This is a genomic window from Tsukamurella soli (genome assembly GCF_039541155.1).
GTDB lineage: Bacteria > Actinomycetota > Actinomycetes > Mycobacteriales > Mycobacteriaceae > Tsukamurella > Tsukamurella soli.
This window is the reverse complement of record NZ_BAABFR010000004.1, coordinates 1-57671: the sequence shown is the minus strand read 5'-3', so window position 1 is coordinate 57671 and position 57671 is coordinate 1. Positions and strand designations below refer to the sequence as shown.

The window sequence follows — 57671 nt, the reverse complement described above, 5'->3', positions numbered from 1 at the left end:
CACACCACCCGCCGCCGGCGGGCGAGAGCCGAGACCGTCGCATCGGCCACCTGCTGCGGCGTCGACGACATCGGCGCGGGCTTCACACCGGAGGCCACGAGGCCCGCCGTCATCTGCCCGATCACGAAACCGGGGCGGGCGAGCAGGACGTGCACGCCCGACCCGTGCAGCGCATCGGCCATGCCCGAGACGAAGCCGTCCAGCCCGGCCTTGGCGCTGCCGTAGACGTAGTTCGCGCGCCGCACCCGCACCCCCGCCACCGAGGAGAACGCCACGATCGCCCCGCGGGACCCGTAGCGGTCGGGCTCCTGCGCACGCAGGAGCGAGGCCAGCTCGGTCAGGACCGACACCTGCGCCACGTAGTCCGTCGTGGCGATCTGCACCGCGTGTGCCGAGTCCACCTCGGCCCGGGCCTGGTCCCCGAGGATCCCGAACGCGACCACCGCCACCCCGATCCGCCCGTGCACGGCGGCCACCCGCACCAGCGTCTCCGCGTGGGTGGTGGTCTGGTCGGCGTCGAATGTCACGGTCGCGACGGCCGACGCACCGTCCGCCAGCAGTAGTTCCCGCTGCCCCGAGAGGTCGCCGCCCGGCCGAGCTGCGAGGATCACGACGCGCCCGGAACACATTCGGCGGGCCACCTCGACGCCGATCTCGCTACGGCCGCCCAGCAGCAGGATCGCTCCGTCGGGGATGGGATGGTCGGTCATGCGGCTCAGCCTAACGATGTGGCTACGCTGCGCGTGTGCACAGTCGCAAACCCCTGCCCGATGCCGCCCTCACGTTCGTGACCGAGCGGCACCTCGCCACACTCTCGACGCTCCGCGCCGACGGCACGCCCCACAGCGTCGCGATCGCCTTCACGTACGACGGTGACGCGCACATCGCCCGGGTCATCACCGGTGGGGACTCGGTCAAGGCGCGCAATGCCGCCCGCCGCGGCTACGCGTCCCTGACGCAGGTCGACGTAGGCCGCTGGCTCACGCTCGAGGGCCCCGCGCGGGTACTCACCGATCCCGAGTCGGTGGCGGACGCCGAGGCGCGGTACGCCGTCCGCTACCGGCCGCCGCGCGCGAACCCCAGGCGTGTCGTCATCGAGATCACGGTCGATCGGGTGATGGGATCGGTGCTGGCTCCGCCGGCGTGAGCAGGTCGCCGGGGTCGGCGACCACCCGGTCGGCGCCGGCACGCAGCAGCGTGTCCGCGCCCACACCACGATCGACGCCGACGACCGGGAATCCCCCCGCGTGCCCGGCTTCGACCCCGGACACTGCGTCCTCGATCACGACCGATCGCTCGGGCGCGACGCCGAGATCCGCCGCGGCGCGGCGGAACATGTCGGGCGCGGGTTTGCCGTGCAGGTGGTCCCGCGCGGCGACCTCCCCGTCGATGACGACGGGGAACCGATCGGTCAGGCCGGCCGCGGCCAGCACCGGTTGCGCGTTCCGCGAGCTGGACACCAGCGCGACCGGGATACCGATGCCGGCCAGATGGTCGAGCAGTCGCACCGTGCCGGCGAAGACGCGGACACCGTCGCGCCGGAGGATGTCGCCGAACACCGCGTTCTTCCGGTTGCCCAGGCCGCAGACCGTGGAGGCGTCGGGCGGGTCGCCCGGGTCACCGTCGGGCAGCCGCAGGTCGCGCGACGCGAGCAGCGCGCGCACCCCGTCGAACCGCGGCATCCCGTCGATGTACCGGAAGTAGTCGTCCTCGCGGTACGGCCGGTTCGGCGTCCGCTCGGCGAGCAGCGGCTCGAACAGCGCGCGCCACGCCTGCTGATGCACGGCCGCGGTGTCTGTGACGACGCCGTCCAGGTCGAACAGGACGGCGTCGGCCTCGTCGATCCACAGTGGTGCGGAAGCGGTCACGCCGGCCCTCCCGTCGGCACCGTCACACGCTCACCGGGCGTGAGCACCACGCGCCGGCCGCAGACGTGGACGACCTCGTCCGGGCCGTCGCCCATCAGCGTGAACGACGACTCCGCGTGCCCGAGGTCGGCCCGCACCGTCCGGCCCCGCCAGTGCACCGAGAAACGCAGGTGCTCCCACGACTGCGGCAGGGCGGGCGCGAACCGGAGCCCGTCGCGCCCGGCCAGGAACCCGCCGAACCCGTGCACGGCCACCTGCCAGGTGCCGCCGGCGGACGCGATGTGCATGCCCTCCTCGGTGTTGCCCTGGTTGTCGTCGAGGTCCACGAACGCCGAGCGCCCGAAGTACCGCTCCGCCTTGCTCGCATCGCCGACCTGCAGGCCCACGATCGCGTGGATCGACGGGCTCAGCGACGACTTGTGCAGCGTGCGGGCCTCGTAGAACTCGTAGTTCTGTAGCCGCGTCGCGAGTGAGTAGTCGTCCGGCAGGAGGAACATCAGCATCACCACATCGGGCTGTTTGAGCAGCGACGTGTCCTCGCAGTTGAAGTGGTTGTAGCCCTCGGGATACCGCGGCATGTCGTTGGCGTCCCACTCGGTGATCGGCACCACCTTCCGGTCGAAGTAGCCGTCGAACTGCTCGATCACGCCTGCATCGGGGTCCACCGGGGCCACTATCCGCTGGGCGGCGTCGGCCCAGCCCGCGGGCTCGTCGGCCGTCAGCCCGATCCGCGCCGCGACTGCTGCGAGCGCCTCCGGCCGCTCCGCCGCCATCCTGCGATGGACGTCGGCGGCGCGTTCCAGGTGCCAGCGCACCATCCGGTTGGTGAAGGCGTTGTCGTCCACGTGGGAGTGGAACTCGTCGGGGCCCATCACGGTGCGCAGCACCAAGTCGCCGTCCACCGCTCCCTCGATCCGGGGAGCGCAGCGCTGTACCCAGTACCGGGCGGTGTCGAACAGGATCTCCGCGCCCTCGCCGAACAGGTAGTCGTCGTCGCCCGTCACGTCCGCGTACCGCAGGATCGCGTACGCCACGTCGGCGGTGACGTGCAACTCCTCCTCCCGGGTATAGAAGCGGTTCTGCCCGTCGGGGGTGAACTGCGGGCACTCCTCGCGCCCGGTGTCGGCGGACTCCCACGGGTAGCGCGCTCCGCCGGTCCCGTTGTCCCGGGCCACCTCCCGGGCACCCGGCAACGTGTGATGCCGGTAGCCGAGCAGGGCGCGGGCCGTGCGCGGCTGGGTGAACAGGAAGAACGGGAGCATCATGATCTCGGTGTCCCAGAACACGTGCCCGCGGTAGCCCTCGCCCGACAGCGACTTGGCGCCGATGTTGACCGTGGGGTCGTCGGGGTTCGCGGCGATCAGCAGGTGGTACACCGAGAACCGCAGCGCCAGCGCCGCCCGGTCGTCGCCCACGATCTCGCAGTCGGAGTCGGCCCACAGGTGCTCCCACGCCTGCGCCGATGCGGCGGCGACAGCAGCGAAGTCCTCGGCCCGCAGCACGGTCGCGATCGCGCGGTCCACCGGCGGGTCACCCGCGCCGGGGTCGCGCGAGGTGGCGATGCCCACCCGCTTCTCGACGGTGACGCTCTCCCCCGGCTCGAGGTCGAAGGCCGACTCCGTCGCCACGTACTCGTGCCGTGCCAGGTTGCGGCGCATCACGGGTTCGCGGTCGGCCTCGGCGGCGAACGCGTACGCGACGTCGATGCCCGAGTCGATGGTTCGGGCGGTGACGTGGCCCACCCGGCCGTGGAACCCGCGGCCGGTCTCGCGCAGGTGCGTCGACCGCGCCCACTTCTCCCACTTCCGGTCGTGCCCGAACGAGGTCCCCGCCGGGTACGCCGGCAGGCGTTCCAGATTGCGGCAGTGGGCATCGACCCCGGTCTCGACGGTGACCACGGCCGGTGCGTCGAGCGGCGTCACCTCGATCCGTAGGGCGCACAGGTCGCGATCGGCCATGCTCGCCAGCCGCTCGGTGCGCAGACGCGTGCGGTGCCCCGCGGCGTCGGCGTACAGGGTCTCGCGCTCGAGCAGACCGGTGCGCAGATCGAGGCGCCGGTGATGCTCGACCACCGTCATGGTGTCCGGGTCGAGCCGCACCCCGTCGACCAGGACCTCGGTGGTGAGCCAGTCGGGCGAGGTGACCAGGTCGATCACCGGCGCGTCGTGCGCGTCGTAGACGCCGGCGAGGAACGTGCCGGGCAGTGCGCCGGTGTGCCGTTCCTCCAGCGATCCGCGGGTGCCGAGCCGGCCGTTGCCCACGGTGAACACCGTCTCGAAGTAATTGGCGCGCTGTGGATCCCAATCGTCCTCGCGGACCGACCAGGCCGCGTCGGTGGTGCTCAGCGTGGCGCTCACGGCGCCGCCACCGGCTCGCCGTAGGCCGCGCTGATCTGGCGGTTCGTGTCCGCCAGCGGCAGGTACACCGACAGGTCCTTACCCGAGCACCGCTGTGCGCCCATCGCGTTGCCGTAGCGGGCGGCGGTCACGAAGTCGCCGGACACCATGTACCCGTACGCCATACCCGCGGCGAACGAGTCCCCGCAGCCGGTGGTGTCCACGACGTGCTCCACGGGGATCCGCCCGACGATCTCCTCCCGCAGTGTGCCGTCGGCGCCACGGAAGTACAGGGCGCATCCCTCCTCGTCGAGGGTCACGCACACCGCCTTCACGCCGCGGTCCAGGCAGTGTTCCGCGAACTCCGGCAGCTGCTCCTTGGGCAGCGGAGCGCCCAGCCCGTCGGGATCGGCGCCGGGCGGTGGGAACCATGCGCAGCCCGCCTCCTCCAGGTTCATCTTCATGATGTCGATCGTGGGCAGCCAGGCGTCGCGGTCGATCCACAGGCGGCTGACCCGCTGCCCCGCGGCGGTCAGGGCGACGGTCGGGCCGTGACAGTCCAGCAGGATCGCGCCGGCGCTGTGCGCCCGGATGTACGCGAGGGTCGGCTGCGCGACCTCGTAGTCGGTGATCGGCACGCACACGAAGAAGTCCGAGTCGAGTGCGAACTCGACGTCCGCCGGGCTGATCGGATGCATGAAGCCCGTCTGGCGCTCGTCACGGAAGTTCTGGTCCCGGAACGTCAGTTCCACCACGTCGCCGCGGTCGCTGGCCGAGCGGATGCCCGTGAGGTCGACATTGGGGTACGGGGCGAGCAGCTGGTGGATGGGCTCGAGGTCGTGCTCGCGGACGTGGACGATCGGCCGTACCACGTCGTCGGGTCCGAGCAGGGAGGCGAGCGCGGCCACGGTGTAGAGGACGCAGCCGTACTTGTCGATCACCTCGCCGCGATGGGTGGTGACGTGGTCGCGCGGGATCGGGCCGAGGACGGCGACCTTACGGCCGGTGGCTGGGAGGGTGGTGTCGACGGAGGTGGATTCGGGCATGACAAGAACTCCAGATGTGGTGCGGGTGTGCGGAAATCGTGTATGGAACCCGCGGCGGCGCTGCGCGGGCGCTGCGCCGCCGCGGTGGTTCGGGGAGTGGCCCGGAGCGGGGCGTGCCGGGCCGTAGTGCGGCCTACGCCACCGTGTGGTGTTCGATCCCGACGCGAGCATCCATGTCTTCCAACGACATCCCCTTCGTCTCCCGGACGAAGCGGGCGACGAACAGCAGGGAGAGGAGGGCGAACGCCGCGTACATGCCGTAGGAGAAGCCGAGGGAGAAGCTCTTCAGGCTGGGGAACGACACGGTGATCGCCCAGTTGGCGACCCACTGCCCGGCCGCGGCGAGCGACAACGCCGCGCCGCGGATGCGGTTGGGGAACATCTCGCCCAGCAGCACCCAGACCACCGGGCCCCAGCTGACTCCGAAGAACACGACGAACAGGTTGGCCGCCACCAGTGCGATCGGCCCGGCCGCGCCGGTGAGGTGCGGGTCTCCGTTGACGATCTTCGCCGTGCCGAAGCAGATCGCCATCGCGCCGAGCGTGACGAACATGCCCGACGAACCGATGAGCAGCAGCGGCTTGCGGCCGATCTTGTCCACCAGCATGATCGCGACCACGGTGACGACCACGTTGACGATCGAGGTGAACACGCTGATCTCGTTGGACTGGTTCTCGTGGAAACCAACGGCCTCCCAGAGCACGTTGGAGTAGTAGAAGATCACGTTGATGCCGACGGCCTGCTGGAAGATCGAGAGCAGCAGACCAACCCACACGATCGGGAATATCCCCTGGATGCCGCGTCGGCCGGGCCGCATCAGGTCCTTCCACGAGGGCTGGGTATCGCCCTCGAGGCTGTTACGGATCCGGTCGATCTTGATCTCCAGATCCTTCTCGCCCAGCAGCATCGAGAGCACCTTCCGGGCCTCGGGTAGCCGCTGCTTCGAGATCAGGTAACGCGGCGACTCAGGGATCGTGAAGGCCAGCACGCCGTACACGAGGGCGGGGATGGCCATGACGAGGAACATCCAGCGCCATGCCTCCCAGCCCAGCGCCAGTTGGTTCCCGGCGCCGCCGGCTGCCGCCTCCAGCGCCCAGTTGACCAGGAACGACAGGAAGATCCCGAGGACGATGGCGAGCTGCTGCAGCGATCCGAGTCGGCCTCGGATACGCGCGGGCGACGTCTCGGCGATGTAGGCGGGCGCGATCACCGACGCCACACCGATCCCGAGGCCGCCGACCACGCGGAACACGACCAGCAACGCGAGATCGGGGGCGAACGCCGCACCGAAGGCACTGATCAGAAACAGGATCGCGGCGATCTGCATAACCCGGATGCGGCCGATCCGGTCCGCGATCCGGCCCGCCGTCATGGCGCCTACCGCCGCGCCGAGCAGTGCGGACGCGACCGCGAAGCCCAACACCGTGTTGTTGACATGGAACTCTGTCTGGATCGCCGACACCGCGCCGTTGATCACCGCGCTGTCGTAGCCGAACAACAGGCCACCCAGCGCCGCTACGGACGCGATCCGGATGACCCCCTTCCCCGTACCCTCCTCGTCGTCGCCGAAGATCGACGGGACGTCGTGTACGGCCCCACCTTCGCTCATCGTGTGTCCTCTCGGTGTGCGGGTCGGCATTGACCCGTGGACGTGGTGTGCGTCACATTCAATCCTGTACCGGTCGGTAGAAGCACGGATTCACCGGGGTGCGATCCGAGATTCCGGCAAAACCGTTCATCTTTTGAACACCGGGGCGCGCGGCGGATCGGTGGGGGTGATTCCCGGCTCGATCTCACTGCGTGAGCTGCCCGTCCGCGTCGGCGATCGCCAGCGCGATCGCCCCGTAGACGTGGGTGCGAGCGCCCAGACGACCCAGTCGGATGTCGAGCTGCTCGGCGGCCGACGGAACCCCGCACCGCAGCACGACCTGGCGGATCGCCGGGATCAGCAGCGGTGCAGCCTGGCCCAGTTCGCCGCCCACCAACAGCAGGCTCGGATTGAGGAGGCTGCACAGGTCGGCGACCGCGCGACCGACCTGATGGCCGACGTCCTCGAGCACCCGTGCGCATGCCCGGTCGCCGGTGTCTGCGCGCCGCACCACCTCGCTGATGGTGCGGGGCGGGGACTCGCCGGTGGACTTCAGCAGCGAGATCACCCGGCGAGCCGAGACCAGAGTCTCGAGGCAGCCGCGGTTCCCGCACCGGCAGACGTCGCCGAACTCGTCGATCGTTGTGTGGCCGATCTCCCCCGCGGTGCCGGAGGCCCCCGAGTACACCGTGCCGCCGACGATCAGGCCCGCCCCGACACCGTCGGACAGCTTCAGGTAGGCCATGTCGGCGACGCCGACCCCGCCGCCCCAGCGGTGCTCGGCGAGGGCACCGAGGTTGGCGTCGTTGTCGACCCGCATCCGTACCGGCAGATCCATCGCGGCGGTGGCGAGCTCACCGGCGCGGATACCGACCCAGCCCGGCAGGATCGAGGGTGATCCGACGATGCCGGTCGCCGCGTCGATGGGCGCGGGCAGCCCCATCCCCGCCCCGACCACGGCCGACCGGTCGATTCCCGCCGCCGCCATCGCGGCGTCGACGAGCCGTGCCGCGATCGTGAGTCCCGCCTCGGCGGTGATCCCCGTGTCCAGTTCGGCCCTGCGCTCGGCGAGGATGCGGTGCGTGTGATCCGACACGGCGACCGTGACGTGCCGGTGGCCGTAGTCGACCCCGATCACGTTGCCGGTCTGCGCCGCCAACCGCACTCGCCGCGCGCGGCCGCCGGCCGCGGCCACCCGTACGTCGCCGTCTGCCGCCAGCTCACGGACGATGTTGGACACCGTCGCCGGCGCCAGGCCGGTCTGCCGGGCCAGCGCAGCCTGCGTCATCTCGCCGTGCGTCCGCAGTGCTCCGATGACACGCGTGCGGTTCTGGATGCGCAGCGCCGACGGTGATCCGGGACGGCCGACTGGGGTCATCGCCGAAAGCTACAGGACCGCGAGCCCGTGCGGGCGGGTGTTCAGGGGCTCGCATCCCTGGTCGGTGACCACCACGATGTCCTCGATCCGTGCACCCCACTGGCCCGGGAAGTAGACACCGGGCTCGATCGAGAACGCCATCCCGGTCTGTACCGGCAGGTCGTTGCCCGCCACGATGTACGGCTCCTCGTGGACGGACAGGCCGATGCCGTGCCCCGTGCGGTGGACGAAGTACTCCGCCAGGCCGGCCTGGGCGAGGACGTCCCGGGCCGCGGCGTCGATCGTCTCGGCCGTGACACCGGGGCGCACCGCCGACACCGAGGCGGCCTGCGCGCGCTCGAGGTGCGCGTAGGCTGCGGCGACCTCGGCCGACGGCTCGCCCATCGAGTAGGTGCGGGTCGAGTCTGAGTTGTATCCCGATGCCAGGGGACCACCGATATCGATCACGACGACATCGCCGGCCTCGATCACCCGGTCGGACACCTCGTGATGCGGGTCCGCGCCGTGCGGCCCGGACCCGACGATGACGAACTCGGCGTGGTCGTGTCCCTCCGCCACGATGGCGTCGGCGATGTCTGCCGCCACCTCGCGCTCGGTGCGCCCGACCGCCAGCAGCTCGCCCATCCGGGCGTGCACCCGGTCGATCGCCCGGCCGGCGGCACGGAGCTCCGCGACCTCGGCGGCGTCCTTGATCATCCGGAGCCGGCGGAGGATGTCGGTCGCGAGCACTGCACGGACGCCGAGCCGGGTGGTGAGCGGCAGCAGGTGCAGCGCCGGCATCGAGTCCGAGACCGCGACGGTGCCGGTCCGATCACCCGCCCCGAGCGCCTCCCCGACCAGCGCGTACGGATCCGTGCCGTCGACCCAGTCGAGGACGGTGACGTCGATTCCGGCGCTCCCCAGGGCCGGCACCGCCGAGTCGCCCAGGATGGCGAGCTCGAGCTTCGGGACCACCACTGTCACCGTCGAACCCGACAGGACCAGCGCCGTGAGGCGCTCGAAGGACTCGCTGCGCACTCCGGTGAGGTAGGCCAGGTCCGGCCCGGGGGTGACGATCAGCGGGGTTCCGACGCCCTGCGCGTGCGGCCCGCTCGCTCCGCTTCCGGCGCCGGCGGCGAGGGCGGCGGCGCGACGGAGGCGGTCGGCGTAGACGGCAGGCGGGAACAGGTGCGAGGCCATGTCGCCGATTGTGTCACGATGGGCGCGTGGTGAACCCCGACGCCCGCCCCCTCATGCTGCTCGACTCTGCAGGCCTGTGGTTCCGCGCGTTCTACGCGATTCCCGACAGAGTGCGCACCGACGACGGGCGGTCCATCAACGCCGTGCGCGGGTTCCTCGACATGACGGCGCAGCTGATCTCGGCCCATCGCCCCGGCCGTCTCGTTGCATGCCTGGACCTCGACTGGCGACCGGCGTTCCGGGTCGAGTTGCTGCCGAGTTACAAGACCCACCGCGTCGCGCAGGAGGCCGTGGCCCCGGGCCCGCAGACCGGCGCCGTACCGGAGGAGGTGCCCGACACCCTCGGCCCCCAGGTCGACATGATTCTCGAGGTGCTCGACGCGGTCGGCATCGCCACGGGCGGGGCCGAGGGACTCGAGGCCGACGACGTGCTGGGCACGCTCGCCGCGCGGGAGCAGGTCGACCCCGTCATCGTCGTCTCGGGCGACCGGGACTTGCTGCAGGTTGCGACCGGCGCCGGGAGCGGAGCGAGCGGGTCGGGTGTCGCCGGCGCCGGGAGCGGAGCGAGCGGGTCGAGTGTCACCGGCGCCGGGAGCGGAGCGAGCGGGTCGAGTGTTGCCGGCGGGGTACCCGAAGTGCGGTGCCTGTACATCGGGCGCGGGCTCGCGAAGGCCGAGATGTTCGGGCCCGCCGAGGTCGCGGAGAGATACGGGCTGCCGCCCGAACGCGCCGGGCGCGCATACGCCGAGCTCGCGCTGTTGCGCGGTGACCCGTCGGACGGGCTGCCCGGAGTCCCCGGGATCGGCGAGAAGACGGCGTCCAAGCTGCTGCTGCAGTACGGGTCGCTGGCTGCGATCCGGGAGGCCGCCGCGGCGTCACCGTCGCCGCTCGCCGCCCGCGCGGCGGCGTCGATCGCCGCATCGGCCGACTACCTCGACGCCGCCTGGGACGTGGTGTGGGTCCGCCGCGATGCCGACGTTCGGCTGTCGGGGCCCGATGCCCTGCCGACCGAGCCGCGGCACCCCGAGCGCCTCGCTGCGTTGGCGGCGGAGCTGCGGATCACCGCGCAGGTCGAGCGCCTGCTCGCGGCACTGGATGCGGCAGGCGAGTGACTAGACCGACGGTGCCGGGACCTGGTAGGTGCCGTTGGCGTCGGTGACCTTGACGGTGAGCGTCTGCTGCTTGCCGCCGATGGTGACGTCGCAGGTGAACGTGTTGCCGGCCTTGACCTTGACGCCGCCTGTGTTGCAGGCGACCTTGGAGACGTCGGAGACGTTGTAGGTCTGCGTGAGCACCTTCTTGACACCGTCGTTGACCTGCGCGTTGTCGAACTTCTTGCCGCCGATCGCGCCCGTCGCGAACAGCACGACGACGATGATCACGATCACCACCACCGCGGCGACGGCCCCGAGGACGCCGAACAGCAGGCCCTTCTTCTTGGCCGGCGCACCGCCGGGCGCGCCCGCGCCCTCCTGACCGGGGAAGCCGCCAGGCTGATAGCCGAACTGCTGCGTCCCGGGCTGCCCGGGCTGGCCGTATTGCTGGCCCGGCTGCCCGTACGAGCCGGGCTGCTGCGGGTAACCCGGCTGCTGCGGATAGCCAGGCTGCCCCGGGTAACCGGGCTGCCCCGGCTGCTGCGGGTAACCGGGCTGCCCGTACTGCTGGCCGGGACTGCCGGCCTGCCACTGCTGCGAGATCACCGTGTTGTCCTGCGCGGGGAAGCCGCCCGCGTCGGGCGCCTGGTAGCCGGGAGCCGGGTACGGCTGGCCGAACTGCCCCGCGGATGCCTGCGGCTGCGAGATCTGCGTCTCCTCGGCCCCTGGCTGCCCCGTCCCCGGCTGCCCCGGTGCGGGCTGGCCGCCCTGCTGCCAGCCCTGCCAATGCTGCTGGTTCGGATCCTGCGGATTGCTCATCGTGGTCCCTCTCCCCCGGGCCACGCCCGGTGCCGTCGCGCTCCCCTGAGCGGCGCCGACGACCACTCGCGCAGATGCACCGAACATACCCCAGCGGCGGCGGCCGACGGGTGCGGCGCGACGGGCGGTTGTGCACGCGATGCGCAGTTCCGTGCGCGAATGTCCAACTGTCTGTCCGCGGCGTGGGCGCAGACTGTGTGACACCGGATACACAACGGGAGAATTTGGAGGGTCGATGGAGACCTACGAGAGCCTGCTCGCCGCCATCGTGGCCGAGACCGGCGATGCCAGCACAGATCCCGCGACCGACGAGGTCGTGGGAATCGCCCCGGCGCGGACGCCCGCCGACCTCGACCGCGCGGTGGCCGCCGCGCACGCCGCCCAACCCGCCTGGGAGGCGCTCGGACACGAGAAGCGGTCCGCCCTCCTCATGGACGCCGCCGACGCGGTCGAGCGGTCGGCCGCCGCGCTCGCCGAGCTGATCTCGCGGGAGCAGGGCAAGCCGCTGGGCGGCGGCGCTCCCAGCGCGATGTTCGAGGCCGGCGCGTGTGCGGCCTGGCTACGCGCCACCGCCTCCATCGAGTTGGCGCCCGAGGTCGTGATCGACGACGGCGAGACCTACGCGACCATCGAGTACAAGCCGGTCGGCGTCGTCGGCGCCATCGGACCGTGGAACTGGCCGGCGATGATCGCGATGTGGCAGATCGCGCCTTCGCTGCGGATGGGTAACACAGTGGTGGTCAAGCCCAGCGAGTACACGCCTCTCAGCGTGCTCGCCCTCGGCGCCATCCTCGGCCAGGTACTGCCTGACGGTGTCGTGCAGGTGCTGTCCGGCGGCCGTGAGCTCGGCGCCGCGTTCGCGAGCCACCCCGGCTTCGGCAAGATCATGTTCACCGGCTCGACCGGGACGGGCAAGGCGATCGCCCGGTCGGCGGCCGACCACCTCGCCCGCGTCACGCTCGAGCTCGGCGGCAACGACGCCGGCATCGTCCTGCCCGACGTCGATCCCGCGGCCGTCGCCCCAGGCCTGTTCTGGGGTGCGTTCATCAACACCGGTCAGACCTGCGCTGCGCTCAAGCGGCTGTACGTGCACGAGGACGTGTACGACGCGGTGTGCGACGCGCTCGTCGAGGTCGCCGCCGGCGCCCCTCTCGGCCACGGCGTCGACGACGGCGTCCAGCTCGGTCCGCTCACCACAGCGCAGCAGTTCGGCGTCGTCGACCGCCTGGTCGAGGACGCCAAGAAGTCGGGCGCGCGGATCCTGTTGGGCGGCGACCCCGACCGGGACGCGCCGGGCAACTTCTACCCGGCCACCCTGGTCGCCGACATCGCCGCCGATCGCCCGCTGGTCACCGAGGAGCAGTTCGGTCCCGCACTGCCGATCATCAAGTACCGCGACATCGACAAGGCCGTCGAACAGGCCAACAGCGTCGGCGTCGGGCTGGGTGGCTCCGTCTGGTCCGCCGACCGGGAGAAGGCCCGCGCTGTCGCCGGCCGCATCCAGACCGGCACCGTGTGGATCAACCAGCACGGCGCGGTCCACCCGTTCGTCCCGTTCGGCGGCGTCAAGAACTCCGGCTACGGTGTCGAGTTCGGGGTCGACGGGCTCAAGGCCGTCGCAGTCCCGCAGGTCATCAACGGATAGGACGGTTCATGTACCGCATGTTGGTTCTATACCCCGAACCCACCGATCGCAGAGCGTTCGAGGAGCACTACCGCGCCGTCCACGTGCCGTTGGCGATGAAGCTGCCCGGTCTGCGGGCCGCGCGGTTCAGCCTGGACGTCGTGGCGCCGGCCGGCGCCGGCTACTTCGCACTGTTCGAGGCCGACTTCGACTCCGCCGAGGCCCTGCAGGCCGCCCTGGCCTCGCCGGAGGGTGTCGCCGTCAACCGGGACGTCCCCAATTACGCCACCGGCGGTGTGCAGATCCTCATGTTCGAGGCCGAGGAGCCCTGACCGGACGGCTACCGACGCGGGTGCCCGCAAGCGTCGGTATCGATGGCGGGGTCGCCGCTGGCGTCGAGCGGGCTGAGCGCGGTGTCAGTCGGTGCTGGGACGGACGCGTACCTGGACGTTCTTCATCAGTGGTTGGTCGCTCTGTGTGCTGTAATCGGCGATGCCTATCAGTGCGTTCATCTCCGGCATGTAGCCGGCGGCACTGCCTTTGGGCAGGTCGTAGCGCAGTGCCCGGAACCGACGGACGGTGCGTAACGAGCCGTCTTTCGACGTGGCGGTGATGTCGACGAAGTCGCCTTCGGTGAGGCCGCGGGCGGCCATGTCGGCCTCGTTCAGGAAGATCAGCTCGCGGAGGTTCCTGATGCCCCGGTATCGGTCGTTGTTCGAGTAGATGGTGGTGTTCCACTGGTCGTGCGAGCGCATGGTCTGCAGCACGAGCACGTCGGAGTCGGTGGGGATCACGTCGGGTAGCGGGGCCAGGGAGAACTCGGCTCTGCCGGACGGGGTGAGGAACACCCGCTGCCGGGCGGGTTGCGGGATGCGGAACCCACCGCGCGGCTTGATCAGGTCGTTGAAGCCGTCGAAGCCGGGGAGCACGCGTGCCATGACGTCGCGGATGCGGTCGTAGTCCTCGACGTACCACTGCCACGGGGTCGCGCTGTTCGGAAGGGTGGCGGCGGCGATGCCGGCGATGATGGCGGGCTCGGACAGCAGGTTCGCGGAGGCGGGCCGGCGTTTGCCGACGGAGATGTGCACCATGCTCATCGCGTCTTCGACGGTCACACCCTGTGGGCCGGCGGCGCGCAGGTCCTTCTCGGTGCGGCCGAGGCAGGGCAGGATGACGGCCTTGTGGCCGTGCACCAGATGGCTGCGGTTGAGCTTGGTGCTCACCTGCACGGTGAGCTCGCAGCTGCGCAGCCCGGCGGCGGTGTGGGTGGTGTCGGGGGCGGCCATCACGAAGTCGCCGCCCATGCCGACGAACACCTTCACGCTGCCATCGTGCATGCCTTCGACGGTGGTCACGGTGTCGAGACCATGCTGACGGGGTGAGGTGATGCCGCACACCTCGTCGAGCCTGGCCAGGAACGTCTCGCTCGGCCGGTGGTCGATACCGCAGGTCCGGTTGCCCTGCACGTTGCTGTGCCCACGAACCGGTGACGGGCCCGCGCCGGGGCGGCCGATGTTGCCGCGCAGCAGCAGCAGGTTGACGATCTCGCGGGCCGAGTCGACGCCGTGTTCGTGCTGGGTGACGCCCAGGCACCAGCTGATGATCGTCTTCTCCGACTTCAGGTAGATCTCACCGGCCCGCCGGATCTCGGCCTCGGGCAGGCCGGCCTGCTCGGTGATCTCGGCCCAACTGGTGGCGGCGACCAGCGCTCGGTACGCCTCGAACTCGGCGGTGTAGTCGGTCAGAAACGTCTGGTCGAGGGCGGTCGGATCGGTCTCGGCGGCCTCGAACACGACCGTCGCCATGCCGCGGAGCAACGCCAGGTCACCGCCGGGGCGGACCTGGATGTTCATCTTCGACGTGGCGGTGGCCTTGAACAGGGCCATGTCGACCATCTCGTGCGGCACGATGGTCTTGGTGGAACCGACCTCGACCAGCGGGTTGATGTGCACGACGGTGGCCCCGCGGCGGGTGGCATCGGCGAGCGCGGTGAGCATCCGCGGTGCGTTCGAGGCCGCGTTCACGCCCAGGATGAACAGGGCGTCGGCCTCCTCCCAGTCTGCGAGGTCGCAGGTGCCCTTGCCGGTGCCGATGGACGCGGTCAGCGCGCGGCCCGAGGCCTCGTGGCACATGTTCGAGCAGTCCGGCAGGTTGTTGGTGCCGTACTCGCGGGCCAGCAGCTGGTAGAGGAAGGTGGCCTCGTTGCTCAGGCGGCCCGACGTGTAGAACGACGCCTGGTTCGGGTCGTCCAATGCGCGTAGCTCCGCGCCGATCAGGTCGAACGCGGCCTGCCACGAGATCGGCTCGTAATGGTCGGTGTCCGGGTCGTACACCATGGGCTCGGTGAGACGGCCCTGGTTCTCCAGGTCGTAGTCGGTCCAGTCTGCGAGTTCGGTGACGGAGTGGGTCTGGAAGAACTCCGGCCTGACCCGCTTGGGCGTCATCTCCCACGTGACGTGCTTGACGCCGTTCTCGCAGAAGTCGAGCGTGAGCTTCGTGTCGTCGGGCCAGGCGCAGCCGGGGCAGTCGTACCCCGTGGGGTGGTTCATGACGAACATCGAATGCGTACCGCGGCCCAGCTCGCGCTGCCGGAGCAGGATCCTGCCGACCGACTGCGCGGCGCCCCAGGACGCGGCCGCGTGGTGGTACGGCTTACTAGACCAGGCACCGTCTGTGAGCGGCCCGAAGCCGCCCTGCCGCGGAACGTCGGGCATGAGGCCGGGGACGCGGGTGGAGGTCTGCTTCGGGTCGGGGTCGACGGTCATGGCCGGCTCGCTTTCCGTGCGGAGGGGGCTGGGAGGTAGCTTCAGCGGACAGCGGTCGACGCCTCGACGCAACTGCTAGCGCGGCCCGCGCGGAGGCGCGACCCGCCGCGATCCGGCCCATGCACGCACACCCTACGCGCGGTCGTGGATCTCCACGACGTGTCCGACTGTGTCACCTCCCGGACGATCCGATGAGTCGACGGCCGGTGCAGTCCGCCCCGGTGACCCGTCGTGTCGTCGAAACGCGACCACGTCGCGCCATATCACCGCCCCAGCGGATGCGCGTCGGGGGATCCGTGACGTCTGATCCGGGCGGTTCCAGGCGATAGGCTCGACTGGTGAGTGACGGCCGTCGGGAACAGCACCGGGACATCGGTCTGACTGAATGGCGAACCCTGGTCAGCCGCTCCTTCGTGCCGCTCGACGTGCAGGAGAACGGCGGGGTCGAGTTCCGCGGCAGCCTCACGGTCACAGTGCTCGACGAGATCTGCGTCAACGAGATCGTGGCGACGCCGCACATCGTCCGGCGCACGCCCGAGCTGATCGCGGGGTCCGACGTCGCTTACGTCAAGCTGAGCCTGTCGCTCGAGGGGAGCTGCACGCTCGAACAGGACGGCCGCACCGCGGCGATCGGCCCCGGCGACCTCGCGATCTACGACACGAGCCGTCCCTACCGGCTGGAGTTCGACACCGACAACCACGCCATCGTCATCATGGTGCCGCACCGGCTGATAGACCTGCCGCCCAGCGAGCTCGCCCGACTCACCGCGGTCGTGTTCCCCCGTGACACCGCGCTCGGGCGCGTGGTCAACTCGTTCTTCCTCGATCTCGGTGCCGCGATCCATGGTCTGCGCGAACCGGCGGGCATCCGCCTGCTGCACACGGCGCTCGACCTGCTGGTCACGCTCCTGTCCAGCGAGCTCGTGAAGGGCGAGGCGCTCGATCCCCAACGCAGCCTGGTCCGGTCGATCCGCGAGTACATCGAGGCACGGCTCGGTGACCCCGAGCTGTCGCCGACGTCGATCGCGAAGGCCCACTTCATCTCGACACGACACCTGCACGCGATCTTCTCGACCGAGGGGGTGACCCTCGCGAGCTGGATCCGCGAGCGCCGACTCGAGCACGTCCGACGCGACCTGGTCGACCCGCTGCTCACTGCGCTCCCCATCAACCGAGTGGCCGCGCAGTGGGGGTTTCTCGATGCGGCGCATTTCTCGAAGGCGTTCAAGCAGCGCTTCGGGGCGTCGCCGCGGTCGTATCGGCAGACCGCGCACGGTGCATCTGTTGACAACGAGGCTGCGCAGAAGCACTAACCTCGCGCATCTCCGCCGCCCTACGGTGATCTGCACCACGCCATCACCTTCAGGAGACATCTATGTGCGCGACCCAGAGCAGCCCGTCGAGCTGCTGCAGTTCCGCCGGGCCGAATGTGGGCCGACGCTCGATGTCCCTGGAGGTCACCCACCCCACGGACGGGCTCACCCCGGGCGAGATCTCACGGGTGCGGGAGGTGCTCGACGGTGCCGGACTGCTGGGGCCGACCGTCCGGTTCGCGCAGCAGCTGCTCTGCGAGCCCCCGAAGGACTACCTCGCCGCTTGGCGTCCCGGCGCACCGATCGAGCGGCGGATCTCGACGATCCTGCTGGACACCGCTACCGGGCGCAGCACCGATGCGGTGGTCGCGCTGCCCGCCGGCACAGTCGAGTCGACCACCGCCGTGCCGTCGGACGTGGCGCCGTACGGGCAGCCGCCATACCTGTTCGAGGAGTACGACCGGGTCGACGCGATCGTCAAGGCCGACCCGCAGTGGCGGGAGTCGATGGCGCGCCGGGGTTTCGGCGAGGAGACGATCGCGCTGGCGTTCTGCGCACCGCTGGCCCCCGGCTACTTCGGCCGACCCGACGAGATCGGTCGCCGCGCCATCCGGTCGCTCACCTTCCTGCGGGACACGCCGGACGACAGCCCGTGGGCGCACCCGGTCGAGGGCCTCGTCGTGACCATCGACCTCACGTTCGGCGAGGTGCTGCGAGTCGTCGACGAGCGGATCGTGGACGTCCCCGCCGAGCACGGCAACTACGACGCCGCTGCGGTGGGGCCCGCCCGCACCAGCCTCAAGCCCATCGAGATCACCCAGCCCGAGGGGCCGAGCTTCACCGTCGACGGCAGCGAGGTCCGGTGGGAGAACTGGACGCTGCGGGTCGGCTTCTCCATGCGAGAGGGGCTGGTACTGAACGGGATCGGGTTCGACGACGGCACCGGGACCCGACCGGTGCTGCACCGCGCGAGCGTCCCGGAGATGGTGGTGCCGTACGGCGACACCACCGAGACGCGGTACTGGATCAGCTATTTCGACGCCGGCGAGTACCACCTCGGCAAGAACGCCAACAGCCTGGCGCTGGGCTGCGACTGTGTGGGCCTGATCCACTACTTCGACGCGCACCTCGCGGGCGACGACGGCAACCCCGTGACCATCCCGCAGGCCGTGTGCATGCACGAGGAGGACTACGGGATCCTCTGGAAGCACACCGAACCGGGACGGCCGTCCCGGTCTCGGCGGTCGCGCCGGCTGGTGATCAGCTACTTCGCCACGATCGGCAACTACGACTACGGCTTCTTCTGGTACTTCTACCTCGACGGCACGATCCAGCTCGAGGCCAAGGCCACCGGCATCGTCTTCTGCGGCGCCGAGGAGCCCGGCACCGAGCATCCGCACTCCGCCGAGATCGCACCCGGCCTGTTCGCGCCGGTCCACCAGCACCTGTTCTGCGCCCGCCTGGACGCCGCCGTCGACGGCGGCGCCAACTACGTCGACGAGGTCGACCTGGTGCGCATCCCCACCGGTCCCGACAACCCGCACGGCAACGCCTTCACGTACCGCAAGACACGCGTCACCGAGCCGGGCGGTCGGATGGCCGACAACCTGATGGGCCGCACCTGGCACATCGGCAGCGCCGAGCGCACCAACCGGCTGGGCAAGCCCACCGAGTACCAACTGATCCCGCAGGGCACGCCGGTGCTGCTGGCCGCGGACGACGCTCCCGTCGCCGCCCGGGCCGCGTTCGCCACCAAGCATCTCTGGGTCACCGGCTACGGACGCGACGAGATCTTCCCTGCGGGGATCGCCGTCAACCAACACTCGGGCGGCGCCGGCCTGCCCACCTACGTCGCCGCCCCGGGCGAGGGCAGCGCCGGGGCGGCCGCCGGACCCCGGCAGGTCGACGGTGCCGACATCGTCGTCTGGCACGTGTTCGGCCCCACCCACATCCCACGCCCCGAGGACTGGCCGGTCATGCCCGTCGACTACTCGGGTTTCCTGCTCAAGCCCTACGGCTTCCTCGACCGCAACCCCGCGCTGGACCTGCCCGACACCTCGTCGCCGCACTAGCGCGACCTCCCAGATCCGACCAGTCCGATAACCCGACCCCCTTGAGGAGACCCGGTGACCACGAGTCACGAGCAGTTCATCCCCGTCGCCGCGCTCGGCGACGGCTTCGCGCCCGGCGCGCACGTCCTCGATCCCTCCGACGGCCTGCGCGGCGCCACGCTGACGATCGAATTCGGCCGCGAGACAGTGGAGCTCGAGATCGGCGACCAGCGCGCCGGCTGGACCGGCGCCGAGGCCGCGACGGACGTCCCGGTGCGGATCACCTCCGTTCGGCCCGGCGTCTACTTCGTCGACCGCGCCATCACCGAGGACGAGGGCCGCGTCGCGTCGCTGACCTTCGTGGTCGACGTCGAGCGCGGGCAGGCCACCCGCGTGATCGGGCATCTGCCCACCGCGGCGGAGGCGGCCGAGAGCGCGTACACCCGCGTGCGGCGCGGCGACGAGCCCACGCTCGTGACCGCCCGGGTCGACCACGGCACCGTCGTCGCCCCCGCGCCCAGCTCGCCCGGGCAGGCCCACCAGCCGACCGACGAGCTCGTCGGGCTCCGCAATCGGTACACCTACTCGCCCAACGAGCAGTACGAGCACGTGTACTTCACGCCCACCCTGTACGCGTGGCACTGCATCAAGGGCGTGGAGCGCGACCTGGCCGACGTCGACGCCTGCCGCGCGTACAAGATCCGCGGGGACCTCTACCTGTTCCCCTGGCGGGAGAAGATCGTTCCCACGCTGGGCCTGATCCTGATCGACCTGCAGCAGATGCGGACCGACGGGAAGATCTACGGCTTCGGCGGATTCGACGGCGCGACCGTCGCCAACTTCCCCGTCGGCGCCCTCGCCGAGATCCTGAACCGCACCGAGCACGAGACGGGCGAGTGATGACCACTCCTGACAGCGGCCTGCAGCGCGGATCGCTCGGCGTCGGCGCGATCGTGTTCCTCGTGCTGGCCGCGGTCGCGCCCCTGACCGGCATGATCGTGGTGGCCGGGATCGGTATCGCGATCGGCACCGGCGGCGGCACACCGATCATGTACGTCGCGGCGACGATCGTGTTCCTGCTGTTCGCGGCCGGGTACGCGCAGATGGCCAAGACCATCGTCAACGCCGGCGGGTTCTACGTGTACGTCGTGCGTGGGCTCGGCCGCACGGCCGGGCTCGTGGCCGCCGGCGTCGCGCTCGTCGGCTACAACTGCTTCGTCGTCGGCGCAATCGGTACCAGCGGCTTCTTCACCGGCAGCATCATCGAGAGCCTGACGGGGCTGCACTCGCCGTGGTGGGTCTGGAGCCTGATCTCGGTGGTGCTGGCGTGGCTGCTCACCCGCAGCGGAATCGACTTCTCCACCAAGGTGCTCGCGGTGTCGCTGACGCTCGAGGTGGCGATCATCGTCGCCCTGGACATCGCGGTCCTGGTGCGGCACGGCTACAGCATGCACATTTTCGATCCGAAGGTGATCACGGGTGGATCGATCGGGCTGGGGCTGCTGTTCGCGGCGACGGCGTTCGTCGGGTTCGAGGCCACCGGCCTGTTCAGCGAGGAGGCGCGCGACCCGCGCCGCACCATCCCGCGGGCGACGTACCTGGCACTGATCGTGCTGGGTGCCATCGGCGCCATCACGACGTGGGCGATCGTCTCCGCGGTCGGCGTGGCGCAGGCGGGCGACGTGGGCAAGGCGCACCTCTCGGCCGGCGACCTGGTCTTCTTCGTGTCGGAGCAGAACCTCGGCCACTGGCCCACCGTCCTGATGCAGGTGCTGCTACTGGTGAGCCTGTTCGCGGCGCTGCTCGCGCTGCACAACGCCGCCACCCGCTACCTGTTCGCGCTCGGGCGCGTCGGCGTTCTGCCGGCTGCGCTCGCGCGGACCCGGGCCACGACCGGCGCGCCCGTCGTGGCCTCGACCGTCCAGCTCGGTGTCGCCACCGTCGTCGCCCTGATCTTCGCCGTGATCGGCGCGGACCCGGCCACCACGCTGGTGCCGGCGTTCGTGGGGATCGGGACGCTCGGCATCGTCACCCTGCAGGCACTCGCGGCGACGGCCGTCGTGGTCCACTTCCGCCGCGCCAAGAGCACCCAGTACCTGACCACGCTGATTCTGCCGGGACTCGGCGGCATCGGGCTGTGGGTCGCGACGGTGCTGGCGTTCGCCAACTTCCCCGCGATGGCGGGCAGCGACAGCCCGATGATCGGCAAGCTGCCGTGGCTGATCCCGATCGCCGTCGTGATCGCGCTCGTCGCCGCGTACACCCTGAAGCGGCGGCGGCCCGCGGTGTGGGCGGCGCTCGAACAGGATCTCGACCGTGCCGAGGAGTTGCCGGGCTACGGTGCGATCGCGGACCGGCTGGGAGTCGAACTGTGAGTGTGTATCTCGTGACCGGTGGTGGCACCGGTATCGGCGCCGCCATCGTCGCGCGCCTGGTGCGCGGCGGCCACACCGTGATCGCGTGCGGCCGGCGACCGGGCCCCCTCGACGAGGCGGCCGCCGCGACGGGCTGCGAGACGGCCGTCATGGACGCCGCCGACGGTGCCGCGGTGCGCGGCGTGGTCGCGGACGTGCTGGCCCGGCACGGGCGGATCGACGGCGTGGTGGCGAATGCCGGCGGGCACGGCTACAGCGACGTCGGCGCGACCGACGACGCGGCCTGGCGCAGCTCGTTGCAGGCGAACCTCGACACCGCGTTCGTCACGGCGCGGGAGTCGCTTCCGGCGCTGCGGGCGTCCGGCGGGGCGATCTGCATCATCTCCTCCCTCGCGGGGCTGCGGGCCGCGCCCGAGACCGCGGGGTACACCGTCGGCAAGCATGCGCTGATCGGCCTGATGCGCTCGCTTGCAAGGGATTACGGCCAGTTCGGTGTTCGAACGAATGCCGTGTGTCCGGGGTGGGTACGCACCCCGATGGCCGACGCCGAGATGGCGCAGCTGGTGTCCGACGGCGCCGCCGCCGACGTCGAGGCTGCGTACGGCGTGGTCACGAAGGACGTCCCCCTCCGACGGCCCGCCGACCCCGCGGAGATCGCCGGTGTGGTCGCTTTCCTGATGGGACCGGACGCGACCTACATCAACGGTGCGTCCATCGTGGTGGACGGCGGCTCGCACATCGTGGACGTCCCGACGCTCGCCTTCGGCTGAGCCCGGGAGCCCGCCCGGCGCCGATCGTGCTTCAGGTCGGCGCCGGCCGGGCGCTTCCGTGGTCGTCTCCATTGGCGGGCGCATTGCGAATCGTGGACGCCGCAGGTGCGGGAGCCGTGAGCGGCTCGATCGCCGCGAGCACGTCCGTCAGGTGGTCGTGCATCGCGGCGCCGGCGCCCGCGGCGTCGCGGCGCGCGATCGCGTCATAGATCCGACGGTGCGCGGCGACGGATTCCCGCATCCGGCGCTCCGTCTGGAAGGCCACCTGGCGGGTGGGCGCCATCCACGCGTCGGTCTCGGCGATGAGCCGTTCGAGCATCGGGTTGTATGTCACCTTGGCGATCGCCAGATGGAACAACACGTCATAGCGTTGCAGCGTGTCCCGCTCCATGGGCCGTACCAGCAGCGCCGCCTCGGCCGCCTCCAGCGGGTCGCGCAGCAGATGCAGCTGGGCGACCCGGTGGCGCATGGCGGCACGCTCCGCGATCGGCGGCTCGACCACGGACCGCAGATCCATCACCTCGCGGATCGCCCGCTGGTCCTGCGTCATCACCCCGAAGATGCTGCCGTCGCGTTCGCGCTCACCGGGCGGCGCCACGATCCGTCCGCTCCGCGGCCGGCGGATGAGGTAGCCGCGTAACTCCAGATCCTGGAGCGCCTGCCGCACCGAGATCCGCGACGCGCCCAGCAGGGTCATCAGCGCGCGCTCGCTGGGCAGGTGCGCGCCTGGCGGGACCCGGCCGGAGTCGATCATCGCGGCGATCTGCGCAGACAGACGCTCGGGGATGGACTCCCCGGTGATGTCGATCCCGCTCCACACCGACACATGCGCTCCTCTGGTCTTACCAGAGGACCAGAAACTGCCTTTGATCTGTCACATCTGCTTGCATATCTGGTCCTACCAGAGAGAATCATAGCTGTCGCCGCGTGAGCGCGCGACGTGTTTCCCAGCCTGCCCGCGGCCGAGCCGCCGTCGTGCCGGCAGCGTCCTGAAAGGCCCCGATGAACCCCCCGCAACCCGTTCCCGTCGTCCGGACACCGCCTGACCGCGCGCCCCGGTGGCTACGGCCTGCACTGCCGGATGCGCGCGGGGCGTGCGCGGTCGTCCTCGTCGGGGTCGCGGGCGGTATCGGCGGAGCGATCGCCTTCACTGTCCTGCACGCGGTGCAACTCGCGGTGTTCGGGTTCGCCTGGCAGACCCCGCTGGAGGCGGCGGATCTCACGGCGCGGTGGGCGCGGTTCGGGACGCTGGTCGCGGCCGGTGTCGTGGCGTCGTTCGCGTGGTGGGCGGTACGGCGGCGGGGTTCGGCGCTGGTGAGCGTGGAAGCAGCCGTCGCGGGTGAGCGGATGCCCTTCGTCTCGACTCTCGTCAACGCGGTGATCCAGATCGTGGCGGTGGCCCTCGGAGCGTCCATCGGCAAGGAGGTCGCTCCGCGGGAGATCGGCGGGCTGCTGTCCCAGACGATCACCCGGGGGCTGGGGCTGAATGCTCGCCGGACGCGCACCCTGGTCGCTTGCGGCGCGGCTGCCGGCCTGGCGGCCATCTACCACGCGCCCCTGGGCGGGGCGGTCTTCGCCGTGGAGGTGCTGATCGGCGAGATCGCCCTCGGCACCGTCGTCCCCGCCCTGGCGGCCAGCGCGATCGCGACCCTCGTCGCGCAGGTGCTCGTGCACACTGCGCATCCGTTCGCCGTCCCGCAGTCGTCGGTCTCCCCCGCGCTGATCGTGTGGTCGATCGTCGCCGGTCCCGTATTCGGCGTAGGCGGGCTGGGGTTCTTGTGGCTGACCAAGCGAGCGCGCACGGTGACACCGAACGGTCGGCGGCTGCTGCTCGTGATGCCGGCCACGTTCGCCGCGGTGGGTGCGGTCGGGATGATCGCGCCGCAGATCCTGGGCAACGGCATCGCGCTCGGCGAGTATTCGTTCCACCTTCCGTCATCGGTCACGACATCCGTGGTAGCACTGCTCGGCGTCGGTGCTCTGGGGGTGGTGAAGGGCTTGGCCACCTCGGCCAGCCTGGGGTCGGGGGCCGTCGGCGGCACCCTCATGCCGTCGATCGCCATGGGGGCCGCCCTCGGTGCCTGTCTCGGCGGGTTGTGGACTCTGCTGTGGCCGGGTTCCGCGGTCGCGGCGTATGCGGTGCTCGGGGCCACCGCGTTCCTCGCCACCACATCGGGTGCGCCGCTCACCGCTGTGGTGCTGGTCGCGGAGCTGACCGGGCAGCCGGCGCTGGTCGTGCCCGCGGTGCTCGTCGTGGCGGGCGCGATAGTCGTCAGACGCCGGCTCGACCTGCCGCGGCGGTAGCGCGCGGACGCCGTCCGGCGCCGGGTCGTCACGCCAGGGTGCGGTCGCGGGTCGCCAGAATGCCGGCGACGAACTCCACTGCGAGCAGCACCAGCAGCGCGATCAGCGGGACCGTCCACGTCGCCGCGGCGTCATGCAGGGCACCGATCAACGTCGGACCGGCCGCCGCGAGCAGATAGCCGACGGACTGCGCCATGCCCGACAACGCCGCCGCCGAGCCGTGGTGGCCGGTGCGGAGCGTGAACAGGGCCAGGGCGATCACGATGATCCCGCCGATCGCGGTGCCGAGGAGCGCGTTCCACGCCAACGCGGCTCCGGGCAGTGTCAGTTGCCCGACCACCGCGACGGCCACCATGGGCACCAGCAGCAGGATCGCCGGGCGCTGGTCCTTCGGGAGCCGGTGCAACAGCGCCGTCGCCAGTAGGCTGCCGCCGATCGAGAACACCTGCATGATGCCCTGGTGCAGCCCCGCCCGCGCCGCGGACGTCCCGTGTGCCTCCTCGATCGTGGGCCACCAGGTCAGGACGGTGTAGTAGAACAGCGACTGCGATCCCATGAAGACGGTCACCTGCCAGCCGAGCGCCGAGCGCCACGGCGACGACTGCCCCGCCGGATGTGACTGCGGCGCGGCCGCTACGTCCTGCCGGCTCGTCGCGCGGGTACGCAGCTGGGGTAGGAAACCGCCGAGTGCGATCAGCGCGAGCCCGGCCCACACGCCGAAGGCGAGCCGCCACCCGTGATCCGTCACTCCGGCCAGGGGCACTGCCACCGCCGATGCCGCCGCGGCGGTCGCGGACTGCACGGCCGAGTAGACACCGGTGAGGCGGGTCGCCTCGTGCGGGAGGTCGCGTTTGAGCAGCGCTGGAAGCAGGACGTTCATCGTGGCGATCGCGATGCCGAGGCCCGCCGTGCCGATCCACAGCGCGGGCCCCCAGGGCACCGACCGGAGGACGATCGCGGCCGCCAGCAGGGCGAGTGACGCGCCGAGGGCACGCTCCATGCCCCAGCGAGCGGCGATGTAGGGGACCACGGGCGAGCACACCGCGAAGCACAGCAGCGGCAGGCCGATCAGTGCGGACACCGCCGTCGACGGCAGGTGCAGGTCGGTCTTGACCTCCCCGAGCAGCGGCCCGACGACGGTGATCCCAGCTCGCAGGTTGGCGGCGACGAGGAGGATCCCGGCGATGACCAGGCCCCGTCGGGCGATCGGTTCCGCCCGGCTGCCGTCGGTATCCACGGCGGTCTTCGTCATAGGTGCGCGCTCCCGTTCGCGTCGTCGTTGCGGAGAAACAGCTCGCGTCCGAACCGGATCAGGCGGATCACGGCCGCCTGCGCCGCATCGGGATCGCCGTCCCGGACGGCCGCCAGCAGGAGCCGATGGGAATCGTCGCGCTGCCACGGTTCCCGGAACAGTCGCAGTGCCTCGTCCTCGGGCACGCCGGCCGGCACGGCGAGGGTGTCGCTGCGTTCGAGGCTGCGGTACATGTCGGCGATCAACCGGTTGCCGCTCGCGGCGAACATCTCGAGGTGGAACTCGCGATCGGCGGCGATCGCATCGGCGAGCGATCCGGCGGCGTCGCGGCGATCGAGGGCCCGCGCCATCCGGTCCACGACGCCCGGTGGGGCGTGTTCGGCCGCCGACCGTGCGGCGTACAGCTCGAGCGCCTCGCGCGCCTCGAACACCTCGAGCGCGTCCTCCGCGGTGGCGCGGCGGGCCAACGCGACCTCGAGCGCACTCGTCGCCACCACATAGGTGCCATCGCCCGGTCGCGCCTCGAGCAGTCCGGCGTGCACCAGGCCGCGCACTGCCTCTCGGACCGTGTTGCGGCTGACCCGCAGTTGCGCCACCAACTCGTGCTCACCGGGGATCCTGCGGCCCACCGGCCACTCGCCCGACTCGATCCGGTGCCGCAGTTGATCGGCGATCTGCGTGGAGAGCGGCACCGCACGGGCGGCGGGCGTCAGCTGTTGGTCGGGCACGCCGTCAAATGTAGGACATTGGGATGTGTCGGCCAACCCGCCGGCGGGGTGACCTACATCTCAGGGGGCCGTGAAGACCGGCTCGCCGGCGAACCACGTCTGTCGGGCATGGATCTGCGGCACCTGCTCGATGTCGACCGCGTGCGGGTCGGCGGACAGCACCACGAAGTCGGCCGACTTCCCCACGGCGAGGGAGCCGGTCACGTCGTCGATGCCCAGCGCTCGGGCGGAGTCCACGGTGTACGCCCGGATCGCCTCGTCGAGGGTGATCGCCTGCTCGGCCCACAACTCGCCCGGGAACTCCCCCGTCGGATCGCGGCGGGTCACCAGCCCGTAGATCGCGCCCCAGATATCGGGCGACACGGCGACGGGCCAGTCCGATCCGCCGATGACGGTGGCGCCCGCGTCGAGCAGAGCGCGGTTGGGCTGCATGCGCTCCCCGCGTCCATCGGGCAGGACGGATTCGTTGGCGGCGGCGATCACGCCGGGGAACCAGAGTGCGGGCGAGATCTCTGCCACGACACCGAGCTCCCGGAACCGGGGGATGTCCTCGGGCAGCACGAACTGGCCGTGTGCCACGTGGTACAGCACGTCGGTGAAGCCCGCCGCGCGCACCCGGCCGACGGCATCGAGCACCATGTGGACCGAGGCGTCGCCGGTGCAGTGGATCTTGGCGCCGATCCCGCGCTTCGCGGTCGACAGCAGCCACCCGTCGAGCTCGTCCTGCGACATGGTCGGTTCGCCGCAGTGCGTGCATCCGTGCGGATCCGGCAGGTAGGGCTGCGTGAAAGCGGCTGTCCGGGAGGGTGGCACGCCGTCGAGGAAGATCTTGATGAACGTGGGTCGGTGGTGCTGCGACGCCGCGGCGGCCCGCTCGGAGATGATGCCCTCGCCGAGCGGTGACACGCCGAAGATGAAGTCGTTCGCCAGCATGCTGGTGACGACCCACGCGGCCAGTTCGCCGCGGTCGTCGAGCGACTTCAGACCGCGCAGCAGCGCGGCGGACGCGGCCGCGTCCTGGAATGCCGTGACGCCGTAGGTGTGGAGGATCTCGATGCCGCGCCGGCTCGCGGCGGCGAGCATCTTGTCGGTGATCGGCTGGGCGGCCGCGAGGGCATGCTCGACGAGCGTCCCAGCGGCCTCGATGAGGACACCCGTCGGGGTACCGTCGAGCGCGCGCCGGATCTCGCCGCCGGCCGGATCGGCAGTGGCGGAGTCGATTCCGGCAGCGCGCAGCGCGGCCGGGCTGGCCCACCGGTTGTGCTTGGTGTCGTCGCGCAGCATCACCGCCCGTCCGCCGGCCGCGGCGTCGAGCCGGGCCAGAGTGGCCGCCGAGTCCAGTTCACCGAGGAGGCCCGAGCCCCACGAGCCGCCGACCAGCCACGCGCCGGGTGCTGCGCTGGCGGCGCGGGTGGACACCGCCTCCAGCACCTCGTCGAGCGGCGCGGTGGGTGGGATCTCGAACTCGTACAGCTCCGTCTGCCCGGCGAGCCAGTGGTGGTTGTGCGCGTCGATCAGGCCGGGCATGACGTACGCGCCTCGCAGGTCGACGGTGTCGGCACCGTCGGCGAGCGCCCGCGCCGCGGCGCCGTGCGCGACCACCCGGCCGTCGCGGAGCGCGAGCGCGTCGGTTCTGCCGATACCGTCGGCGAGCGTGTCGATCACCCCGCCGAGCAGGACGACGTCGGCGGACGAGGATGTTGCGGATCGGCTGTCGGACATGTGATCTCCGTCGGTTCAGGCGTGGTCGAGGACGAGCCGGCCGCCGCACAGCACCACGGCGAGCACGAGGGCCACCAGCAGCAGAACGGCGTCCACGACGATCATCGTGGTGAAGTCACCGCTGTTGGACAGGACTCCGGCGAGGATCGGGCCGAGCGCGAAGCCGCCGCCGATCATCAGGTTGGCCGTGTTCATGGTGTGGCTGCCACCGGGCAGCGCCGCCAGTCCGGACAGCAGGTACGGGAGCACGAACGTCCACGCGAACTTGAACAGCACCGCGGCCACCAGGAACTGCACGAGTCCCGGACCGCCGAGCAGTAGCGCGACAGCCGCGGCCATCACCGCGAGGCCGCCCACCAGGTACAGACCGCGCAGCCGGCTCTCTCCGAGGAGCGTCGCGACCAGCGCCGACGCGATGCCCGCGCCGGTCGCGACCGAGAGCACGATGCTGGTGGAGCCCGCGGCGTTGCCGGCGTGTGCGGAGATCTTGCCCATGAACGTCCACACGCCCGAGAGCGCGACGTAGAAGCAGAACAGCGCCGCCAGGCCGGCCGCGAAGCGGATCACCGGCCGCTTGGCCGCCGGGGTGTCCGCACCGGGCGGTGTGGCACCGTCGTCGGTCGGGTACAACTCGATCCCCCGGAGCAGCCGCGCGGCGGGAAGACACAGCGCCGTCAGGACCGCCAACGTCCAATAGACGGGCGCCACACCGTGGCCGGCGTAGATCGAGGGGAACACGGCGAGGATCAGCGCGCCCATCACCAGCTGTGCCACGACGAACATCCCGAACGCGCGCCCGGGATCCGAGGTCCGCCGCGGCAGGGTCAGCAGGATGACGGTGATCGAGCCGGCGGCGAGCGAAGTGACGATGCGGACCACGATCAGCACGCCGAAGCTGGGCGCGAAGCCCGACACGAGGTGGCCCAACGCCACGATCGCGGTGCAGACGGTGACCGCGCGGACCGGGGAGACCCGGGTGAGCCACAGGTACGCGGGCACCGTCGCGAGGCTGAACGCCCCCAACTCGCACGAGAACAGGGCGCCCACCTGGGTCGAGTCGAGATGGAAGCGGTCGGTCAGCGGGCCTGCGATCACGGGGGCGATGAGCAGCACTGTGTAGAGCACCGCGGAGTACAGACCGATGAACGTCAGGATGCGCCGATCGGAGCCGGGCGTGGAGGAATCGGTGACCGCGGTATGCGGTAGTGCGGGCGTGGATTCGATCATGTGGGTGCTTCCGATCGGCGGGCCTGGGCTGCGGGCCGGCGCGGATAAGTGGGACGGGACACAGAGTCCCATCGAATGTGACGCGAACTCTAGGACGCGCGTGCGTCGTCGTTGTCGATCCGCGCGGGACCGGCGGACTTCTTCCGGCCCGTCCAGTCGTCCCACCCGCCGGACTTCTCGAACTCGATGCCGAGCGGGATGTCTCGCCGCTCGGGCAGGAGGAACGTCGCCAGGACGCCGAGGATCACCATCACCATCAGGTAGGGCACGATCGCCGTGGTCGTGTGGAACCGCTCCACCAGGATCTGCGCGACCGTGGGCGCGAATGCGCCGCCCACGATGGCGCCCAGCGCGTACGAGATCGACACGCCGGAGAACCGCACCGACGCCGGGAACGTCTCGGCATACCACACCGCCTGCGGCCCGTAGGTCAGGCCGAGGCCGAGGGCGACCAGGCACACACCCAGCAGCAGTGGGCCGAGACCGGATCGGACGAGCGAGAACAGGGGGACGACGGTGACGGCCAGGACGAGCCAGCCGAGGAGGAACGTGCGCTTCCGGCCGATGCGGTCCGCGAGGTAGCCCGATGCCAGAGTCGAGAGGAACCAGACGACACCGGCCGCCACCACGGCGAGTTGCACGCCTACGGGGTCGAATCCGTAGCCGCCCTTGTTGATCGGCGTGGAGGCGAGGCCCTGGATGTAGCCGCCCGTGACCATGTAACCCACGGCGTTGTTGCCCGCGAACAGCAGGACCGACAGCACCACCAGCATGCCGAACCGGCGGAAGACCGTGGCGATCGGCGCCGACTCGCGCTCGGCGTGCTCCCGGATCTCGAGGAACACGGGTGACTCGTCGACCGACCTGCGCACGAGGTACCCGACCGCGATCAGCAACGCGGACAACAGGAACGGGATACGCCAGCCCCACGAGTCGAACGCGTCGCCGGGAGCGATCGCGCGCATCAGCGCCAGCACGCCGGACGCGAGCAACATCCCGAGCGGCACCCCGAGCTGCGGGAACGCGCCGTACAGCCCACGGCGCCCGATAGGGGCGTGCTCGACGGACATCAGCACGGCGCCACCCCATTCGCCGCCGGCCGAGACGCCCTGCAGGATGCGCAGGGCGATGAGTGCGAAGGGGGCGAAGTAGCCGGCCTGCTCGAACGTGGGCAGGCAGCCCACCAGGGTGGTGGCGGCGCCCATCACGACGAGGGTGATCACCAGCATCGGCCGGCGGCCGATGCGGTCGCCGAAGTGACCGGCGAGGAACGCGCCGACCGGCCGGAACAGGAACGACAGGCCGATGGTGAGCAGCGACAGGATCTGCTGCATGCCCTGCCCTGCGGGTTCGAAGAACAGGTGCGCGAACACCAGGTTGGCCGCGAACGCGTAGATGAAGAAGTCGTACCACTCCACGGTGGTGCCGATGATCGTGGCGAACACGACGCGGCGCTGCTCGCCGACGTGATAGGCGGGGCCGGCTTGTGCCGGGCGGCTTACGGGGTTCACGGGTGCCCTTCGGATAGGTGCGGGGGGTGAGAGGGAATGTGTCGCGGAACACGCTATCTATTTTCATATACGATCAGGCGGGCATTTCGCAAGACCCGCGGACGTCGGTGTGATGCGATTATCCGCAGGTAGAATGTGGTTCATGGGAGGATGTCCGCGGCTGAGGCGAAGTTCGTCGTGTGGCGCGTCACAGGAACCCTTGACAGTGATGCGGGGTGATCGTATACGATTCGATCATGACGCAGACCACACCGAATCCGGACGCCCGCGCCGCCTGGGACCTGCTCGGTAGACGCCCCGGCACGGTCTTCGCGATGCACATCGGCTACGCCGCCCGCGCCGCTCAGAAGGGCCGTACCCCCGAGGCTCCCGGATACTTTCTGAAGCCCGCCACCTCGCTGAGCGCCGGCCGCGCCGTCGAACTCCCCGCGGGTGCCGAGATACTGGGTTTCGAGGGCGAGATCGCGCTCGTGATCGGCACCGGCGGCCGCCACATCGCCGAGGCCGACGCGTGGTCGCACGTGGCGTCCGTCACGGCGGCGAACGATCTGGGCGCCTTCGACTTCCGCTGGGCCGATAAGGGCGCCAATGTTCGCTCCAAGGGCGGTGACGGGTTCACCCCCATCGGCCCCGCGCTCCTGCCCGCAGCGGAGCTCGACCCCTTCGCCATCGAGATCACCACCTACCTCAACGGCGAAGCGGTACAACACGACACGACGGACACACTGCTGTTCTCCCTGCCGCAGATCGTCTCCGACCTGTCCCAGCTGATCACCCTCGAGCCGGGCGACGTGATCCTCACCGGTACCCCCGCGGGAGCCTCGGTCTTCGCGCCCGGCGACACCGTCGAGGTCGAGGTCGTCGCGGGCGGCCGCAGCACCGGGCGACTCGCCACGACCGCGGTGCAGGGCTCCGTTCCCGTCGCCGCCTACAGCGCGCAGCCGAAGGCGACGCCGGAGCAGTGGGCGGACGCGTCCGGGCGGCCCGCGCCGGCGCCGGAGCCCGTGCTCACCGACGACCTGAAGAGGCAGCTGAACTCCGTTGCGCTCGCGACGCTCTCGTCGCTACTGCGGGCCCGCGGCCTCAACAACGTGTCGATCGACGGGCTGCGGTCCACCAAGCCCGGCCAACGCCTCGTCGGCACCGCGCGCACGCTGCGCTACGTGCCGAACCGGGAGGACCTGTTCAAGAGCCACGGCGGCGGCTACAACGCGCAGAAGCGGCTGTTCGACTCGCTCGGCGAGGGCGACGTGGTGGTGATCGACGCACGCGGCGTCACCGATGCCGGCACCCTGGGCGACATCCTCGCGCTGCGCGCCGAGCACCTGGGTGCCACCGGCCTGATCACCGACGGCGCAGTCCGCGACCTCGACGTGGTGGCCGCGATCGACATCGTGACGTACCACGGCGGTGGGCACCCCGCGGTGCTCGGCCGGCGGCACGTCCCGTGGGGTGTCGACGAGACCGTCGCGTGCGGCGGCGCCACCGTGCAGCCCGGCGACATCATCGTGGGCGACGGTGACGGCCTGCTCGTCATCCCACCCCGCCTCGCCGCTGAGATCGCCGCCGAGGCCATCTCGAAGGAGGCCGAGGAGGAGTACGTCGCCGAGCAGGTCCGCGCGGGTCACCCGGTGGACGGGCTGTTCCCGATGAACAAGGAGTGGCGCGCGAGATACGCAGCCGCCAAGGCCGGGAGCGGGTCGTGAACGTTCAGCTCAGCAAGTCTCAGCGGGCGTACGACCTGTTGCGCAGCCGGATCGGCGACGGCACGTACGGCCCCGGCTACCGGCTGGTGCTCGACCGGATAGCGCGCGAAGCCGAGGTCAGTGTCGTGCCGGTCCGCGAGGCGGTGCGCCGGCTCGAGGCCGAGGGGCTCGTGACCTTCGAGCGCAACGTGGGCGCGCGGGTCGCCGAGATCGACCCGCAGGAGTATCACGACACGACCGAGACGATGTCGGTCGTCGAGGGCGCCGCGGTGGCACTCGCCGCTCCCCTGCTGACCGTCTCGGAGATCACGGCTGCGCGGAACATCAACGGGCAACTGCGCCGCAGCCTCGACGACTTCGACCCGGTGCGGTTCACCGCGCAGAACGAGGCGTTCCACCGGGCGCTGACCGACGCCTGCCCCAACTCCCACCTCGTGGGCCTCGTGGATCGGTGCTGGCAGCGCCTGTCCCAGCTGCGATCGTCGACGTTCGCGTTCGTGCCCGGCCGCGCCGCCCCGTCGGTCGACGAGCACGAGCAGATCCTGCAGATGATCGAGCGGGGCGACGACCAGCGCGACATCGAACTCGCCGTGCGCGCCCACCGGCTCGCGACGCCGCACGCCTACCTCCATCGCCCGGGCGCCTGACCCGATCCTCTCAACCAGCTTCACTCACTTATGCGGCATCACCGAAAACAGAAGGAGCAGCGAATGACTCGCGTCCCGACCAACCTACCCGAGCACATCCAGCACTACATCGGCGGCAAGCGCGTCGACTCGATCGGCGGCGAGCGCTTCGACGTCCTCGACCCCGTCACCAACGAGGTGTACACCACCGCAGCGGCCGGGCAGAAGGCCGACGTGGACGCGGCCGTCGCGGCCGCACGGGAGGCGTTCGTCTCCGGTCCGTGGCCTCGGATGAAGAACCGCGAGCGCGCCCGGATCCTGAACCGGATCGCGGACATCGTCGAGTCCCGCGACAGCGAGCTGGCCGCGTTCGAGTCCTACGACTCGGGCCTACCCATCACCCAGGCCAAGGGGCAGGCGCAGCGCGCCGCCGAGAACTTCCGGTTCTTCGCCGACCTGATCGTGGCGCAGCGCGACGACACCTACAAGGTGCCCGGCGCGCAGATCAACTACGTCAACCGTAAGCCCAAGGGCGTCGCGGGCCTGATCACGCCGTGGAACACGCCGTTCATGCTCGAGTCGTGGAAGCTCGGCCCGTCGCTGGCCTCCGGTTGCACCGTGGTGCTCAAGCCGGCCGAGTTCACGCCGCTCTCGGCGTCGCTGTGGGCCGGCATCTTCGAGGAGGCCGACCTGCCGACCGGCGTGTTCAACCTGGTCAACGGGTTCGGTGAGGACGCCGGCGACGCACTGGTCAAGCACCCCGACGTGCCGATCATCTCGTTCACCGGTGAGTCGAAGACCGGGCAGCTGATCTTCTCGAACTGCGCACCCGACCTGAAGGCGATGTCGATGGAACTCGGCGGCAAGTCGCCGGCCGTCGTGTTCGCCGACGCAGACCTGGACAAGGCGATCGACTCCACGCTGTTCGGCGTGTTCAGCCTCAACGGCGAGCGCTGCACCGCCGGCAGCCGGATCCTGGTGGAGCGCAGCATCTACGACGAGTTCGTCGAGCGGTACGCGGCCCGCGCCCGCAAGATCCGGGTCGGCGACCCGTCCGACCCGAAGACCGAGGTGGGCTCGCTGGTGCACCCCGAGCACTTCCAGAAGGTCATGTCGTACATCGAGATCGGCAAGGGCGAGGGGCGGCTGCTGGCGGGCGGCGGTCAGCCGGCGGGCCTGGAGACGGGGAACTTCGTGGCACCCACCGTGTTCGCCGACGTCTCCCCCGACGCCCGGATCTTCCAGGAGGAGATCTTCGGCCCGGTCGTGGCGATCACCCCGTTCGAGGGTGACGAGCAGGCCCTCGAGCTGGCCAACAACACGAAGTACGGCCTGGCCGCGTACATCTGGACCAGCAAGCTGGAGCGGGCCCACCTGTTCGCGCAGTCCGTCGAGTCCGGCATGGTGTGGCTCAACAGCCACAACGTCCGTGATCTGCGCTCCCCGTTCGGGGGCGTGAAGGCGTCCGGCCTCGGGCACGAGGGCGGCTACCGCAGCCTCGACTTCTACAGCGACCAGCAGGCCGTGCACATCACCCTCGGCGACGTGCACACGGCGCGGTTCGGGTGCAGCGAAGAATGAGCGGAGCCCGCAACCGTGCCCAGTCGAGCACGGCGCGGTTCGGGTGCAGCGAAGAATGAGCGGAGCCCGCAACCGTGCCCAGTCGAGCACGGCGCGGTTCGGGTGCAGCGAAGAATGAGCGGAGCCCGCAACCGTGCCCAGTCGAGCACGGCGCGGTTCGGGTGCAGCGAAGAATGAGCGGAGCCCGCAACCGTGCCCGGTCGACACCGGCGCGGTTCCGTGCGAGCGCCGAATAGTCCTCCAAACCTTCTCTAGCCCTTAAGGAAACATCATGGCCACCGACCACACCGCCCCCATCGCCACCCCGACGGTCCCGGCTCCGGACATCGTCCGCTGCGCATACATGGAGCTGATCGTCACCGACCTCGCCAAGAGCCGGGAATTCTATGTCGACCTGCTCGGCCTACACGTGACCGAGGAGGACGACGAGGCGATCTACCTGCGTAGCTTCGAGGAGTTCATCCACCACAACCTGGTGCTGCGCAAGGGTCCCGTCGCCGCCGTCCGGGCGTTCTCATACCGCGTCCGCACCCCCGAGGACGTCGACCGCGCCGAGGCGTACTACCGCGCGCTGGGCTGCCGCACCGAGCGTGCCGCCGAGGGCTTCGTCAAGGGCATCGGCGACTCCGTCCGCGTGGAGGACCCGCTCGGCTTCCCGTACGAGTTCTTCTACGCCACAGACCACGTGCAGCGCCTGCACCAGCGCTACGACCTCTACTCCGCCGGCGAGCTGGTGCGCCTGGACCACTTCAACCAGGTGGTGCCGGACGTCCCCCGTGGGCGGAAGTACCTGGAGGACCTCGGCTTCCGCGTGTCGGAGGACATCAAGGACGAGGCCGGTACCACCTACGCCGCGTGGATGCACCGTAAGCAGACCGTGCACGACACGGCGCTGACCGGCGGCGACGGCCCGCGCATGCACCATGTCGCGTTCGCCACGCACGAGAAGCACAACATCATCCAGATCTGCGACAAGATGGGTGCCCTGCGGATCAGCGACCGGATCGAGCGAGGCCCCGGCCGGCACGGCGTCTCCAACGCCTTCTACCTGTACATCCTCGACCCGGACGACCACCGCGTCGAGATCTACACGCAGGACTACTACACCGGCGACCCGGACAACCCCGTCATCACCTGGGATGTGCACGACAACCAGCGCCGCGACTGGTGGGGAAACCCGGTGGTGCCGTCCTGGTACACGGAGGCGTCGCTGGTCCTGGACCTCGACGGCAACCCGCAGCCCGTGATCACACGCACCGACTCGAGCGAGATGGCCGTCACCGTCGGCGCCGACGGGTTCAGCTACACCCGTGCGCCGGGCGACGCGATGTCCGGCGACGTCCCCGAGGAGGTCGGCTTCAAGATGGGACACCAGGTCTGATGCCGGTGACCGCAACCGGCCGCGGGCTGGACGACGCCACCGTCGCCGCGATCGCCGACGAACTCGCCGCGGCCACCGCCTCCGGTGGCACCATCGACAAGATCTCGGTGCGCTACCCGCAGATGACGGTCGAGGACTCGTATGCGGTGCAACGGATCTGGCGCGATCGCCGGATCACGGACGGGCACCGGATCGTGGGCCGCAAGATCGGGCTCACGTCGAAGGCGATGCAGCAGGCCACCGGGATCACCGAGCCCGACTACGGGGTGATCTTCGACGACCAGGTCTTCGAGTCCGGCGCCGAGATCCCGTTCGGCAAGTACTCGAACGTCCGCGTCGAGGTGGAGCTTGCGTTCGTGCTGAATGCGGCACTCTCCGGACCGGGCTGCACCGTCGAGGACGTCCTGGCGGCCACCGAATCGGTGGTGCCCGCGCTCGAGATCCTGGATGCGCACATCGAGCTCGCCGGTCGCACGATCGTCGACACGATCAGTGACAACGCCGCGCTAGGTGCGATGGTGCTGGGGCCCAGGCAGTTCCGCGTCGACGAGGTGGATCTGCGCTGGGTCGGCGCGCTGATGCAGCAGAACGGCGAGATCACCGAGTCGGGGGTCTCCGGGGCCGTGCTCGGACACCCCGCCACCGGCGTGGCGTGGCTGGCGAACAAGCTCGCCGCGCACGGTGACCGGCTCGAGGCAGGCGAGATCATCCTTGCGGGAAGCTTCACGCGCCCCGTCTGGATCTCCGCCGGTGACGAGGTGGTCTGCGAGTACCAGGGGATGGGAGAGGTCACGTGTCGCTTCGTCTGAAGCCCACCTTCCGTGACGTCCTCGCCGGGCGCGACGGCCCGCTGATCGGGGTGTGGACGGTGACGGGGTCGGTCGTGGCGGCCGAGATCATGGCGGGCTCGGGTGCAGACCTGCTGCTGATCGACGGCGAGCACGGCCCGTTCGGCGTCGGCGATGTCGTGGGGCTGCTCCAGGCTGCTGAGCCCTACCCGATCACCTCGCTGGTACGCGTGCCGTGGAACGACCCGGTGGCCATCAAGCAGTTCCTCGACACCGGTGCGCAGAACGTGATCGTCCCGATGGTGGGCAACGCCGCCGACGCCGCCCGCGCGGTGGACGCCGTACGGTATCCGCCGCTCGGGTCCCGCGGTATCGGATCGGCGCTCGCGCGCTCGGGCCGCTGGGGCCGGGTGGCGGGATACGTGCCGAACGCCGACGGGTACGTGTCGCTCACCGTCCAGATCGAGACGGCGGAGGCCGTGCAGAACGCGGCTGCGATCGCGGGTGTGGCCGGCGTGGACGCGGTGTTCATCGGACCGTCCGACCTTGCGGCGTCGATGGGCTTCCCTGGGCGGGGCACTGCCGAGCCGGCGGTCGCCGACGCCGTCGCCGCGACCATCGCGGCGGTGCGGTCAGAGCGGGTTCCGGTGGGGGTCAACGCCTTCGTGCCTGCGGACGCGCAGCGGTGGATCGACGCCGGTGCCGACTTCGTGTTCGTCGGCGCCGACGTCAGCATCATGGCGCGCGGCTCCGAGGAGTTGGTGGCCCGGTTCGCCGGCGATCGGGCGGCTGGCGCCGACACCTACTGAGTCGAGTGGGCGTGGATTGCTGCGTTGGGCACGGGAGGTCGAACGCAGCGATCGCGCGGCTCGACGCCATCGCCCCGAGCCGTCAGATCCCGGTCGGTGGCGCGCTCATCGCTGCGGTCAGGAACGTCATCGCCCAGCGCGGGCCGGCCTCGCCCGCCGGCGGGCACAGGCTCGCCGGGAGGCGTCGGTTGTAGACCTCGACGCGGTCCACGGCCGTCACCGCCAGGATCCCCCGCATCCGGAACCACAGCTCCTCCGCGGGGAGCTTGGGCAGTGCGCGCCCGAAGGCCGCCAGGTAGCGATCTCGGACCGTGTCCTCGGCCGGGCCGGTCCACGCGCGCACCTCGTCCGCGGGGTCGCTGATGATCATCACGATCAGCCGGGACGTCCGGGCGCCGCCCTCGTCGCCGGCCGGCATCTCGTCGAACAGCGGCCCTGCGAATGCTTCTACCAGCTCGCTGACCGACGGATCCGGGGTCCGGGCGAGCAGTCGGTCGAGCCCGGCACACTGCGCGGCGTTGATGGGCTCGACCACCCGGCGGGCGACCGCGGCCAGCAACTCCGCCTTCGATCCGAAGTGATACCCGACGGCGGCGAGATTCGCTCCGGCAAGGTCGGTGATCGCGCGGACCGAGGTGCCGCGGTAGCCACGCTCGGCGAAGAGGCGCTCGGCCGCGTCGAGGATCTGGCTGCGGGTGTCGCGTGACGCCATGCGGGTACTATACAGTCGTTCGATTCAAACGACTGTATGATTTATTCGCCCGCGAAAGAGGTTCGGCCATGAAGCTTCTCGTGTACGGCGCCGGGGTCACCGGCAGTATGTTCTCCGCTCGCATGTACGAGGCCGGGCACGACGTCTCGCTGCTCGCCCGGGGCGATCGCCTGGCCGCGCTCCGCCGGCACGGTGTACAGCTCGCCGAGGAGGACAGCTCAGCGGTCAAGCGGGTACCGGTGCGCGTTGTCGAGCATCCGGCCGGCGATTACGACCTGACCGCGGTCTTGGTCCGCACCCATCAGGTGGAGGCCGTGCTCGAGTCGCTCGCCGATCTCGAAGGGGACGTGCTGTTCCTGCTCAACTGGGCAGCCGGCGCGGAGCCGCTGGGCACGGTGATCGGTCACGAGCGCGTACTGCTCGGCTTCCCAACGGACGCCGGCACGATGGACGGCAGCGTGGTCCGGTACCGCGCGACCGACTTCATGACCCGCCGGGTCCCGATGCCGATCGGCGAACCCGACGGCCGCAGCACGCCGCGGCTCGAACGGATCGTGGGGACGTTCCGAACCGCCGGGATCAACGCCAAGGCCGAACCGCGGATGGATGCGTGGCTCGAGACGCACGCCGCGTTCGCGGTGCCACTCGGGCAGGCGGCCTACGACGCGGGCGGTCCGGCAGCGCTGGCCGACGATCCGGACGCGGTCCGCGGCATGCTCCACCTCATGCGGCAGTACCTCGGCGCCCTGCCCACGCCGCCGGTCCCCCGGGCATTCGTTGCGCTACAGACTCTGCCGGAAGGACTGGTCGTGGCCGTCCTGCGCCGCTTCCTGCGGAGCCCCACGGCTGGACGCAGCGGACTCAGCGACACCTCGCCCGTGACCGCGGCCGAACTCGAGCGCCTGGCCGAACAGCTGAGGCGTCTGGGGCCCGACTCCTAGCGGTGGCGAGGCGCGCTCACGGCTCATCGCCCGTCGAATCCGCCGGCGCTGCGCGCCCAGGCCTTGCCGAGAACCGCTATGCGTCGAGGGCGACGATCCCGCGCCGAACCAGGCCGACGGCGGTGCGCGCGGTCGCGGACAGTTCGGGATCGGACTCGCGGCACACCTGGTGGATCTGGTCGAGCAGGTCGATGACCTGCCGACACCAGCGCACGAAGTCGCCTGCGGATAGCAGCTGACCCCGCTCACCCGCGGCGAGCAGCGTCGCCGCCAGCGTGCCGCCCGACGCCCACTGGTACATGGGACCGACGAACCCGACGTCGGGCTCGCGGCTGGCGGCGAGCTTGTGTACGACCTCCGCGTCGCGGATCGCCGCCCACCGGCCCGCGAGGGCACCGATCGCCGTGCGCACCGTGTGCGGCACCCGCTCGCCGGTCAGGATCGACCCGCCGCGTTCGCCGCGCGACTCGAACACCAGCGCCGACACGACCGCGGCCAGGGCTGGTGCGTCCAGGTCGTCGAGATCCCCTGCATCGATGCACTCGCAGAGCAGCAGATCCGATTCGCTGTACAGGCGGCCCAGCCGATGCCCCGCCTCCGTGGGGGCCAGATCGGGCGCGCCGCCGTCGACCCCCGGAACGGCCTCCAGATACCCGCGCTCCGTCAGCAGGGCGATGATCCGTCGGAACGTGACCGCGAGGGAGTTGGTCGTCGCGCGCACCGTCGCCGTCTGCGCCGCGGTCTCGCGCTGCAGTCGCGCGTACCGCTCCGCGAGCCGGTCCAGCCCGGGCGTGCGTTCGGCGCGGTGGGCGGGGTGCTCGCGCAGCTGCGCGCGCAGATCGGCGAGTACACCGTCGTCGGCAGCGGGCCGGGCCGCCTTGGGACGCTCGCGGGGGGCGACGATGCCGGTGTTGCGCAGCGACGAGGCCAGGTCGCGTTTGCCGCGGCCCGAGCGGATGTCGGCCCCCTTGGGCACGCGCATGGTACCGAGTACCTGCACCTCACCGACGAAATCGGCGGGACCGACTCTGCCGGCCCACGCATGCTCGGTGACGACGAACGGCTTGGGGTCGCGGTGGTCGGTGGCGGGCTCGACGACGACGCCGAGGCCCCGGCGCCGACCACCCGTGATCGCGAGGACGTCGCCGCGGCGCACGTCCGCGAGCGCATCGCCCGCCGCGTGGGCGCGGTCGTGCAGGTGGTCGCGGCGCAGCTCCCGCTCCCGCGCCCGGATCCGCTCGCGCAGCGCCGTGTAGCCGAGGTAGTCGGTGCCGTCGGCCGCGTCCTCGATCTGCGTGCGCAGCCCGGCCAGCTCGCGCTCGCTGCGCTGGATCCGCTTCGCCGCCCCGACCACCGACCGGTCGGCCTGGAACTGCGCGAAGCTCGCTTCGAGCAGGCGCTGCGCCCCCTCCCGGCCGAGCCGGTCGAGCAGGTTGACGGACATGTTGTAGCCGGGGACGAACGAGCTGATCAGCGGGAATGTGCGCGCGCCCGCGAGTCCCGCGACCTCCTGCGGTCGCATCCCCGTCTGCCACAGCACCACCGCGTGGCCCTCGATGTCGATGCCGCGTCTGCCCGCGCGTCCGGTGAGCTGCGTGTACTCCCCCGGCGTCAGCTCCGTGTGCGTCTCGCCGTTGAACTTGACCAACCGCTCCAGCACCACCGTCCGGGCGGGCATGTTGATCCCGAGCGCCAGGGTCTCGGTCGCGAACACCGCGCGGACCAGACCCTTCACGAACAGCTCCTCGACCGCGTGGCGGAACGCCGGCAGCATGCCCGCATGGTGGGCAGCGAAGCCCCGCTCGAGTGCCTCCCGCCACTCGTGGTAGCCCAGCAGCTCGAGGTCGCCCAGCGCGAACTCGGCGACATGCCTGTCGATGATCTCGCCGATCTGCTCGACCTGCTCCGGCTCCGTGAGCGTGACCGGCGAACGTAGGCACTGGGCGAGCGCCGCGTCGCACCCCGCCCGCGAGAACACGAATGTGATCGCCGGCAGCAGGCCCTCGCCGTCGAGCAGGGCGATCACCTCGGGACGCGGGATCGGGCGCCGGGGCTGCGGGGGCCTGCCCCTGCCGCCCCTACCCCCGCGCCCGCGGGGATCGCCCGGATCGACGCTGCGATCGAGGGCCTCGCGCTGCTTGACGTGCCGCACCAGCGACTCGTCGAGCACCGTCGGCGGCGCGGTGCGTCCCGCGTCGGCGTTCGCGCGTACCGCCTTGACGTCGAACAGGTCGAACAGCCGGCGCCCCACCAGCATGTGCTGCCACAGCGGCACAGGCCGCTGCTCGTCCACGATCACCGTGGTGTCGCCGCGGACCTCGGAGATCCATGCTCCGAACTCCTCTGCGTTCGACACCGTGGCCGACAGGCTGACCAGCCGCACGTCGATCGGCAGGTGCAGGATCACCTCCTCCCACACGGCACCGCGAAACCGATCGGCGAGGTAGTGCACCTCGTCCATGACGACGTGGGACAGGCCGGCCAGCGCCGGGGAGTCGGCGTAGAGCATGTTGCGCAGGACCTCGGTGGTCATCACGACCACCGGAGCCGAGGAGTTCAGCGATACGTCCCCGGTCAGCAGGCCGACCCGCGCGCGACCGTAGCGGGCCGCGAGCTCGGCGTGCTTCTGGTTCGACAACGCCTTGATCGGCGTCGTGTAGAAGCACTTGGTGCCCGCCTCGAGCGCGAGGTGCACGGCGAACTCACCGACGATCGTCTTGCCCGCACCGGTCGGGGCACACACGAGCACACCGCGCCCCTGCTCCAGCGCCTCGCACGCGGCCACCTGGAACGGGTCGAGAGTGAAGCTGAGCAGCGAGGTGAACCGGTCGAGGGCCGTCACGGGGCCTCGCCCTCCCGATTCCTGCTCACACGACATCGTCGAAGTCGGTCGTGCGGGCGATGGACGCGCGGCGAACCGGGCGGGGGGCGTCGACCGGCGCGGGTGCGGCCACGCCCGAGCCGCGCACGGGCCCGGCCGACCCGACAGGCGCGGCAGCCCCGACGGTGACGGGCGTCGTGTCGAGGGGGGTCGCCTCGTCGTCGGAGTAGCCTGCCCACGATTCGGCCGACCGCGCCTTGCGTCGGTCGTGGATCCGCGCGAACTGAACAGCGATCTCGAACAGGACGATCAGCGCGGCGGCGAGAGCGACCATCGAGTACGGGTCACCCGAGGGATTCGCGACGGCCGCGAACACGACCAGTGCGAAGGCGAGCCCGCGGCGCCACTTCTTCAGCTTCGAGTACGGCAGCACCCCGACGAGATTGAGCGCCAGGATGATCAGCGGCACCTCGAAGCTGACACCGAAGATCACCAGCAGATGGATCATGAACCCGAAGTACTCGACGCCCGACAGCGCCGTCACCTGTGCTTGGTCTCCGACCGATAGCAGGAAGTGGAAGGCGTGGGCCACCACGAAATACGCGAGTACGGCGCCGGACACGAACAACACCACCGCGGACGACACGAAACCGACCGCATAGCGCCGCTCGTTGCGGTGCAGCCCGGGGCTGATGAACGCCCAGATCTGGTAGAACCAGAACGGCGACGCCAGGATGACGCCCGCGGTCAGGCCGACCTTCAGGCGCAGCATCAGCTGATCGAACACGCCTGTCGCGAGCAGCCGGCACTGGCCGTCGTGGGTGAGGTCGGCGCGCAGGTTCGAAGGCAGCGAGCAGTAGGGCTCACGGAGCAGGGTCGCGAGCGACTCCACAGGCCCGATGCGGTACGAATACCAGAAGAACCCGAACACTGCACCGACGAAGACGAAGGCCAGCGCGAACAGCAGCCGACGGCGGAGTTCGTAGAGGTGCTCCACGACGGTCATCGAACCGTCGGGGTTGACCTTGGCGCGGCGCTGCCGCGGATCGAGGGGTATGCGCACGGTGGTCCGGGCACGCGTCAAGGCACCCGCTGACAGCGGGTGCCTTGGTGCGGGCGGTTATGCGCTCTTGCGCTCGGGGTCGGCGGCCTTCGTGACATCGACGTGGACGTCGACGGGGGCGGCGGGCGCAGGGCTGGTGAGCTCCTGCCGCGGCCTGTCCTCGGCCTGGCCCTCGTTCTTCATCTCATTGATCTCGGACTTGAAGATTCGCATCGAGCGGCCGAGCCCACGTGCGGCCTCGGGGAGCTTCTTCGAGCCGAACAGGATCAGTGCGACCACTAGCACGACGATGATGTGCCACGGCTGAATTGCACCCATGATTCCCTTTCGGGGTAGACGGATCTCTCGAACCAGCATACGCCTCGCGCACGGCCCCGCTGCCCGACGCGGGCGCGGTGCGACAGCCGCGAGCCCGGCGTACGCGCACGCGGAGCGCGTCAATACATCATCCGCGGGTCGTGGTAGTACTTGAACTCGAGCAGGTTGTTCGACGGGTCCTTGAGCACGAAGGTCAGGTGCTCCTCGACGCGCCCGGCGAACCGGTCTCCCACCTCGGCGAAGAACTCGAGATCGCGGGACTTGGCCAGCGCGTGCAGCCGATCGAAATCGGCGCGCTCGCGGAACGTGATGCCGAAGTGCCGCGGGTACATGTGCACGTCGTGGTCGATCTTGTCCGACAGGTGGCACACGACCTGGTCGCCGAAGAAGTCGAGCGTGATGCGGTCGTCGTACCGCCGCGCAAGCTTGCAGCCGAGGCCCGTCACGTAGAACGTGAACGCCTCGTCGAGATCGCGCGCCGGAATGGCGAGGTGGAAGGTGTCACGGGTCTCACGCACGGTGGTGTCCTCCTCGGGCGATGACGGTACGACCCTGCCCCGGCCGGCCCGCGTCGCCGGCGGACTCGGTCGGCAGGAAGTCGGTAAGGGTGTCGGACCGTAGGCCGAGACGCAGTGTCTCGAGGCCCACCACCTCGTCGGGCGCGATATTACCGAGGTTCGCGTGCGGGCCCAGCCGACGCAGCAGATGCGCCTGGAGTTGCTGATTGGGCGCCTCGAACAGCAGCGTGTTCAGGTCGATTCCCGACTCGACGATCTCCTCGATGAGACCGTAGCGCAGCTCCCCGTTGGGGCGGCAGATGCCGCTCGAGCCGTGCTCGCGGGCCTCGGTGATCACCAGCGCCGCGCCGGCCGCGAGGTCTTGGCGGATGTACTCGATCCAGCGGACCGGGGACAGCGTCTCGGAGCGGTCGGGGTCCTTGTAGCCCACCTCCGACAGCACGGTGAACTCGCCCGCGAACCGCGCGATGTATTCGGCCTTCTCCTCGTTGCGCATGGGGACGGTGCCGTTGGAGATCTCGACGACCCTCGCACCGGCGGCGCGGCACAGGTCGGCCCACCGATCGACGCAGCCGCTCAGGTAGAACCGCTCGAACAGGGTGCCACCGAAGTAGAACTCGACGCCCGCGTCGCGTGCGGCGGTGATCTTGTCGCACAGCTGCGGCGTCGCCAGGCAGGTGCCCCAGCCGAACTTGAGCAGGTCGACGTAGTCACCGATGCTGCGGACCAGGTCGGCGAACTGGGCTGTCGGCAGCCCGTGGTCGATCGCCATCGTCAGGCCGCGCTGACGGGGCTTGGCGTCCCGCTCCGGCAGGCCGAGTGCGACCCGTGCGGATTCGGCGCTGGCCGCCCAGTCGACCGGGGCCGTGTCGGCGCCGCTGGGTGTCCCGGTGATCATGAGCCGAGCCTGGCGAGCCGGTGCCGCGCGACCTTGCCGGTCGCGGCGCGGGGCAGCTCCTCGACCACCTCGATCACGGCTGGTCGTTTCGCGCGTGCCAGCTGGCGGCTACATCGTTCGGCCAGGCGGCGGCGGAGGTCGTCGGTAGGTGCGGCCGGGTCGGTGGGGATCACGAAGGCGACGGGGACCGCGCCGAGCACCTCGTCGTCGCGGCCGGTCACCACCACCTCCCGGACGCCCGGGTCGTCCTGCAGGACCTCCTCGATCTCGCGCGGGTACACGAGCTCGCCGCCGCGGTTCACGGCGTCGCCGCGGCGGCCCGCGAGGTAGAGGAACCCGTCGTCGTCCAGGTGACCGATGTCGTCGGTGTCGAGCCACCCGGCACCGTCGAACCGCGCGGCGTCACGGCCACCGTCATAGCCCGCGATGACGCTCGCGCCACGGATCGTGACCCGCCCGACGGTGCCGGCCGGGACCGGCTGCCCGGCATCGTCGCGGATCTCGAGCTCGACGCCCACCGGGCGACCACACGAGCGCGCCGGGGCCGAGCCGTGCAGCGGAGTCGCCGTGATCTGCGAGGCGGCCTCGGTCATGCCGTAGCTCTCGACCAGCGGCACCGCGAGCGCGCTGACCCGTTCGCGGACCGCGGCCGGCAGTGGCGCCGACGCAGACCGGATGAACCGCAGCCCGGGCAGCGGCGGTGGCAGCTCCTGGGCGGAGAGGATGGCGAGGATGGCGGGGACCGCGTTGAGCCAGGTGATCCGCGCGTCGGCGAGCCGCACCCAGAAGTCCGTGCGGACGAATCGCCGGGCGAGGACCAGAGTCGCGCCCGCGTACAGCGACGCGAGCACGGCGACCACCTCGGCGTTGATGTGGAACAGCGGCAGGCAGTTGAACCCGCGGTCGGCAGGGGTCAGCTCGTTGTGCGTCGCGACCGCCTCGGCGACGTGCAGGATCCGGGCCTCGGAGAGGATCACGGACTTCGGCTCGCCCGTCGAGCCCGAGGTCGACAGCAGCACGGCGCCGGACACCTCGGTGTCCGCGGGCCCGTCGGCCGAGGCTTCTGGCGCGACGGCGAGCAGTGGCAGGCCGAGCCCGGCCAGTTCCGCGCGGTCGGTCAGCAACGCATCGGGACGGACCCGGCCCACGGTGCGCCGGAGGTCGGCGATGGGGGCGTCCGGGTCCAGCGGCACCGCCGTGCGGCCGGCGGCGACGATGGTGACGAACGCCGCCGCGAGGTCGACGGGGTCCGCGATGGCGAGCGCGACCCGGGCACCCGGCACCGTCGTCGCCTGGAGCTGGGCCGACCGCCGGCGGGCGAGCTCGCCTAGCTCGGCGAAGGTCAGCCGGCGGGGCTCGGGATCGGCATCGCCGGGGCCGGCCTCGAGGAAGACAGCGTCGCTCCGACCCTGCGCGCGGGCCCGGATGAGGGCCGCGAGACCAGAGGTGGACGGGGTGCTCGCCGTTGGTCGCATAGGTCCATCGTTCTCCGAGAGTTAAGCGTTCGCTGTCACCACGCCGAGAAAACCCTGATTCTGTCGGGAATCCGGCATGCTGTTTCCAAAGATCAGCGTCAGCAGGTCCGGCCATGTCGGGCCCCGCCGAGGCGAATTGCGCTGATGCGGATCGAGCGCGTCGCGCAGCGGGCCCGTCAGACGCTGGGCGATCCACTCGTGTCCGGCCTCGGTCGGGTGCAGCCCGTCACGCAGGCGTGGGAAGTGCCAGCGGCCCGTGATCGGGTCGAACACGAACACGTCCGGCACCGCGGTCCTGGCGGCCGCGACGATCGCAGCGTCGGTGGTGCGCGCCGCGGCCGACGGCTCGTCGCCCGTCGGGAACACCGAGATGAGCCCGATCACCGAGTCCGGGGTGAGCGTGTGGATCGCCTCGAACAGGCGGGTGACCGACACGATCACCGGCAGCAGCGGCTCGCCGACGTCGTTGTGCCCGGCCTGCACGAGCACGACGTCGGGGTGCACCCGGTCGAGCTGCAGTGCCGGGAGCAGCCGCCACATGGGGCCCTCCTTCGCGACGCCGCGTGCGACGAAGCCCGCACCGGGGTCGGCGCTGACGTCGGCGCGCACTCCGAGGTCGTCGGCGAGCAATTCGGCCCAGCCGCCGCCGGGCGGTGCACCCATGCCGTCGGCGATCGACGCGCCCACCACGGCCACCTCCTGCGCCAGGTGCGCGGCAGGCGGCTTCGGGGTCGCGACGCCCGCGCCACACAGCACAGCGAGCGCACCACACGTGCCTACGGCGGCAGCGCCGTGTCGGGTCCTCCGCCTCATCGGTAGTCGTTCCTCATCGGTAGTCGGACCTTCATCGGTAGTTCGCCAGCCCTGCCTGCGCCTGCGCGATGACCGCCTGCGCCAATGACGGCGGGGCGATCACCTCGAGCGCGCCGCCGAAGCCCACGACGAACCGCGTCATCCATTCCTCGGACGCGTACGGCATGGTCGCGACGAAGACGCCGTCGTCATCGGCTTCCTCGTCCACCGTCATCTGGTGGTATTCGAGGACCCATTCAGCGGCGGGTGCGATCCGCAGCGTCGCGACGGCGAGCTGGTCGGCGGGAGTCGAGTCGAACAGGGACCGCGCCGGCTGGACGTCGTCGGGCACCTGCGCCGGTTCGTCCAGCTCGGTCGCGGCGTCGATCCGGTCGAACCGGAACGCCCGCACATCCTCACTGGTGCGACACCACGCCCGCAGGTAGACGCGGGTGTCGACGGTCTGCAGCTCGATGGGGTCGACGACGCGCTCGCTGGTCGCGTCGCGCGACGCCGTGTAGTAGTGCAGCCGCAGCGCGTGCCGGTTCCGCGTCGCGGACCGGACGGTGGCGGCGATCGCCGACTCGTCCGCGCCGCCCTCGATGGCGGCGGCCGCGTCGCGCCCGGCGCTCGTGGTGGCCTCGGCGATCTTGTCGAACGCGCGCAACACGGCCGCGGTGTCGGCGACGCCGGGCGTCGCCGCCAGCATCCGCAACGACATCAGCAACGACGACGCCTCCGCCACCGTCAGCCGAAGCGGACGCTCGAGCTCGGCACTGAAGCCCACGACGACGCTGTCGCCCAGCTGGTCCACCTCGATGAGATCGCCGCCGTACCCGCCGGGCAGGCCGCACATGTACAGGCCGCTGAGATCCTTCTCGACCTGCTTCGCTGTCGATCCCAGGTCGTGCGCGGCCTGCTCGAACGTGAACCCGGGGTGGCTCTTGAAGTACGGGATCAGGTTGAGCCAGCGCGACAGTCGCTCTGCAGTCCGCGTCATCGTCGGGCTCCTTCACGATCGGCGTGGTCGGCCGGGGTGACCGCACGGGCGGCGCCGGTGAGACGCGCGACGACGGCGGCCCGCAGCTCCGGTGGGTCGAGCGCGACAGCGTCGGGCCCGAGCCCCGCGACCGCGGCGGCGACGTCGTCGAGCGACCGCTCCTCCACGGTGACCACCGCTCCGCTCCGGGTCGCGCCCGCGACCTCGCGCTGGTCGGTCTCCACCGACAGTGCGGCTCGCCGCAGCGCGTTGCCCCGCCCGTCCGCCAGCCACACGCGTGCGCGCACCGTCTTGTCGTAGGCGTTGACCGCCGCCTCGATCGCCGCGCGCAGGTCGAAGTCCTTCGGGCGCGGCCTGGCCTCCGCGGTCTCGAGCACGGCGACGTCCCGCACCCGCGACACCCGGAAGGTGCGCGGCGCGTCCTTGTCCGCGTCGTGCCCGATCACGTACCAGTTGCCCCGCACCGTCGCCATGCCCCACGGGTGCAGCGTGCGGTCGACGTACGGCGCAGACGGTCGGCTGCGGTGTCGGAACCGCACCGGGTGCCCCTGGTTGATGCCGTCCACGAGCGCGCGCAGCGTCTCCTCGACGTCCGGCTTAGGGGTCCCGACGGTGGCGGACAGCGCCGCCTCGGCGGCGTCGCGGACCTCGATCCCGTTCGCCCGGAGCTTGCGCACCGCAGCCTGCGCCGACGCCGCCAGCTCGGGCGACTGCCACATCGCGCTGGCGACGGCGACCGCCGCCGCCTCCTCGGAGTCCAGCGTGATGTCGCCCATCCGGTACTCATCGCGCTTGATGCGGTACGACTCGACCTGGTTGGCCCACGAGACCGGCACGGTCTCGATCGGGATGCCCTGGTCGCGCAGCTCCTTCTTGTCGCGCTCGAACATCCGCTTGAACGCCTCCTCCGTCACGGCCTGCTTGTAGCCGAGGACGTTGGCATGGATGTACGACGCTTCGACCGGCCGGTTCGCATACAGCAGGCAGATCACCAGGTTGGTCAGCCGCTCGATCTTCGGGATCTCCTCCACGGAGGAGATTCTATTGGTTACAGGGACGCGATCAGCCGCTCGACGCGCTCGTCGACGTTGCGGAACGGGTCCTTACACAGCACCGTCCGCTGCGCCTGGTCGTTGAGCTTGAGGTGCACCCAGTCGACGGTGAAGTCGCGCCCCGCCTCCTGCGCCGCCTTGATGAAGTCGCCGCGCAGCTTGGCGCGCGTGGTCTGCGGCGGTGTCGACACCGCCGCGTCGATGTCCTCGTCGGTGGTCACCCGAGCCGCGAGGCCCTTCCGCTGCAGCAGGTCGAACACGCCGCGGCCGCGCTTGATGTCGTGGTACGCGAGGTCGAGCTGCGCGATCTTGGGGTCGGCCAGATCCATGCCGTACTTGTCGATGTAGCGCTGGAACAGCTTCCGCTTGATCACCCAGTCGACCTCCGTATCGACCTTGGCGAAGTCCTGCACCTCGACGGCGTCCAGCACGCGGCCCCAGAGATCCACGACCTCCTCGATCTGCGCGTTGGGCTCGCGCGTACCCAGGTATTCGACGGCCCGGGAGTGGTACTCACGCTGGATGTCCAGCGCGCCCGCCGTGCGCCCGCCGGCCAACCGCACCGCGCTGCGGCCGGTCACGTCGTGGCTGACCTCCCGGATCGCCCGGATCGGGTTGTCGAGCGAGAAGTCCCGGAACTGGATGCCCGCCTCGATCATCTCGAGGACCAGCGCGGCGGAGCCCACCTTGAGCATCGTGGTCGTCTCGCACATGTTGGAGTCGCCGACGATCACGTGCAGGCGGCGGTACTTCTCGGCATCGGCGTGCGGTTCGTCACGGGTGTTGATGATCGGCCGCGACCGGGTCGTGGCCGACGAGACACCCTCCCAGATGTGCTCGGCACGCTGGCTGAGGCAGAACGTGGCCGTCTTCGGCGTGTGCAGCACCTTGCCGGCGCCGCAGATCAGCTGGCGGGTCACCAGGAACGGCAGCAGCACGTCGGCGATCCGGGAGAACTCGCCGACCCGGCCGATCAGGTAGTTCTCGTGGCAGCCGTACGAATTGCCCGCCGAGTCGGTGTTGTTCTTGAAAAGGTAGATATCGCCGCCGATGCCCTCGTCCTGCAGGCGCTTCTCGGCATCCAGCAGGAGGTCCTCGAGCACGCGCTCGCCTGCCCGGTCGTGGGTCACGAGCTGGTGGAGCGAGTCGCATTCGGCGGTCGCGTACTCGGGGTGGCTGCCCACGTCGAGGTATAGCCGCGCTCCGTTCTGCAGGAACACGTTCGACGAGCGACCCCAGGAGACCACGCGCCGGAACAGGTACCGCGCGATCTCGTCCGGGCTCAGTCGACGGTGTCCGTGGAACGTGCACGTGACACCGAACTCGGTCTCGATTCCCATGATTCGCCGCTGCACCCCTCGAACATACCCCGGTGGGCCGACGAGCTCCGCGGTGGCGAACCCTCTCGACCCACGAGCGTGCGCCTGGTCGACGGTCGTCCGGCGCGGTGATGGGCTGGCACGTCCCGCGAACGCCGCGCCGGCGCCGTGGGCCTCGACTGGATACGCCTGGGCCGCGAGTCTGCGGTTTGGTATGCATGAACGGCACTGGACGTGCCAGAGCGCAGACTCGATCGACTACTTCGTCGGTCTGGACCTTCGAAACAAATACGGCAGGAATTTCGCGGCTTTCAGCTTCGCGTCGTCTTCCATGTCCACGACCAGGCCGTCGATCTGCTGCTGTCCGGTACTGCCGAGAGCACTCTCGTGATCAGAAGTAAGCCGGTATCGACGATCGGGGATCATTTCCAGGATACCCGGCCAGATCGATTCCACTCCGATCGGCGGCCAGCCGGAACACAGCCCGACGGCAGGCCTGACCACGACCTGCTCTAGAACTCTGCGAAGTAGCGGACATCATCCATCGACCCTGAGCTGGACCTGCCCGCCGTGTCGACACCCGATACCATCCATACTTTATAGCCCACAGTGGCGAACCAAGCAACGGCTTGGTCTAGTGTCGGAATCGCTCTCTCGTGTCGATGACCAGGCCACATCCGAGGAGTTGATTTCGAGCATCGAATTCCCGATAGTCTGTTCATGCCGCCACGTCGGACGATATCCATCCAGACTTCACGCGAAGCGACGCCGTCCGAGTCTCTCAGCTGTCGAGATATCGGACTTCACCAGCTTCGCATGCCCGCCGACGGAGCCGACAGCGTTCCAGTGACTCGTGGTCGATCAGTGCATCGGCTCGACCGCGAATTCCCGTCAGAGCAGGCCGGCGACCTCCGCCGCCCGGAGGCGCTTGAAGGCGCGACGTGGGCGCCGCCGATCCAGCAGCGCGACCTCGAGCTCCGACTCGGTGAACGTCTTCGGCTCGGCGGGCGGCGTGGTGGAGTTGCCCGCCGACGGTGCCGGCGCCCCGAGGGCCCGAACAGCGAGCCGGAACGCGCTCTGCAGGTCCTGGTCCTCGACGTAGCCGTCGGCCATCACTGCGGCGACGGGCTCGGTCTGCCCGCCCATCACGAGGTACCGCTTCTCATCGGAGATCGAACCGTCGTACCCGATGCGGTACAGCTGCGCATCGGCGTCCGACCCCTGCGGCGGCACCTGCGCCACGCACAGCTCCACCTCGTAGGGTTTCGGCTGCTCCGTGAACACCATGCCCAGGGTCGACGCGTACGCGTTCGCCAGCGACCGTCCCGTCACATCGGCGCGGTCGTACTGGTACCCGCGGGTGTCCGCATGCTGGATCCCGGCCCGGCGCAGCGACTCGAACTCGTTGTACTTGCCGACCGCCGCGAAGCCGAGCCGGTCGTAGATCTCCGAGATCTTGTTCAGGGTGGACGAGTTGTCGGCGACGAACAGGACACCGTCGGCGAACTTCTGCACCACGACGCTCCGGCCGCGTGCGATGCCCTTGCGCGCGAGCTCCGAGCGGTCGCGCATGATCTGCTCGGCCGATGCGTAATACGGCAGCGACATGCTCATCTCCCCTCCAATCCCCGTCGGTCGCGCAGGACCACGTCGGTAGCGGCCGCCACGTCGGCCTCGGGGACCTCGACGGCCCCCTCGGCCGTGATGGCGATCGCCGTCGGGTACAGGCCGCGCAGCGTGTCGGGGCCGCCCGTGGCGGTGTCGTCGTCCGCCGCATCGAACAGCGCCTCGACAGCCGCGGCGAGAGCCTGCTCGGCCGTGCCGCGCGGGTGGTACCGCTTCTTCAGCGACGACTTCGCGTACGCCGAGCCCGACCCGATCGCGTGGAACTCGACCTCGTCGTGCCAGTCGCCGGTCACGTCGTACGACACGACCCGACCCGCGCGCGCCGGGTCGGCGGCCCCCAGGTCGAAGCCCACCAGGAGCGGCACGGCCACCAAGCCCTGCATGGCGGCGGCGAAGTTGCCGCGCACCATGCCCCCGAGGCGGTTCGCCTTGCCCGCGAACGTGAGCGGCACGCCTTCGATCTTCTCGTAGTGCTCGAGCTCTACGGTGAAGAGCTTGACGATCTGCTTCGCGATGCCCGCGGTACCGGCGATGCCGACGGCCGTGTGGTCGTCGGTGATGTACGTCTTGTGGATGTCGCGCTGGGCGATCAGGTTGCCCATGGTCGCGCGGCGGTCACCGGCGATCAGCACGCCACCGTCGAAGGTGAGCGCGACGATCGTGGTGCCGTGTGGCACGGAGCCCGACGGTGCCGGTGCGTCCCCGAGATGGGCGCCGGGCAACGCCTCCGGGGCGATCCGCGCCAGGTGCTCGACGAACGACGATCCGGTACCGCTGGACGGGCCGATCACTGCCCGCCCTTCTGGACGTACGCGCGGACGAAGTCCTCCGCGTTCTCCTCGAGCACGTCGTCGATCTCGTCGAGCAGGTCGTCGGTGTCGTCGGTCAGCTTCTCGATGCGCTCCTGACCCCCGCTCGACGGTGCCGCGACATCGTCGTCCTCGTCGCCCCCACCTGTGCGCTTGGTCTGCTCTTGGGCCATAACCGCCTCCTCACACCGGGACGCCGAGAAGGTCCGGATCGACCCGACGTCGTCTGTCCCCCAACCCTACCGGCGTCGGGGGCCGAGGGTGTCTGCGACACGAACCGGGTGTGAGCGTCAGGCGACCGGGTGCAGCACGCAGACGGGGATCGGCCGGCGGGTCTTGCGCTGGTACCGGCTGTACCGGCCACCGTTGCCCGCGTCGGCGAGGCGCCACAGCCGGTCGTAGTCGGGATCGCCAGGAGTCAGGGCGGTGACCCGGGCGCGTAGCCGCCGAGTGCCCACCTGCACTCCGACCTCGCCCGCGGCCACGATGTTGTGGTACCAGGCGGGGTTGTGCGGTGCACCGCCCTTCGACGCGACGACGACGAAGTCGTCCCCGTCCCGCGCGTACGTCAGCACCGTCGTGCGCGGCGCTCCGGACTTCGCACCCACCGTCGTGACGATCAGGCTGGGCACCCCGAACAGCAGCCGGTGCCCGATGCGCCCGCCGGACCGTGTGTAGAGCTCGCCGTGCAGCTCGAGCACCCTGGGGAACGCCTGCGTATACGCGCGCCGGTAGGCCTTTGCCGCCTCGCCGATGAGGTCCATGCGTGTCACGCCCTCAGCGACTCGACCAGTTCACGCGCCGAAGCGGATTCCTCGAGCAGCCGTCCCACGTGCTCGCGGGTGCCCCGCAGCGGTTCGAGCGTCGGGATCCGCACCAGCGACTCGGCACCCACGTCGAAGATCACCGAGTCCCAGCTGGCGGCGGCGATGTCCGCGCCGAATCGGCGCATGCACTCGCCGCGGAAGTATGCCCGGGTCGACTCGGGCGGCGTGGTGATCGCGTCGAGCACCTGCTGCTCGGTGACCAGCCGCTTCATCGACCCCCGAGCCACGAGCCGGTTGTACAGGCCCTTGTCGAGCCGGACGTCCGAGTACTGCAGGTCCACCAGCGCCAGCTTGGATGCGCTCCAGGTGAGGCCCTCGCGTTGGCGGATGCCCTCCATCAGGCGCAGCTTGGCCGGCCAGTCGAGGGTGTCGGCCAGCTGCATCGGGTCGTCGGCGAGCTGGTCGAGCACCGTCACCCACAGCTGGTGCACGTGGTGGGCGCGCGCGTCGTCGGGGCGCTGCTCGAGGAGCTTGCCGACCCGGTCCGCGTACTCGCGCTGGATGTCGATCGCCGTCATCGCCCGGCCGTCGGCGAGCGGCAGCAGTCGCGTGAGTGACGTGTCGTACGAGACGTCGTGCAGGGACGTGACGGGCCGCTCGAGCTGCAGGTCCGACAGGTCGACCCCCGCCTCGATCAGGTCCAGCACCAGCGCCGACGTCCCCACCTTGAGGTATGTGGAGGTCTCGGCGAGGTTGGCGTCACCGACGATGACGTGCAGGCGCCGGTACTTCTCGGGGTCGGCATGCGGCTCGTCGCGGGTGTTGATGATGCCCCGCTTGAGCGTCGTCTCGAGGCCCACCTCGACCTCGATGTAGTCGGCACGCTGGGAGAGCTGGAAGCCGGCGTCGTCACCGGACTGCCCGAGCCCCACCCGCCCGCTGCCGCAGAACACCTGCCGCGTCACGAAGAACGGGGTGAGGCCCGTGACGACAGCCGGGAACGGCGTGTCGCGACGCATCAGGTAGTTCTCGTGCGTGCCGTAGGAGGCACCCTTGCCGTCGATGTTGTTCTTGTACAGCTGCAGCGTGGGCGCCCCGGGGACACTGGCGACGTGCCGCGCCGCCGCCTCCATGACACGCTCCCCCGCCTTGTCCCAGATCACGGCGTCCATCGGGTCGGTGACCTCGGGGGCCGAGTACTCCGGGTGGGCGTGATCGACGTACAGCCGCGCGCCGTTGGTGAGGATCATGTTGGCGGCGCCGATCTCGTCGGCGTCGATGATCGGCGCCGGGCCCGAGTTCCGGCCCAGGTCGAAGCCGCGTGCGTCCCGCAGCGGCGACTCGAGGTCGTAGTCCCAGCGCGTCCGCTTGGCCCGCGGCACGCCCGCGGCCGCGGCGTACGCGAGCACCGCCTGCGTCGACGTGAGGATCGGGTTGGCCGCCGGGTCGCGGGGCGCCGAGATTCCGTACTCGACCTCGGTGCCGATGATGCGCTGCATGCTGATCAGGTTAGCGATGAGGCAGCGCGCGCCCAGCGGCGCCCGCCGTCACTCCTCACCCCACGCGGCGGCGGATGCGCGCCCAGACGCCCACCCACAGCACCAGCCCGATCAGCGCCAGGGCCCCGATCGCCTCGAGCCAGGCGCCGCGGGTGTGGTTCCACAGCGGGTCGTGATTGACGATCTTCCAATCGCCCGGGCTCTGCGGGTCCGGCACCATCGTCACGTGCTGCAGGTCCACGGTGGACGCGATCGCGGCGAAGCCCCACCGCGACGGGAAGATCCACGACACCTGTTCGAGCACCATCCGGCCCGCGATACCGAACAGCCCACCCGACATCACCAGCTGCAGCATCACGACCACCACCAGCATCGGCATGATCTGCTCGTTCGAGCGGGCCAGGGCCGAGATCAGGAGGCCGACCAACGTCGATACGCAGGCCAGCACGCAGATCGCGACCAGCAACTCGACCGGAGCGGACGAGATCACATCGCCCTGGATCTCCGGCTGCTTGATCCCCGCGATCGCGATGCCCACCATGACCGCGGCCTGCACCACCGCCGCGACGAAGTACACCAGGGTCTTGGCCGTGAGGTAGGCCCCCGGCCGTAACCCGACCGCATGCTCGCGGCGGTATATCGGGCGCTCGCCGACCAGATCACGCGCCGTGAGCGCGGCGCCCATGAAACATGCGCCGATCACCAGCAGCACCAGAATGATCATGGGTCCACTGGTGGAGTCCGACGGTGCCTTCCGCAGGCCGTTGGTGGCCGGCACGATCAGGGTGATCCCGCCCAGCACGAACGGCAGCAGCGCGAGGAACGCCAGGTAGCCGCGGTCGGCGAGGATCAGCCGGAACTGTCGTCGCGCCACCACCGACAGCTGCCGCACCCACGACGTCTTCGGCGCCGGGAGGGGCGTGCCGTGCGGCGCGATCGCGGGCTGCGCCTGCGTCGGCGGGTTGGCCGCCTGGTACCGCTGCGCGGCCGCCTCCGGTTGCTTGGCGACGTAGTCGAAGATCTCCGCCCAGTCGGAGGTTCCCATCGCGGTGCGTACGCCGGCCGGGGTGCCGCAGTACGCGGTGCGGCCGCCGGGAGCCAGCAGGAGCACCTGGTCGCACATGTCGAGGTGGGTGAGCGAATGGGTGACCACCACGACGACGCGGCCCGCGTTCGCCAGGTTCCGCAGTGTCTGCATCACCTGCTTGTCCAGCGCCGGATCGAGGCCCGAGGTGGGCTCGTCGAGGATCAGCAGCGACGGGCCGGTGAGCAACTCCATGGCCACCGAGGCGCGCTTGCGCTGGCCGCCCGACAGCTTGTCGACGCGGGTGTCGGCGTGCTCGGTCAGCTGCAGCTCATCCAGGACACCGTCGATCACGAGGTCGCGGTCGGCCTTGGACATATCGGGCGGCAGCCGCAGTTCCGCCGCGTACCGCAGGGCCTGGCGCACCGTCAGTTGCCGATGCAGGACGTCGTCCTGCGGGACCATGCCGATGCGGGAGCGCATCGCATCGAAGTCGCGGTGCACGTCGCGGCCCTCGAACTCGACCAGGCCCACCGTCGGCGAGGCCGCGCCCGCCACGACCCGCGCCACCGTCGACTTGCCGGCGCCGGACGGCCCGATGATCGCGGTCAGGGTCCCCGGCGCGGCGTTCAGCTCGACGCCGCGCAGCAGGGTCTTGTCGCCGTCGACGGTCAGGCCGAGCGCCCGGACCATGAGGCCCGCGCCCGCCAGGGCCTGCGGTTGGGGGCGCTGCAGGACGCCCTCGCGCAGCACCAGATCGGAGTTGCCGAGCGTCACCAGGTCGCCTTCGCTCAGCTTGGTCGGCGAGCCGATCCGGCGGCCGTTGACCTGGGTGCCATTGGCGGAGTGCAGATCCTCGATGACGACGCCCGCGGGGGTCGTGAGCAGCCGCGCGTGGTGCCGCGACACCAGCATGTCCGGCACCACGAGATCGTTCTCGGGCGTGCGCCCGATGCTGACCGCGCCGCCCTGGACGGGTGGGCGCAGTGACTCGGGGACCTTATAGAGACCGGTGTTGCCTGCCAGCGCACGCAGGTGCGGGGGCACGCGTTCGACCTCGGTGTTCGGCCCCGCCTGCATGAGCAGAGCGGGTTGGAGAGGCTGCGCAGGGCCTGCGGGCCGGGCGGGGGCAGGCTGTCTCTCGGGCGGACCCACGGGGCCGGACGGCCGACTCGGCGCGGGCTGGCCGCCGGTCG

The 57671-nt window shown here is 70.5% G+C and carries 49 protein-coding genes (1 of these 49 running past the window's edge); 17 read left to right on the top strand and 32 right to left on the bottom strand.

Features of this window, described 5'->3' with window-relative positions; genetic code table 11:
- Positions 1-710, bottom strand: the 5' portion of a protein-coding gene (locus ABD908_RS02225; protein ID WP_344990256.1) for an SDR family NAD(P)-dependent oxidoreductase. Its footprint begins 79 nt before the window's first position; the window shows 710 of its 789 coding nt (coding positions 1-710); its start codon is at positions 708-710; its stop codon lies off the left edge, out of view.
- Between the two features lie 35 nt (positions 711-745).
- On the opposite strand from ABD908_RS02225, the gene ABD908_RS02220 reads away from it, so the two are divergent.
- On the top strand, positions 746-1147 hold the full coding sequence (locus ABD908_RS02220) for a PPOX class F420-dependent oxidoreductase (protein WP_344990253.1): 402 nt from the start codon (positions 746-748) through the stop codon (positions 1145-1147).
- Here the strand turns inward: ABD908_RS02220 and ABD908_RS02215 are convergent.
- The 6 genes from ABD908_RS02215 to ABD908_RS02190 all read right to left on the bottom strand — a co-directional run bounded on the left by ABD908_RS02215 (position 1101) and on the right by ABD908_RS02190 (position 9395).
- Entirely contained in the window at positions 1101-1868 is a 768-nt protein-coding gene (locus tag ABD908_RS02215; RefSeq protein ID WP_344990250.1) for an HAD family hydrolase, read from the bottom strand. The genes ABD908_RS02220 and ABD908_RS02215 overlap by 47 nt on opposite strands.
- Positions 1865-4225 (bottom strand): glycoside hydrolase family 65 protein, encoded by a 2361-nt coding sequence (locus tag ABD908_RS02210; RefSeq protein WP_344990248.1) that lies wholly within the window; start codon positions 4223-4225, stop codon positions 1865-1867. The genes ABD908_RS02215 and ABD908_RS02210 overlap by 4 nt, the downstream gene beginning before the upstream one ends.
- Positions 4222-5250, bottom strand: a complete 1029-nt coding sequence (locus ABD908_RS02205; RefSeq protein ID WP_344990246.1) for a carbohydrate kinase family protein — start codon at positions 5248-5250, stop codon at positions 4222-4224. The genes ABD908_RS02210 and ABD908_RS02205 overlap by 4 nt, the downstream gene beginning before the upstream one ends.
- Before the next feature lie 133 nt (positions 5251-5383).
- Complete coding sequence (locus ABD908_RS02200) at positions 5384-6859, bottom strand: sugar porter family MFS transporter (protein ID WP_344990242.1); 1476 nt, start codon at positions 6857-6859, stop codon at positions 5384-5386.
- 184 nt (positions 6860-7043) lie between these two features.
- Positions 7044-8216, bottom strand: coding sequence for an ROK family transcriptional regulator (locus ABD908_RS02195; RefSeq protein WP_344990238.1), 1173 nt, complete (start codon positions 8214-8216; stop codon positions 7044-7046).
- Positions 8217-8225: 9 nt separating this feature from the next.
- Positions 8226-9395 carry a M24 family metallopeptidase gene (locus ABD908_RS02190; protein WP_344990235.1) on the bottom strand — a complete coding sequence of 390 codons (1170 nt, stop codon included), beginning with the start codon at positions 9393-9395 and terminating at the stop codon, positions 8226-8228.
- Between the two features lie 53 nt (positions 9396-9448).
- Here ABD908_RS02190 and ABD908_RS02185 point away from each other — a divergent pair, with 53 nt between their 5' ends.
- A complete protein-coding gene (locus ABD908_RS02185; RefSeq protein ID WP_344990376.1) occupies positions 9449-10507 on the top strand; it encodes a 5'-3' exonuclease in 1059 nt (352 codons plus the stop codon).
- Here the strand turns inward: ABD908_RS02185 and ABD908_RS02180 are convergent, their stop codons facing one another.
- Positions 10508-11308 (bottom strand): DUF4333 domain-containing protein, encoded by an 801-nt coding sequence (locus ABD908_RS02180; protein ID WP_344990232.1) that lies wholly within the window; start codon positions 11306-11308, stop codon positions 10508-10510. It abuts the gene before it with no gap.
- Positions 11309-11543: 235 nt separating this feature from the next.
- On the opposite strand from ABD908_RS02180, the gene ABD908_RS02175 reads away from it, so the two are divergent.
- Both ABD908_RS02175 and ABD908_RS02170 read left to right on the top strand, forming a co-directional pair.
- Positions 11544-12953 carry an aldehyde dehydrogenase family protein gene (locus ABD908_RS02175; RefSeq protein WP_344990229.1) on the top strand — a complete coding sequence of 470 codons (1410 nt, stop codon included), beginning with the start codon at positions 11544-11546 and terminating at the stop codon, positions 12951-12953.
- A gap of 17 nt (positions 12954-12970) precedes the next feature.
- Positions 12971-13264 (top strand): EthD family reductase, encoded by a 294-nt coding sequence (locus ABD908_RS02170; RefSeq protein WP_344990227.1) that lies wholly within the window; start codon positions 12971-12973, stop codon positions 13262-13264.
- Between the two features lie 84 nt (positions 13265-13348).
- On the opposite strand, the gene ABD908_RS02165 is transcribed toward ABD908_RS02170, so the two are convergent.
- Positions 13349-15697 (bottom strand): FdhF/YdeP family oxidoreductase, encoded by a 2349-nt coding sequence (locus tag ABD908_RS02165; protein ID WP_344990224.1) that lies wholly within the window; start codon positions 15695-15697, stop codon positions 13349-13351.
- Between the two features lie 338 nt (positions 15698-16035).
- Here ABD908_RS02165 and ABD908_RS02160 point away from each other — a divergent pair, with 338 nt between their 5' ends.
- The 5 genes from ABD908_RS02160 (at position 16036) to ABD908_RS02140 (ending at position 22206) form a co-directional block, all read left to right on the top strand.
- Positions 16036-17010, top strand: coding sequence for an AraC-like ligand-binding domain-containing protein (locus ABD908_RS02160; RefSeq protein ID WP_344990222.1), 975 nt, complete (start codon positions 16036-16038; stop codon positions 17008-17010).
- Between the two features lie 131 nt (positions 17011-17141).
- Entirely contained in the window at positions 17142-19082 is a 1941-nt protein-coding gene (locus ABD908_RS02155) for a primary-amine oxidase (RefSeq protein ID WP_344990219.1), read from the top strand.
- Between the two features lie 54 nt (positions 19083-19136).
- Positions 19137-19961 carry a MoaF C-terminal domain-containing protein gene (locus tag ABD908_RS02150; protein ID WP_344990216.1) on the top strand — a complete coding sequence of 275 codons (825 nt, stop codon included), beginning with the start codon at positions 19137-19139 and terminating at the stop codon, positions 19959-19961.
- Positions 19961-21436: an APC family permease gene (locus ABD908_RS02145; protein WP_344990214.1), complete on the top strand. Its 1476-nt coding sequence runs from the start codon at positions 19961-19963 to the stop codon at positions 21434-21436. Before ABD908_RS02150 ends, ABD908_RS02145 begins: the two co-directional genes overlap by 1 nt.
- Positions 21433-22206: an SDR family NAD(P)-dependent oxidoreductase gene (locus tag ABD908_RS02140; protein ID WP_344990211.1), complete on the top strand. Its 774-nt coding sequence runs from the start codon at positions 21433-21435 to the stop codon at positions 22204-22206. The genes ABD908_RS02145 and ABD908_RS02140 overlap by 4 nt, the downstream gene beginning before the upstream one ends.
- Positions 22207-22237: 31 nt before the next feature.
- Here the strand turns inward: ABD908_RS02140 and ABD908_RS02135 are convergent, their stop codons facing one another.
- On the bottom strand, positions 22238-23032 hold the full coding sequence (locus ABD908_RS02135) for a FadR/GntR family transcriptional regulator (RefSeq protein WP_344990209.1): 795 nt from the start codon (positions 23030-23032) through the stop codon (positions 22238-22240).
- Positions 23033-23208: 176 nt separating this feature from the next.
- Between ABD908_RS02135 and ABD908_RS02130 the strand changes: the two genes are divergently transcribed.
- A complete protein-coding gene (locus ABD908_RS02130) occupies positions 23209-24510 on the top strand; it encodes a chloride channel protein (protein WP_344990207.1) in 1302 nt (433 codons plus the stop codon).
- A 28-nt stretch (positions 24511-24538) separates the two neighbouring features.
- On the opposite strand, the gene ABD908_RS02125 is transcribed toward ABD908_RS02130, so the two are convergent.
- The 5 genes from ABD908_RS02125 to ABD908_RS02105 all read right to left on the bottom strand — a co-directional run bounded on the left by ABD908_RS02125 (position 24539) and on the right by ABD908_RS02105 (position 30950).
- Entirely contained in the window at positions 24539-25762 is a 1224-nt protein-coding gene (locus ABD908_RS02125) for an MFS transporter (protein ID WP_344990205.1), read from the bottom strand.
- Complete coding sequence (locus ABD908_RS02120) at positions 25759-26490, bottom strand: FadR/GntR family transcriptional regulator (protein ID WP_344990202.1); 732 nt, start codon at positions 26488-26490, stop codon at positions 25759-25761. Before ABD908_RS02120 ends, ABD908_RS02125 begins: the two co-directional genes overlap by 4 nt.
- Before the next feature lie 60 nt (positions 26491-26550).
- Positions 26551-28212, bottom strand: a complete 1662-nt coding sequence (locus ABD908_RS02115) for an amidohydrolase (protein WP_344990200.1) — start codon at positions 28210-28212, stop codon at positions 26551-26553.
- 15 nt (positions 28213-28227) lie between these two features.
- On the bottom strand, positions 28228-29439 hold the full coding sequence (locus ABD908_RS02110; protein WP_344990197.1) for an MFS transporter: 1212 nt from the start codon (positions 29437-29439) through the stop codon (positions 28228-28230).
- An 89-nt stretch (positions 29440-29528) separates the two neighbouring features.
- On the bottom strand, positions 29529-30950 hold the full coding sequence (locus tag ABD908_RS02105; protein WP_344990194.1) for an MFS transporter: 1422 nt from the start codon (positions 30948-30950) through the stop codon (positions 29529-29531).
- A gap of 236 nt (positions 30951-31186) precedes the next feature.
- On the opposite strand from ABD908_RS02105, the gene ABD908_RS02100 reads away from it, so the two are divergent.
- From ABD908_RS02100 to ABD908_RS02075, 6 genes are all read left to right on the top strand, one after another.
- The gene (locus ABD908_RS02100; protein ID WP_344990192.1) at positions 31187-32656 is read left to right on the top strand and encodes a fumarylacetoacetate hydrolase family protein; all 1470 of its coding nucleotides are present in this window, start codon (positions 31187-31189) and stop codon (positions 32654-32656) included.
- Positions 32653-33303, top strand: coding sequence for a GntR family transcriptional regulator (locus ABD908_RS02095; RefSeq protein WP_344990189.1), 651 nt, complete (start codon positions 32653-32655; stop codon positions 33301-33303). The genes ABD908_RS02100 and ABD908_RS02095 overlap by 4 nt, the downstream gene beginning before the upstream one ends.
- A 63-nt stretch (positions 33304-33366) precedes the next feature.
- A complete protein-coding gene (hpaE, locus tag ABD908_RS02090) occupies positions 33367-34863 on the top strand; it encodes a 5-carboxymethyl-2-hydroxymuconate semialdehyde dehydrogenase (protein ID WP_344990187.1) in 1497 nt (498 codons plus the stop codon).
- A 271-nt stretch (positions 34864-35134) separates the two neighbouring features.
- Entirely contained in the window at positions 35135-36244 is a 1110-nt protein-coding gene (gene hpaD / locus ABD908_RS02085; protein ID WP_344990184.1) for a 3,4-dihydroxyphenylacetate 2,3-dioxygenase, read from the top strand.
- Positions 36244-37053, top strand: a complete 810-nt coding sequence (locus ABD908_RS02080; protein ID WP_344990182.1) for a 2-keto-4-pentenoate hydratase — start codon at positions 36244-36246, stop codon at positions 37051-37053. Before hpaD ends, ABD908_RS02080 begins: the two co-directional genes overlap by 1 nt.
- Positions 37038-37841: an HpcH/HpaI aldolase family protein gene (locus ABD908_RS02075; RefSeq protein WP_344990179.1), complete on the top strand. Its 804-nt coding sequence runs from the start codon at positions 37038-37040 to the stop codon at positions 37839-37841. Before ABD908_RS02080 ends, ABD908_RS02075 begins: the two co-directional genes overlap by 16 nt.
- A gap of 82 nt (positions 37842-37923) precedes the next feature.
- On the opposite strand, the gene ABD908_RS02070 is transcribed toward ABD908_RS02075, so the two are convergent.
- Positions 37924-38553 carry a TetR/AcrR family transcriptional regulator gene (locus tag ABD908_RS02070; protein ID WP_344990176.1) on the bottom strand — a complete coding sequence of 210 codons (630 nt, stop codon included), beginning with the start codon at positions 38551-38553 and terminating at the stop codon, positions 37924-37926.
- Positions 38554-38621: 68 nt separating this feature from the next.
- On the opposite strand from ABD908_RS02070, the gene ABD908_RS02065 reads away from it, so the two are divergent.
- A complete protein-coding gene (locus ABD908_RS02065; RefSeq protein ID WP_344990174.1) occupies positions 38622-39494 on the top strand; it encodes a ketopantoate reductase family protein in 873 nt (290 codons plus the stop codon).
- 76 nt (positions 39495-39570) lie between these two features.
- Here the strand turns inward: ABD908_RS02065 and ABD908_RS02060 are convergent, their stop codons facing one another.
- The 16 genes from ABD908_RS02060 to ABD908_RS01985 all read right to left on the bottom strand — a co-directional run.
- The gene (locus ABD908_RS02060) at positions 39571-42372 is read right to left on the bottom strand and encodes a DEAD/DEAH box helicase (RefSeq protein WP_425584330.1); all 2802 of its coding nucleotides are present in this window, start codon (positions 42370-42372) and stop codon (positions 39571-39573) included.
- Positions 42362-43378, bottom strand: coding sequence for a twin-arginine translocase subunit TatC (tatC, locus tag ABD908_RS02055; RefSeq protein ID WP_344990168.1), 1017 nt, complete (start codon positions 43376-43378; stop codon positions 42362-42364). Before tatC ends, ABD908_RS02060 begins: the two co-directional genes overlap by 11 nt.
- 57 nt (positions 43379-43435) lie before the next feature.
- Complete coding sequence (gene tatA / locus ABD908_RS02050; protein ID WP_344990165.1) at positions 43436-43696, bottom strand: Sec-independent protein translocase subunit TatA; 261 nt, start codon at positions 43694-43696, stop codon at positions 43436-43438.
- Between the two features lie 119 nt (positions 43697-43815).
- Positions 43816-44214: a VOC family protein gene (locus tag ABD908_RS02045; protein WP_344990163.1), complete on the bottom strand. Its 399-nt coding sequence runs from the start codon at positions 44212-44214 to the stop codon at positions 43816-43818.
- Entirely contained in the window at positions 44207-45112 is a 906-nt protein-coding gene (locus ABD908_RS02040; RefSeq protein ID WP_344990160.1) for a phosphosulfolactate synthase, read from the bottom strand. The genes ABD908_RS02045 and ABD908_RS02040 overlap by 8 nt, the downstream gene beginning before the upstream one ends.
- Positions 45109-46587, bottom strand: coding sequence for a class I adenylate-forming enzyme family protein (locus tag ABD908_RS02035; RefSeq protein WP_344990157.1), 1479 nt, complete (start codon positions 46585-46587; stop codon positions 45109-45111). The genes ABD908_RS02040 and ABD908_RS02035 overlap by 4 nt, the downstream gene beginning before the upstream one ends.
- Positions 46588-46608: 21 nt before the next feature.
- Positions 46609-47400 carry an SGNH/GDSL hydrolase family protein gene (locus ABD908_RS02030; RefSeq protein WP_344990155.1) on the bottom strand — a complete coding sequence of 264 codons (792 nt, stop codon included), beginning with the start codon at positions 47398-47400 and terminating at the stop codon, positions 46609-46611.
- A gap of 31 nt (positions 47401-47431) precedes the next feature.
- Positions 47432-48379, bottom strand: a complete 948-nt coding sequence (locus ABD908_RS02025) for a helix-turn-helix transcriptional regulator (protein WP_344990152.1) — start codon at positions 48377-48379, stop codon at positions 47432-47434.
- Positions 48376-49410 carry a helix-turn-helix transcriptional regulator gene (locus ABD908_RS02020; RefSeq protein WP_344990149.1) on the bottom strand — a complete coding sequence of 345 codons (1035 nt, stop codon included), beginning with the start codon at positions 49408-49410 and terminating at the stop codon, positions 48376-48378. Before ABD908_RS02020 ends, ABD908_RS02025 begins: the two co-directional genes overlap by 4 nt.
- 17 nt (positions 49411-49427) lie before the next feature.
- On the bottom strand, positions 49428-50786 hold the full coding sequence (pafA, locus tag ABD908_RS02015) for a Pup--protein ligase (protein WP_344990147.1): 1359 nt from the start codon (positions 50784-50786) through the stop codon (positions 49428-49430).
- 855 nt (positions 50787-51641) lie between these two features.
- Positions 51642-52358, bottom strand: coding sequence for a proteasome subunit alpha (gene prcA / locus ABD908_RS02010; RefSeq protein ID WP_344990145.1), 717 nt, complete (start codon positions 52356-52358; stop codon positions 51642-51644).
- A 2-nt stretch (positions 52359-52360) separates the two neighbouring features.
- A complete protein-coding gene (prcB, locus tag ABD908_RS02005; RefSeq protein WP_344990143.1) occupies positions 52361-53167 on the bottom strand; it encodes a proteasome subunit beta in 807 nt (268 codons plus the stop codon).
- Positions 53164-53358, bottom strand: a complete 195-nt coding sequence (locus ABD908_RS02000) for a ubiquitin-like protein Pup (RefSeq protein WP_344990140.1) — start codon at positions 53356-53358, stop codon at positions 53164-53166. The genes prcB and ABD908_RS02000 overlap by 4 nt, the downstream gene beginning before the upstream one ends.
- A 117-nt stretch (positions 53359-53475) precedes the next feature.
- Positions 53476-53949, bottom strand: coding sequence for a nitroreductase family deazaflavin-dependent oxidoreductase (locus ABD908_RS01995; RefSeq protein WP_344990373.1), 474 nt, complete (start codon positions 53947-53949; stop codon positions 53476-53478).
- A gap of 5 nt (positions 53950-53954) precedes the next feature.
- Entirely contained in the window at positions 53955-55451 is a 1497-nt protein-coding gene (dop, locus tag ABD908_RS01990; RefSeq protein WP_344990137.1) for a depupylase/deamidase Dop, read from the bottom strand.
- 55 nt (positions 55452-55506) lie between these two features.
- A partial coding sequence (locus ABD908_RS01985) for an ATP-binding cassette domain-containing protein (RefSeq protein ID WP_344990134.1) occupies positions 55507-57671 on the bottom strand: 2165 nt, incomplete at its 5' end.

Coding starts and splice junctions, on each gene's coding strand:
- ABD908_RS02205 (WP_344990246.1), bottom strand. CDS start 5,250: ATGCCCGAATCCACCTCCGTCGACACCACCCTCCCAGCCACCGGCCGT.
- ABD908_RS02200 (WP_344990242.1), bottom strand. CDS start 6,859: ATGAGCGAAGGTGGGGCCGTACACGACGTCCCGTCGATCTTCGGCGAC.
- ABD908_RS02195 (WP_344990238.1), bottom strand. CDS start 8,216: ATGACCCCAGTCGGCCGTCCCGGATCACCGTCGGCGCTGCGCATCCAG.
- ABD908_RS02190 (WP_344990235.1), bottom strand. CDS start 9,395: ATGGCCTCGCACCTGTTCCCGCCTGCCGTCTACGCCGACCGCCTCCGT.
- ABD908_RS02185 (WP_344990376.1), top strand. CDS start 9,449: ATGCTGCTCGACTCTGCAGGCCTGTGGTTCCGCGCGTTCTACGCGATT.
- ABD908_RS02180 (WP_344990232.1), bottom strand. CDS start 11,308: ATGAGCAATCCGCAGGATCCGAACCAGCAGCATTGGCAGGGCTGGCAG.
- ABD908_RS02175 (WP_344990229.1), top strand. CDS start 11,544: ATGGAGACCTACGAGAGCCTGCTCGCCGCCATCGTGGCCGAGACCGGC.
- ABD908_RS02170 (WP_344990227.1), top strand. CDS start 12,971: ATGTTGGTTCTATACCCCGAACCCACCGATCGCAGAGCGTTCGAGGAG.
- ABD908_RS02165 (WP_344990224.1), bottom strand. CDS start 15,697: ATGACCGTCGACCCCGACCCGAAGCAGACCTCCACCCGCGTCCCCGGC.
- ABD908_RS02155 (WP_344990219.1), top strand. CDS start 17,142: ATGTCCCTGGAGGTCACCCACCCCACGGACGGGCTCACCCCGGGCGAG.
- ABD908_RS02145 (WP_344990214.1), top strand. CDS start 19,961: ATGACCACTCCTGACAGCGGCCTGCAGCGCGGATCGCTCGGCGTCGGC.
- ABD908_RS02130 (WP_344990207.1), top strand. CDS start 23,209: ATGAACCCCCCGCAACCCGTTCCCGTCGTCCGGACACCGCCTGACCGC.
- ABD908_RS02125 (WP_344990205.1), bottom strand. CDS start 25,762: ATGACGAAGACCGCCGTGGATACCGACGGCAGCCGGGCGGAACCGATC.
- ABD908_RS02115 (WP_344990200.1), bottom strand. CDS start 28,212: ATGTCCGACAGCCGATCCGCAACATCCTCGTCCGCCGACGTCGTCCTG.
- ABD908_RS02110 (WP_344990197.1), bottom strand. CDS start 29,439: ATGATCGAATCCACGCCCGCACTACCGCATACCGCGGTCACCGATTCC.
- ABD908_RS02100 (WP_344990192.1), top strand. CDS start 31,187: ATGACGCAGACCACACCGAATCCGGACGCCCGCGCCGCCTGGGACCTG.
- hpaE (WP_344990187.1), top strand. CDS start 33,367: ATGACTCGCGTCCCGACCAACCTACCCGAGCACATCCAGCACTACATC.
- hpaD (WP_344990184.1), top strand. CDS start 35,135: ATGGCCACCGACCACACCGCCCCCATCGCCACCCCGACGGTCCCGGCT.
- ABD908_RS02080 (WP_344990182.1), top strand. CDS start 36,244: ATGCCGGTGACCGCAACCGGCCGCGGGCTGGACGACGCCACCGTCGCC.
- ABD908_RS02070 (WP_344990176.1), bottom strand. CDS start 38,553: ATGGCGTCACGCGACACCCGCAGCCAGATCCTCGACGCGGCCGAGCGC.
- ABD908_RS02065 (WP_344990174.1), top strand. CDS start 38,622: ATGAAGCTTCTCGTGTACGGCGCCGGGGTCACCGGCAGTATGTTCTCC.
- ABD908_RS02060 (WP_425584330.1), bottom strand. CDS start 42,372: ATGTCGTGTGAGCAGGAATCGGGAGGGCGAGGCCCCGTGACGGCCCTC.
- tatA (WP_344990165.1), bottom strand. CDS start 43,696: ATGGGTGCAATTCAGCCGTGGCACATCATCGTCGTGCTAGTGGTCGCA.
- ABD908_RS02040 (WP_344990160.1), bottom strand. CDS start 45,112: ATGATCACCGGGACACCCAGCGGCGCCGACACGGCCCCGGTCGACTGG.
- ABD908_RS02035 (WP_344990157.1), bottom strand. CDS start 46,587: ATGCGACCAACGGCGAGCACCCCGTCCACCTCTGGTCTCGCGGCCCTC.
- ABD908_RS02030 (WP_344990155.1), bottom strand. CDS start 47,400: ATGAGGCGGAGGACCCGACACGGCGCTGCCGCCGTAGGCACGTGTGGT.
- ABD908_RS02025 (WP_344990152.1), bottom strand. CDS start 48,379: ATGACGCGGACTGCAGAGCGACTGTCGCGCTGGCTCAACCTGATCCCG.
- prcA (WP_344990145.1), bottom strand. CDS start 52,358: ATGTCGCTGCCGTATTACGCATCGGCCGAGCAGATCATGCGCGACCGC.
- ABD908_RS02000 (WP_344990140.1), bottom strand. CDS start 53,358: ATGGCCCAAGAGCAGACCAAGCGCACAGGTGGGGGCGACGAGGACGAC.
- ABD908_RS01995 (WP_344990373.1), bottom strand. CDS start 53,949: ATGGACCTCATCGGCGAGGCGGCAAAGGCCTACCGGCGCGCGTATACG.
- dop (WP_344990137.1), bottom strand. CDS start 55,451: ATGCAGCGCATCATCGGCACCGAGGTCGAGTACGGAATCTCGGCGCCC.